Origin of the sequence: Planktothricoides sp. SR001 (assembly GCF_001276715.1) — a bacterium.
Classification (GTDB): Bacteria; Cyanobacteriota; Cyanobacteriia; order Cyanobacteriales; family Laspinemataceae; genus Planktothricoides; species Planktothricoides raciborskii.
Window position 1 is genome coordinate 1 of sequence record NZ_LIUQ01000044.1, and the last position, 54,736, is coordinate 54,736.

Here is a 54,736-nt window from a genome sequence, read left to right on the forward strand (position 1 = left end):
ACCTCTGGCGTTGGTCTCTAAGACGGCATCCCAACAAACCAAAAAAATGGGTGAAAAATCGCTACTTTAAGCGATATAGAGGAGTTGATTGGATGTTCATGTGTCAGGGAACTGGTAGAAAAGGCAAGGAAAAATCCGAAATCTTATACGACATCAGCAAAACCCCAATTGTCAGGCACATCAAAGTCAAAGGTCAGGCAAGTCCAGACGACCCTACCCTCCGGGAATACTGGCATAGTCGAAGCATCAAAAACGGGAAAAACCACTGGGCAAAAGGCTCAAAATACGAGCAAATAGCCAAATTCCAGGAATGGAAATGCCCGATATGTGGAGACAGCTTATTCAACGGAGAAGAAATAGAAACCCATCACATAGTACCCGTGAAAGATGGCGGCTCGGACGACACCGAGAATCTCATCCACTTGCACAAAGCGTGTCACAAACAGGTACACTCAAAACCCAAGTTAATGGCTGGAAGTAAGGCTTGAGCCGTGTGATTGGAAACAGTCACGCACGGTTCTTGGGGGAGGGGAGAGAGGCGACTCCCGAACCTTACCCGATAACTCGTCGTTGGTTCACAGGTAGGTCGATGACTAAAGCACTCCTAGCTGCTGCTTTAAGTCGCGAATTGCCGCGCTGGTATCAGGTTGATAGGCAATTGTCAAACATCGGGCGACGAGATCAGCTAGGTTCACCGCAGGGAAGTATTGGCTTTGGGAGTTTACCCGTTGCTATCCAGCAATGTCGTGATGATGGCAGCAATTAAATGTGCATCTCGTCGGTGTTTTGGCAAGGGAGATATGAGCAACACTTTTCCAGAACGATATTTAATTCGGGGAATGGAACCGTCGGCGATCGCACAATATCTGATACTCCTACAATATCTGATACTCCTGCCCGGTTGCCGGTAGCCTTACCACACTGCCCGCTGGCAATTTATTTCTGGTGGTTCAAAATCTTTCCGACGGTCAATTCGGGGACGAGAGGTCTATGATTAAACTACAGATCGGCGATATCCAGCTATGATCTAAGAAAAATATCGCTTTACCATCGGCTTCCATGAGTTACTGCATTAATCCCAATTGTCCCAAACCGAGCGATCCTTTAAATGCGAATAACCGAATTTGTCGTCAATGCGGTACGGAATTACTGATTGCCGGACGCTATCGGGTGACGAAGTTGCTGGGAGAGGGCGGTTTTGCCAAAACTTATGAAGTGGACGATCGCGGTTTTGCCAAAGTTTTAAAAGTGCTGCAACTAAAAGAACCCAAGGCGATCGCCCTGTTTAAACAAGAAGCCAATGTTTTACAAAAACTCAGACACCCAGGAATTCCCAGGGTTGAACCCCAAGGCTATTTTACCGTTAAGATGCGAGCCAGCAAAATGTCCATACATTGCTTGGTTATGCAAAAGATTTACGGTCAAAACTTAGAAGAATGGTTAGGCGATCGGGGCAACTACCCAATCACTCAAGAAGAAGCCATTGACTGGCTCAAACAAATGACCGATATTTTGCAAGAAGTTCACCGCTGGCAATTTTTCCATCGAGATATCAAACCCACCAATATCATGCTGCAACCCAATGGTCAATTAGCATTAATTGACTTTGGTTCAGTGCGCGAAGTCACCGGCACTTATTTAGCAAAAATGGGCGTGGGACATCGCGGAACGGTGATTGCTTCCAAAGGCTATGCGCCCCCAGAACAAGAAAATGGTCATCCCGTCCCCCAATCAGATTTTTTTGCTTTGGGACGGACTTTTGTGCATTTACTCACGGGTAAACATCCCCTGGAATTTTATGACCCCTGCACTGATACTTTGCAATGGCGAAATTCGGCTCCGAAAATTTCTCCATTCTTGGCAGATTTTATTGACTATCTGATTTCTCGCTTGCCCGGAAATCGGCCTCAAAACACCCATGTTATTCTCCAGCAATTAACAGAAATTGAAAAAAATATAACAGTCAAAAACAACTTTTTATTTTATTATCCTTTATTATATCAAGGTTTGCCAAAAGCAAAACCCTGGAAAAAACCGAACCTAAAATCTAAAAAATTGGCTGTTGCCACAGTTTTATTAATTGGTATAGTGGGCTACTTAGAAGTCAATATATATAAATATATCCGGGCTAATTTAACTGAAAATAATTCGACAGAATCGCCATTGTCAACATCACCGTTGCCGCATAAAAATGATAATAAATTTGAGACAATTCAACCTCCTCAGATGCCGGAAAAAAGTCTCACAGATAACCGGGAAGTTTCTCCGGTTAAAACTGCGCCTTTGGCTAGGGCAATGCTTAATGTCACGGCGGCAATATCGCCCCAAAAACCGGGTTCTGAATCTAATAAAAAACCAGCGATTGCCAAAAGTATTGCTTCAGCAATTACCCCCAATTTATCAGACAAAAATATTTCTTTATATAAAACCTTATCTGGACACGATCAAGATGTTCAATCGGTGGCAATTACCCCCGATGGCACAGAAATTGCCAGCGGCAGTTTTGACGGCACGATAAAAATTTGGAACCTGAAAACCGGCGAACTGATGCAAACGCTAACCGGACATTCTGATGCGGGGGAAATTGTTTCTTCCATTGCCATTAGTCCTGATGGTAAAATATTAGTCAGTAGCACTAATAGTTACGGAGGCAATATTAAAATTTGGGATTTATCCAGTGGCTTGTTATTAGCGACTTTAAACGCCCAACAAGTTGGGGTTTCTGTGGTGGCGATTAGCCCGGATAGCCAATTCTTAGCTAGTGGGGGGTATGATGGCACAATTCAACTTTGGAACTTGGCATTAGGCGAAGAAATTGGCACATTTTCGGGGCATTTGGGCCGGGTATTTTCCGTGGCGTTTAGTCCCAATGGTCAAGTCCTCGCCAGTGGGGCAGAAGATGGTTCCGTTCATCTATGGAATTTAAACCAAATTCAAGGAAAAGTTGGCTTTAATCTTCAGCCCGATCGCCGCTTATTGGGACATATTGGTATCGTGCATTCGGTTGTATTTAGTCCCGATAGTCAGCGGTTAGCCAGTGGCAGTGCGGATAAAACTATTAAACTTTGGCAAGTAGAAACCGGAGAAGCGATCGCCACTTTAGCTAGTCATTCTGGCAGTATGCTATCCGTTGCCATTAGTCCCAATGGGCAAATTTTAGCCGGTGGCAGCTTACTCGGTCGCATTAAATTGTGGAATCTTGATACTGGAGAAGTGATTGATACTTTATCGGCGCATTCCCGATGGGTGGAATCGGTAGTTTTTAGCCCCGATGGTCATATCCTTGCCAGTGGCAGCAGCGATCGCACCGTAAAAATTTGGGACTTAGAAAAATCTCCTCGTTCATCATTCCCCAACCGCTGAAATATCCACTAATTTTTTCTGATTCATATCCACCACATAATGTAAACCATAATAAGGATTTGACCAGCGATCGAATGCCAAATATTTCTCATCAGTCCAAGCTAGATTCGTAAAAGGACGCCAAGACAGAGGAATTCCTTGAATCTGATAAAATTTGCCCGTAGTCATATCTTCAATAAATATCTGTTCTTGGCAGCCCTTACCGTCAGACAAAGCTTGACAAATCGTAAACGCTTGATAAGTCTGTTCTGGATTCACCGTAATATTATCCCGTTCCTGGTTGGGTAATAAGGAAATTTCCACAATTTTTATCTCTTGTTGTATCTCTTGTTGTATCTCTTGTTGTATCTCTTGTTGTATCTCTTGTTGTATCTCTTGTTGTATCTCTTGTTGTATCTTTTGTTCTATCTTTTGTTCTATCTTTTGGGTCAGGGCTTCAAACCCTTGGCTACTCTGTACCGGAATCGCCGATAAGTCATTCGGGTTAATGCCCGGGGTCAACGTCGCCGAAGCCTCACTCCCATAGAGAACCAAGAGAAAACACCTGAACAACAACAACCCGCATAACCCCCAGGGGATAAATTCAATCCGGTGAAAAATTTGATCAAAGTCAACATGGTCTTGTCGGTGGAAAAATTTTAAATTCATCACAATTCACCAGCACATTCAGATCGATCGCATCCATTTTATCGATTCTGCCGCCGATCTTGATATTGAGCGATCGCTCTCGATCGGGTTCGCCTCTCAGCCACCCCGCTGACAGTGCTATCTTGACAGAACAACCGATCGCTCACCCTGAATTATCATCTGTATTATGAATGGACATATCCTGCTGGTAGAAAATGAAGTAAAGCTGGCTCAGTTCATTGAACTAGAACTAAAATATGAAAACTACCAAGTCACTGTAGCCCCAAATGGCATATCAGGACTGAAAGCCGCCCAAGAATTGAACCCGGATCTGGTGATTCTGGATTCCATGTTGTCGGGACTCTCAGGATTAGAACTGTGTCGCATTTTGCGAACCAACGGCAATATGGTGCCGGTAATTTTATTAACCCCTAAAGATGATGTACCCGCTCGCGTAGCGGGTTTAGATGCGGGGGCTGATGACTATATACTCAAACCCGTCAGCACAGAAGAACTCCTAGACCGAATTCGGACTTACCTCCGACGCACTCAAGAAGATGACCCAGACAGATTAACCTTTGCGGATCTGAATCTCAACCAACGAACTCGTGAAGTGTTTCGCGGCGGCAGATTAATCGAACTGACGGCCAAAGAGTTTGACCTGTTAGAATACCTCATTTCTCATCCCCGCGAAGTCCTCAGCCGGGAGCAAATTCTCGCAAATGTCTGGGGTTATGATTTTATGGGCGATTCTAATATTATTGAGGTCTATATTCGCTATTTGCGATTGAAACTAGAGGCCAAAAATGAAAAGCGTCTGATTCAAACCGTGCGGGGAATCGGCTATGTGTTGCGAGATTAGGTAAATCGGGATATTTTCGAGATATTTTCGGAATATTTTCGGGGTATTTTCGGCGGTTTATGACAGATCCGTGCTGATTTTTTTGCCCTAAAGTCTAGTTAAGCAAATAAATTTTACTCAGTTCTGGTTTTTTCCCAACCTTCAGGCTATCGATAGGAAAAATTATGGGAAAAAGCCGGTTTCTTTTTTTGGCTCTAATTTTTATAGCAGTTATTTAATATATGAGTTTTAAATCACTATCTATAAATATGCAAATATTTTCATATTCATAGTTTTTAAGAAATTTAAGCAGAAAAATAATCACCAAAATTTCTAAAAGTTAAATCTTTATAAAAATTCAGCAGTTCAGGTAATTTTTGCTGTTAGGCTACTAAATCAGGCAGAATCAAAAAATTGCTCCCCAAATCATTGCTCACCAAATCATTATCGGCCAAAGCAATCAGAGAAATTTTGGCTCGATCCTGTAGAAAGATGAAAGGGCGATTTCACCAAAATCTGTCAGATAGTTCCAGTAGTTTTTATTAATAGATTGTTCAGGAAGTTTATGGCACCAATAAATTCGCTTCCTAATTTTAAGTTACCTCCAGAACTGATCGATATTCTCCAATCCTGCCCCGGTTTTACCTTTGCCTCAAACGTCGAGGAACTGATCGACTTGGCGGTTCGGGATGCGGAGTTCAATATCTTAATGCCAGGTTATCACGAAGTAGCATACGAAGTTCCCAATCGGGGCAAAGTAGTTGAAGCGGTGGTATGCAAAGTTAAAAATGGTATCTGCGCTAACTATACCGAGCCCTATATGCGACGGCGCGATCCCGATTGTATGGTGATTGGTGACGACCAACCCACCAATAAAAAGACCTTTAATTCCCGGTATGGCTTTGATTTTGACACCCTGCGATCGCAGACTTTTGAATGGCTGAAAACCCAGGAACTGGCCTTATTTGTTTTCGTGGCTGGGGTTCAAGGCAAAGGACCGGAGATCGTAGTTGTGGCACCGGCCAATGCAGGCTTTTTTGCCTTTGGACTATCCTTGCTCCAAGGGATTCACGACCCAGCCAGCTTAGGCCCAGAATTTTCCCTGGGAGGGGTAATCTATGTGGCTCCGCCTTTCCGCCATACAGTCTTTGGCGGCAAACAAGTGGTGGTCCACAATCGTTGTCCTGGTTTACACGAAATATTTAGCTACAACCTCTATCCTGGGCCTAGTGCCAAAAAAGGGATTTACGGCATTCTGTTAACTTTGGGCGAACAAGAAAACTGGATTACCGCTCACGCTTCCACCGTCAGAGTCGTCACTCCCTACGATAATCACATCACCTTGATGCATGAAGGGGCAAGTGGCGGCGGTAAAAGCGAGATGCTGGAGCAAATTCACCGTCGGTTTGACGGTAGCCTGCTGCTGGGGAAAAATATCATCACTGGAGACGAGCGCACCTTAATCTTGCCCAGGGGCTGCGAACTGCATCCTGTCACCGATGACATGGCATTGTGCCATCCCAGTCTCCGTAGACCGGAAAATCAAGATAAACTGGCGGTGATGGATGCAGAAAATGCCTGGTTTGTTCGCCTGAACCATATCACTCGCTACGGCACAGACCCCGCCCTGGAAGAATTGACCATCCATCCCCCGCAACCCCTGCTATTCCTGAATATTGATGCGCCTCCCCATAGCACTGCCCTGATTTGGGATCATGTTGAGGACGCACCGGGTCAACCTTGCCCCAACCCCCGTGTGGTAATTCCACGAGCAATTATCCCGCAAGTGGTGAACCGCCCTGTAAGTGTGGATATTCGCAGCTTTGGGGTACGCACTCCTCCCTGTACTAAGGAATTGCCCACTTATGGAATTATCGGCCTACTGCATTTTCTGCCACCAGCCCTAGCTTGGCTGTGGCGACTGGTTGCTCCTCGCGGCTACGCCAACCCCAGTATTGTGCAAAAAGAGGGGATGACTTCTGAGGGGGTCGGTTCTTATTGGCCTTTTGCCACGGGTCGGCGAGTGATTCAAGCGAATTTAATTCTGCAACAAATTATTTCTACTCCTAAAGTGCGTTATGTTTTATGTCCCAATCAGCATATTGGGGCTTGGGAAGTGGGCTTTATGCCTCAGTGGATCGCACGGGAATATCTCGCTCGTCGTGGTGGCGCTCGAATTAGTCGAGAGCAAGCGGTGGCTTCTCGTTGTTCCCTGTTGGGCTATACTCTGCGATCGATGATTGTGGAAGGCCAAACTATTGGTAATTGGTTTTTTCGGGTCAATTTACAGCCGGAGGTCGGAGATGAAGCTTTCGATCGCGGTGCAGAAATTCTCAAGGAATTTTTTGACCAGCAAATTAAGCAGTTTCTCGAACCGGATCTTGACCCCGTAGGTCGAGAGATTATCGATTGCTGTTTATCGAATGGCACTCTGCAAGATTATGAACGCTTGATTCCTTATCCCGTGGTGGTGAACGAAAGTTAAAGATTCAGCGATCAGGAGCGGAGGAGCGGAGGAGCGGGGGAAAATAATTGATAATTGACAATTATCAATTGTCAATTATCAATTGTCAATTAGGGCGAAGCATTGGCCAATATAAATTTGGGCAGGGATGCAAATATTTTTGTGGCCAATGCTGTCGCCCCTACAAACCTCTGCCCCGAGAGCCCCTCATCCCCTCCTCCCCTCCTCATTCCCTCTGTGTTCTGCGATCGCAATTACTCTAGTTTTTCCAAAGTCTCCCGGACGTCAACTAGGTGGTTGTTAAACACTTCCAAAGCTGCATCGAGCACTTTAAAAATCGCCAAATCCCGGATTGAGTAAAACACCTGGTTGCCTTGCTTGCGAGCGATCACCAAGTTACTGCGACGCAACACCGTCAGTTGTTGAGAAACTGAAGATGCTTCTAACTCTAGATAGTGAGCAATATCATTGACGTTTTTTTCTCCTGTACGCAGGGTATCCAGAATTTGAATCCGGATCGGATTAGAAAGCACCTTGAAAAAATCTGCCTTAAAGTAACTTGCTGGAAAACGCATTTCAATATTTGAGGATGTTATTTTTTTATTTTTATCGGACTGCCGCACTCAGGTAATGCGGGGCTTTTTCTCGGAGAGAAGCCCCGACAAAATCCTAGATAGAGAGTAGCGACCTAAGTCCTACTGTATTTTCCAAGATTTGCCATCTACAGGAGAGGGCGGCGTTGCATTTCGGTATATATGTTATAGCTGTCAAGGCAGAAATTTCCTGCCGAAATGCGCGGGTCCCTACTCCCTGAACAAGATTAAACGAAAAAATCCCCCCGTGTGGTATTCAACTTTACTTCAAGGGCTGAATTGGCAAAAAGCTGAATTGGCAAAAGAAGATATTTTATAGGCGATCGCTTTTAGTCGCTTTTGATCGGAGATATTTCCCTCAGCCAAAGTCACGGATCTTGTTTTCTATTTTCTATTCCCTGTTTCCTTTTACATCTCTAATAAAAAATGCTATATTATAGTTAACCCAAATAAGGATATTGTGGCGGCTTCATTTTCAGCAAAATACTCCAGTAGTGACTGGCATACTCAGCGGTCATTTCCAAGTCTCGTAACTTATGGATTTTGCAGATTTTCACTAAATCATAACTCACTTGTATCGCTGGGATTAAATTAATCCATCCTAAAGATTTAAAATGTTGTAAAAATAAATGTATCGCCACTTTTAACTTTTGTTTATGGCGAAAATAAAGCCACCATTTCATTTGATGTTCAGCGATACTTTCTGGTAAACCTAAATGAGCTTCTGCTTCTAATAATTTATCCTTAACCTGATGATAAAACTGCATTTCTAAATCAAAATCACCGGCTTGATAAGCCAAATCAGCCGGATCCGCTAATTGATAAGCTTGACTAATTAAATTGCCAACAGTTTCGGCGGTTTTTGCGTCATAACCTAAACATTGATAAATTTCGGCGGCACTTTCTGCCAATTCAGTAAATTTTTCCGCATCATGTAGCCAATAAATTTGCGCTTGTAACTTTCCTAACTTCAAAGCCAGAGAATCATTCATGCCTGTTTAAACCCTTTGGTTAGCATTGACTTAGATAGATTATATCCCAAAGTAATCAACCAGAATTTTTTATCTTCTCATAGTTCCACTGCTTCTAGTCTGACGTTTCTAGGTTCACTGCCAATTAAATATTGAATTGATTGGAAATAATACCATTTACAAAAATTTAGGCAACAATAAGTATTTATATTGTAGGGTGGGCAAAAATCCACACACATCGGAGGATGCATAGGATAGAGGATAGAGGAAATAGGATAGAGGATGCTGATCAAATAGGAAAAAGTCCTCTCCCCTCTCTTTTCTCCCCTCTCTTTTCTCTCCTCTCTTTCCTCTCTTCATAGTAGCCCACCCTACGAATGTTAGGGGCTGTTGGATGAATTTTTGAAATTGGTATAAATATGCTAAAATAAAAATCAGCCACTTTTCTGAGTCTCTTGACTCCCCTCTCCCGAATTGGGAGATGGAACCGCGATCTTGAGGGATTTTGTCTCAGTCTAAAAAAAGGAAATTTAGCTATGTTTGGAATTGACGATGTTATTAATGCCATCCTAGCTGGGTCTAAGGGTGCCATACCTTTGGCGGTAAAGCAAGCTCAACGTCAAGAGTTATTTATTACAATACTAAAAAAATTTAATCTCGATCCAGAGCATCCCCCAGCCGACTTTACTGGGGTTTATCAATATGCTTTGGTCGAGTATGGGGCGAATCAATTAGGAATATTGAATCAGGAAGATTTGCGGTTGATTCTGGAACTATTTCGCCAAAAAGAAATAAAAGAAGCATTTCACCAGGCGTTTAATGGAGACAATCCAAGAATTTTTTTAAATCAAGTAGAAAAATATATTGAAGAATATGCCCTCGGAGATGAAATCCGCGATCGCCGCATAAATATTTTGCCCGAATTGGCTAAATTTAGCGATATTTTTATTGAGATTGTTAAACGCACTCGCAACCCCGCAGAAGTGCGACGCGATCAGACAATCGATCGCTTATACGCAGAGTTCAAAAGCGCGATCGCTCAACTTAACCAACGATTCGAGAGTCTGCATAGTTTACCACCAGGCGATCGCCCCGCATTTTCTAATAGCAATTTTACCCGGCAATTACATGATTGGTTTGAGGCTTTATATGATTTCGAGAGAGAAGATGTTTGGGAATCAGACTATTTTGAATGGATCATTCAAGTTCCCGCAAGGCGAAGATATGACCGAATTTTAGTTCGTGGCATTGAAGGAGAAGCAAATATTAATGATTTAAAAGCTTTAGAGGAATCCGTAGAAAAACATCAGACTGATGAAGGGTGGTTAGTGGCGCCGAGTCGGGTGAGTCAAGCGGTTAGAGATGCAGTAGAGGGCGATCGCCGTTTATTTTGCTATACCTTTGATGAATTGATTGATGAAGCCGTAAACTTTAGCGGTTATTTGAATTGGTTAGAAACTGAGGTTAAACGCCAAAAAATCGATACATTATATGTACCCCTTGCTTGTACTAAAGAAGAACTCGACCCAAAAACTCAGCAAAGTCTGGGAAAAAGTCGCTATGACCAACGCAATGGTTGGATAGATCGCTACATTAATACTTGGTTAAACGATTCTGCTAAAGAACATTTATCGATTTTAGGGGAATTTGGCACGGGCAAAACTTGGTTTGTTTTGCACTATGCGTGGCAAGCGGTGCAAAAATATCGGACAGCAAAAGCAGAAGGGAATAAACTGCCTCGTTTACCTTTGGTGATTCCTTTGCGAGACTATGCCAAAGCAGTATCAGTGGAATCGCTGTTTTCCGAATTTTTCTTTCGCCAACATGATGTAGGTTTGCCCAATTATAAAGCCTTTGAACAACTCAACCGTATGGGTAAATTGTTGTTAATTTTTGATGGCTTTGACGAAATGGCAGCCAAGGTCGATCGCCAGAAAATGATTAATAACTTTTGGGAATTGGCTAAAGTGGTGGTGCCCGGTTCCAAGGCTATTCTCACTTGTCGCACAGAACATTTTCCCGAAGCCAAAGAAGGGCGGGATTTACTCAATGCGGAACTGCAAGCCTCAACATCCAAATTAATCAGACAACCCCCACACTTTGAAGTGTTGGAGTTAGAAAAACTGAATAATGAGCAAATTAGAGAAGTGTTGTGCAAACGAGAAGCCAAGCCGGAAACTATCGCGAAAATTATGGCTAATCCTGAATTAGTGGACTTAGCCCGTCGTCCGGTCATGGTCAATTTAATTTTGTCAGCATTACCAGAGATTTCGTCAGGAAAGCCCATCGATTTAGCCAGAATTTATCTCTATGCGGTGCGGCGCAAAATGGAACGGGATATTAAAACTGAGCGCACCTTTACCTCAATGACGGATAAGCTTTATTTTCTTTGTGAGTTAGCTTGGGAAATGGTTTCTACTGACCAAATGAGCCTCAACTATCGCCTATTTCCCGACCGGATTCGCCGTTGTTTTGGTCCAGTGGTGCAGGAACAAAAAGATTTAGACCATTGGCATTATGACATGATGGGTCAAACCCTATTAATTCGCAATGCTGATGGTGACTATTCCCCAGCCCATCGTTCTTTATTAGAGTTTTTTGTTGCCTATAAATTCGCCGTGCAATTGGGGATATTAGCGCCGGACTTTGCCGAAGTCGCTACTATTTCATTTGCGGATAACTTGCGCGAAACCTTTGGCCAAGCCCCTCTGACTAAAGCCTTGCTGGATTTATTGCTGCCCATGCTAAATCTGGAGATCGCTAAACAGCGATTACTTGATTTAATTGCTGCCACTAAAGGCAAAACTGAAGCGGAAGTGGGTTATCTGGGGGGCAATGCGGCAACGGTATTGTTAAAAGTCGATCCAATAAGTCTGCAAAATCGCGATTTCAGCAATACGGTAATTTTAGGCGCTGATTTTACTCAAGCTAATTTACGCAATGTTAATTTTACCAATGCCAATCTCAAAGAATCTCTCTTTGCCAAGGCTTTCGATACTGCTTTATCGGTAGCTTTCAGTCCCGATGGCAAGTTCTTGGCCACGGGTCACGATAATGGAGAAGTTCGTCTCTGGCAAGGGTTGGACGGCGAGCAAATAGCCATCTATCGCGGCCATAGCAATTCGGTAAGTTCGGTGGCAATCAGTCCCGACGGCAACATTCTGGCCTCTGGCAGTGATGACCAAACCATAAAACTCTGGGATCTCCATAGCGGCGGCTGTCTGCAAACCTTGTTGGGACATAGCAATCCGGTAAAGTCGGTGGCAATCAGTCCCGACGGGAATATTTTGGCCTCTGGCAGTAATGACCAAACCATAAAACTCTGGGATATCGAGAATGGAGAATGTCTGAAAACTTTACAGGGGCATAGCAATTTGGTAAGGTCGGTGGCCATCAGTCCCGACGGGAAAACTCTGGCCTCGGGCAGTGATGACCATACGATTAAACTCTGGGATCTCCATAGTGGTGACTGCCTGCATACTTTGCAAGGGCATAGCGATTGGGTAAGGTCGGTGGCAATCAGTCCCGACGGGAATATTTTGGCCTCTGGCAGTAATGACAATACGATAAAAATCTGGGATCTTTATAGCGGCGACTGCCTGCAAACTTTGCGGGGACATAGCAATTGGGTATTTTCGGTGGCAATCAGTCCCAACGGGAATATTCTGGCCTCTGGCAGTGCTGACCAAAGCATAAAACTCTGGAATCTCCATAGCGGCCACTGTTTGCAAACTTTACCGGGGCATAGCAATTTAGTATGGTCGGTGGCAATCAGTCCCGACGGGAATATTTTGGCCTCGGGCAGCGATGACCAAAGCATAAAACTCTGGGATCTCCATAGCGGCGACTGCCTGCAAACTTTGCAGGGGCATAGCAATTTGGTATTGTCGGTGGCAATCGGTCCCGACGGGAAAACTCTGGCCTCTGGCAGTTCTGGTAAGACGATACAACTCTGGGATATCGATAGCGGCGACTGCCTGCAAACTTTACCGGGGCATAGCAATTCGGTATTTTCGGTGGCTTACACTCCCGACGGGAAAACCCTGGCCTCTGGCAGTTATGACAATAGGATCAAACTCTGGGATATCGATAGTGGCGACTGTCTTCAGACCTTTGAGGGACACGCCAATTGGGTATTCTCGGTGGCCTACGCTCCCGACGGTCAAACCCTGGCCTCTGGCAGTTATGACAATACGATCAAACTCTGGGATCTCCATAGCGGCCACTGCCTGCAAACTTTGCCGGGGCATAGCAGTTGGGTCAGGTCGGTGGCATTCAGTCCCGACGGCAATATTCTGGCCTCTGGCGGTTCTGACAATACGATAAAAATCTGGGATCTCCATACCGGCCAGTGTCTTCAGACCTTCCAGGGTCATAACAATTGGGTATTATCGGTGGCCTACGCTCCCGACGGCAAAACTCTGGCCTCTGGCAGTTCTGACCAAACCATAAAACTCTGGGATATCCACAGCGGTCACTGCCTGCAAACTTTGCCGGGGCATAGCCATTCAGTAAGGTCGGTGGTATTCAGCCCGGACGGGAATATTATGGCTTCTGGCAGTGATGACCAAACCATAAAACTCTGGGATATTCATAGCGGCGACTGTCTGCAAACCTTGCGGGGACATAGAAGCGTGGTATGGTCGGTGGCAATCAGTCCTGACGGGAAAAGCTTGGCCTCTGGCAGTTCTGACCAAACGATTAAGATTTGGGATTTGCAGTCCGGGGAATGTCTGAAAACCATTAGCAATAAACTCTATGCCGGGGCGAAGATTGCCGGAGTGACCGGGTTGACGGCAGCCGAGAAAGCGTCGTTGATTGCGTTGGGGGCGGTGGAGTAGGACAGAAACCGGGTTTCTGCGACAATTTTTGCAACTGAGCCCAAAATTAACTAAAGAAACCCGGTTTCTCTCACCCAAGCGACAATTTAGGCAAGCCCAAAATTAACTAAAGAAACCCGGGTTCTCGCAGGAAAGAAACCGGGTTTCTATGACAAGGTTGGTGCGGTGACAGAGATGCGATCGCTCGTACCCGGTTTCTGCCTAAAAATTGGTCAAAAGCAATAGTTAAATGGGGATATTTTATCGTCGCCCTTACTGCCCGGTTTGGCGATCGCGATCGGGGATATTTTCCAGTAATTTCAATATAGCAATTCTCATAGTTATGAAGTACAAAAAAACCTGTCATTCCCGCGCAGGCGGGAATCCAGAAAACCTCTGTACTTCCGAAGGGACAATAACCGCTATAAATAGCCAATCGGTGTAAAGATAGGCGATCGGTCTGTTGGCGTTCTGCTTCAGTCGGTTGCTGACTGTTTTTTTCCGGTTATATGTAAGTAGGTGAACATAATTAATTGCACTTTTCGTTTCCCGCCGATAGACTGTGGATTCCCGCCTTCGCGGGAATGACAGTTTTTCTTCTGATATGGCCTGTGGTGTATTTATTTCTGCCCACCTACTTATAATCAATTTATCGCCAGTATAGAAAGCTTGTCAATGAAAGATAATCAGAGGTTAAATAATGCCAAAATCACGTCATATTTCTCTATCAAAAAAGGGAGAATATCAAGTTCTGGTCATTCCCCACGAATTTGCTTTATCGGGGACAGAGGTTTTGCTACGTCAAGAAGGCGATCGCTTAATTATTGAAGCGATCGCTTCTACTTCTCTGCTTGATCTGCTGAATACATTGCCAGATATTGCCGATGAGTTTCCTGACATTGATGAAGCACTACTCTTGATGATATTAAATTTTAGTCCGAGCGAATGACCTATCAATATCTCCTCGATACCAATATTTTGTCAGACTTGGTTAAACGGCTCAGTGCGATTAAATTGAGAGATGCGATTTTCTTGGATTGCTGTAATTGTTCCGGCATGATTAATCCTCCTGTTTCATAGCATTCAGACTGGTTGGTAATTTTCGTGATTATCGATAATTTCGGATAAATCACTTAGTTTGGGTAAATCTTTTAGGGCGGATTTGAATGAATCACTTTCAGTCAAAATATCCTCAAGAGTTAAATAATGAACGATCGCCCGATTTATTTCAGGATATTGCGATCGCCGTGGAATAAAGGTTCTCTTATACCCAACTCCTGCCAAAATAATGCCAATATCAGCTTCGGTTTCTGTGATTTTTTGGTAGAATTCATCCGCATCACTTTGAGGTAATGGCTTGCCCCTTAACTTACATTGAAAATAAATTTTTTGCTGATTTTCATTGTAGCCACTGCCATCAACCCCACCATCGGGTCCGAGAGACCCTGCTTCCAGTCCTAGTTCGACCGCAAAACAGCGACCCAGCCGCTGTTTTGCTTGATTATCTGAATTCAAATATCCAGCAATTAATGCCCTAATTTGAGTTGCATCCATTAGATAGATTAAGATTGTTAACTTTATGCTTCAGTTTTATATTTTTGAGGAATCAATTTTTCATACAATAGATTGATTCCAAGTATGGCACATTCATTTTCCTTTCCCTTCATATCATATTGTGCTATTTTTGCCAATGTCTTAGTATCAAGTTGAACCGTCACTTCTGACCTTTGTGATGTTTTTTGAGAATCTTGATTAGTTTGACTATTGTTTTTAATTTTATTCAGATAATCTTGCTCTTTTTCTCCATAGGCTAAAGCGTACTTAATTGCTTGAGGAATAATTTGTTTCATCGGCACTCCCAGCCAAATAGAACAAAGTTCATCAGCTTTTCTTTTTTCTTCAGTTTCAAAACAAAATCTAAATCGATCTTGTTGTAACATGGAATCGGATTTCTGTAACCCAATTGATAAGGCTCGTTCTTTGATTCCATCGGTTGTTTGATCCTGGCTGACTGTCATAGACACCTCCTAGATTATTAAACATTCATGGCAAAGATTATAAAAATATTCATAAGTAGATGCAAATCCTGGACAATCCCAAATATACTTATTTTGCTCTAGAGCACTATCTATTTCATCTTGAAAATTCTCCATTCCTGGGGCAACTTGACAATTTTTAGGTTTGGGATTTGCTGCCTCTAATTTAGAAATTACTCGATCTTGTTCAATGCCAAGAGGTACAACTAAAAATATCGGATAGTAATTAATTCCTGGTTCGCGGTTGGCTCTTATTTCTACATCCGCAGCCGTATCTAAGAAGCTGGGCAAGTCGTTGAGCGATCGCTTTTGCGATTTATTAATTGGAATTACAATGGTATCTGGATAGTTATTACTCATCATTGTCACCATATCTTCTGGGGGGCTATCAGTATCAATGACGATATAATCATAAGTCGCCAAATCTGCCTTCTTTATTTGCTTAAATTGACGGTTAAAATCGGGAGGATTCCAGAGGATATCTAACCAGCCATCGATTGAACTTAAAAATTCTTGATATTTTGGGCGTCTACCTTTGTAGAAACTCCAGGCATCAGGACGCGGATCGCAATCAACGAGAAGGATTTGCCCTAATTGTTATTTTCTAAGAACCCCAGCGATATGCACCGCTAAGGTAGTCTTGCCTACTCCACCTTTGTCGTAATGACAAAGAATAATGTGAGCCATTAGTTATCTCCATCACACTTGACATTTTCTATTATATAGCATTTTTTTATTTTCATGTGTGAAATGTTTAGGCTAGGCAGACAAATTAACCATGAGTTAATGATGAGAAAAAAACCAGGGTTTTTCCTCATCATTAAAATTATTTTTGGTTTGGGAATGGCGCGATCGCATTCTCTGGCAGTTTCGACAATATTATAAATTCAGCTAGAAACCCGGTTTCTTGAAGAAACCGGGTTTCTACGCCAAGAATTAAAGTTATCTGTTTTTTGCCAAAATATCTGCGTGCCTAACCCACCCTACCCCACTAGGTAAGATTTAAAGATTTAGAAATTTAGATATTTAGAGAATTCCTCAGTGCCTCTTGCACCAAAGTCAAAATATCCGTGGGCAAAATACCCAACTGCCTTTGAAATACGGACTCATCAACAGTGGCAATTTTATCAGCCCTAATTAAAGATGTCTTTTTTAGTCCAGTTTGGGCAAAATCAGGATAATTATCCTCTAGCAAAACCCAAGTATCTCGCAATTGCCCGGAGGGAATTTTGGAAAAAATGCCCAAAATAATTAGCTCTTGGCGATGACGGGCTATCACTAAAGCTGGTCGCAGCTTATTAGAGGCTAAATCGCTAAAAGGAAAGCGAACTAGCCAAGTTTCATAACAGTTAGGCTGGTTCGTCATTATATATATCTTCTTCTGGGTCGTTCCACTCTGAAAAACCTGTTTCTGCCAATTTCATCATCACTGTAGCTGCGATTTTTTCTGATATTTCTTCATCTAGGGCGATCAGTTCGTCCAAGGGCAAATTAAAAATGATTTGTTTGATTTCGGCTACTGTCATACTGTTTGTCCAATCAAGATTTGTATTCCTTCGTTAACCAATGGAGTTTGGTCAGTCCAGAAAATATAATTTTATTTGGGATATGACTTATTATAGCATCTTACTTTTGCATCGGTTTTTGCAGAAACCGGGTTTCTGCAAAAACCTCCCTGTGGAGATGCCAAAATTATCGCAGAAACCCGGTTTTTTTCTTATCATTAAACGTCTTTTTGGTTCGGGGATGGGGCGATCGCATTCTTTGGCAGTTTCTATCCATTCCTGCATAATTACCTCTACATTTTGCACCGCTTCTTGATAGGTTTTTCCGTCAGCGGCACAACCCGGTAATTCTGGAACTTCAGCGATAAATGCTTGGTATTCTTGACTCCAATAGAGGATTATTTTATAATGAAGCATCATTTTCACCTCATACTTAGGTTCTTTCGGCATTAGGGAGAAAAATGTATTTGATACATAATTTCAGTCGGTGGGCTACGGCACGAATTAAAGTTATCTGTTTGTGGCCAAAATATCTGCGTGCCTAACCCACCCTACCCTTAATATGTCAGTCGGTGGGCTACGGCACGAATTAAAGTTATCTGTTTGTGGCCAAAATATCTGCGTGCCTAACCCACTCTACCCCTGATCTAAAGAAACCGGGTTTCTTCAAGAAACCCGGTTTCTGATTAATCAATTATTACAGTATCATTACAGTTTTGTGCCACATTCAGAACAGCATTTATGGCTGGAAGGATTAACCGTATGGCAACTGGGACATTCTAGGATACTGTTAGCCAGCACCTCGGTTGCCGTCTGGGGTAAACCCATCATTTCGGTGTTGCTCTTTCCGGGGGCAACCATTGGGTAACAGTTTTCTGCCCGCTTCACATGGACATCTAAAATTACCGGGCCATTATGAGCTAACATTTGCGCGATCGCCCCTGGCAATTCTTCGCGAGTATTCACGGTAATGCCTTTAATGCCGTAAACATTGGCTAACTTCACAAAATCCGGGGTGCCTTGTTCCAGGTCAGTGGCTTCATACCGTTCCCCATAAAAAGTTTCTTGCCATTGCCGCACCATGCCCAACCAACCATTATTCAGGATGACGATTTTTGCCCCCACTTTGTAATGGGAAATAGTGCCAAGTTCCTGCATATTCATTTGGAAACTGCCATCCCCAGAAATGCAGATGGTTTCCACCTCTGGCAGGGCTAATTTCACCCCCACCGCAGCGGGAACACCATAGCCCATTGTCCCCAAACCTCCACTTGTCACCCATTTGCGCGGGCCGGTTTTCAGGAATTGGGCTGCCCACATTTGGTGTTGACCCACGTCGGTGGTGTAGTACGCATGAGGGGCTTGGCGACACAACTCCACAATCGCTTCTTGGGGGGAAAGGGTTTCCGAAGGATGGGGCTCTTCCAGGGGATATTGTTTTTGCCATTGGGCAATGCGATCGCGCCATGCTTTCGTTTGTTCTGGGTTCAATCCATTGCCCATTTCGTGATTGCGCCGCAACAGGTCGATCAATACCTGACGCACATCCCCCACAATAGGCACATCGGGTTTACGATTTTTCCCCACTTCTGCCGGGTCAATATCAATGTGGATTACCTTAGCGTCCTTGGCAAATGTATCTAACTTGCCGGTTACACGGTCGTCAAACCGCGCCCCCACCGCAATCAACAAATCACAGTTACTCACTGCAAAGTTGGCATAAGCAGTTCCGTGCATCCCCAACATCCCCAGGGACAGAGGATGGTGCTCATCAAAAGCGCCTTTACCCATCAAGGTGGTGGTGACAGGAATTTTGAAATGTTCCGCCACTTCTTGAATTTCCGCATGGGCATTAGAGGCGATCGCGCCGCCCCCCACATACATCAACGGCTTACTGGATTCCCGAATCAATTGCAGGGCTTGATTAATTTGCCGGGGATTTCCTTTCACCGTCGGACGATATCCGGGCAAATGCACCGTCCCCGGATTAATCGGCTCATAATCACATTCCAAAATTCCCATATCCTTGGGGACATCAATCAACACCGGGCCTGGTCTGCCGGTACTTGCCAAGTGGAACGCTTCTGCCACCACGCGAGCAATATCATTAGGATTGCGAATCACATAAGAATGCTTCACCACCGGCAAAGTAATCCCAAAAATATCCACTTCCTGAAACGCATCACTGCCAATCAAACCACTGGGAACCTGTCCGGTAATCGCCACAATTGGCACGGAATCGAGATAAGCAGTCGCCAAACCTGTCACCAAGTTGGTTGCCCCCGGCCCAGAAGTGGCCATACAAACCCCCACTTTTCCCGTAGCCCGGGCGTAGCCATCGGCTGCATGGGCAGCCGCTTGTTCATGTCTAACCAGAATATGCTTCAGTTCCCCTGCGGCTTCAGCACGATAAAGTTCATCATAAATCGGCAGGTTTGCCCCACCGGGATAACCAAAAATATGCTGTACCCCGTGACGTTTCAAGCTATCAATCAAAGCAAAAGCGCCGCTCACTCTTTTAACTGTTACATTTTGCAGTTGCATAACTAATCCTCGTAATCTTCGCAAATGTTTTAGCTGTTGATGAATTCTGATGAATTCGGTTTAGGGATCAAAATTATCATGTCAAAATTTAGATAATTTTTATGTCCTTAATTTATATATAATTTTTCTCATACAGCGGGAATTATATAGCCCATATTTTTTATTTTGGTATTTTGACTTGATTGGGGATTTGATTGGGGATTTGATTGGGGATTTGATTGGGGATTTGATTGGGGATTTGATTGAGGATTTGATTGGGGAGAGTTTGTCAGACTTACTCGGTGCAAATTTCCTGGGTAAGTCTGAGATTAGTCAGGTTTTCAGGTTAGTTTGCTAATCGATTTCCTCTTCCTAGGAACTAATCTCTAATCCATATAAGGTAATGATCTCATGGTTCTTTGATTTGATTTATTAGTCACTCGTTTAAGGGATTCACTTATTAATCATGCCCTAAAATTTCGGGATTGGCAATTTTCTTGATATTTATTTAAGAATATTCATATTTAGATAAATTTGTGTCCCGCTATTTCCCTTCGTGTACCGTTATTTGCCGCATATTGTCAGAAGATTATCACAAAATTTGTCAAAAAAGCTTAAAAAAAAATTAAATTTGTCTCAAATCCTTTCCTTTAGAAACCAGGTTTCGTAGAAGTTACCCGGTTTCTTTGATCGAGGGACTTTTCTACCTCCTCTCCTCCCTTGGTCGATCGCAGGTGGATCGCTGGTTGGTAAATAGACCCTAGTCTATCAAAAACCCCCCAAGCATCCGTTTCTCCTGTGGGAAACGAGAAATTGGGGAGTTTTTATAGTGAAAAATTCACTCTAAATGAATATTATTTCACTGTTATTTCACCTGGAACTGAGTGCCACGATAACATCCTTGAAAAGAGGTTAACTGACTGCCGGTTAGCTGCTCCAGTTTAGTGACTAACGAACTTGGAGATTGGGATTCCGAGGCATTCCATTCATACATGAAATTACCTAAAGATTGCCCGGTTTCTTCATAGCTATATTCTTGGACTAAGATATTTTCAACTCCAAGTACCTGTTGATCGTGGTAGCCATTAACGATAATTTTGGAAATCACTGCACCGGGTTCTGCTTTAATTTTCCACTGTACAGGTTCATAGGCAGAAAGTGCTAGAACGATCGGTTGTTTTTGTTTGGCAATTTGCACCGTAACTTCCCCGGTTGGGCGGTAGTCAATGCGATGATCTCCACGGGCTTCATAGATGCCAATTAGATGCAGGGCAGATTGATTTTTGTTTTGGTTTTTGTAGGCAGAAAAATCTTGACTTCCCCCAGAACCACAAGGACTTTCTGAATTGACTGAAATTACAGGATTTGTTGTGATATTGGTTCGGGTTTGGAACTTTTGGCAAGGAATTAATCCAGCCACTATTCCTACAGAGGCGATCGCGCCAATTGCTCCACCAATGGGTAGCAGTTTTTTTAAGGATCCGAGTAAATTAACCTGAGTAATTTTCTCTACGGTTTCTTGCACTGCTACTTTAGTATCTCCCAGGACATCTCCCAGAAAATTGCTGTTGCCATCAAGTCCTGCTAACATGAGCAAACTTTCCGGGTTTTCCAGCAAGTTTTGGATGACTTTGGCTTCGCCGATATAGAGATTTCTGCTTTCTCGGTCGAGGAGTAACCAATATTGGTCCGTTTGATTTAGACCATAATCTTGAATTTGGGGTGCAATTTGAGGATGTTGCAGGAAAACTTGCCAAGCTAAAGCCGAACCAGTCCCGACATTTTTCCCATCGCTATACATTAATTGGTTAATGTCCGGTTCCCAGTGCCACGCCACCCAACGGCGTGGGTATTCATAGCCGAGGGATTTTTCCAACCGCGCATGGGCAGTCAGGTTTAAAGGTTGAACTAATGGATTAGACATCGATATTTCTCGCTGGTTTAAATAAAAAAAATTAGACCAAAGTTAGACCAAAGCTGGACAAAACCTAGGCCAAAACTAGATCGCACCCGGAACCGATATAGGCGATCGCCCAACAGAAAAGTTACAATTCAAAGAATTAACCACAGCCCGAATCGTTATCGGGATGTGTAGGGGCGATCGCCTAAAAATCTGGATTTCAGTAGAAGCCGTGATTTTTGCTAAAAATCTGCGGATCGGCAAATCAGGCAACACCAATCACTGGCCATAGGAAAAAAACCATGTTTACTCATTTTTTTATTAGGCGACCAGTCTTTGCCTCTGTCTGTTCCCTAATCATTATTCTGATTGGGATGGTGGGATATACTCGTTTGCCCTTGCAAGAATATCCTAGCATCGACCCCCCAGCAGTCAATGTGTCCACCACCTATCCTGGTGCCAACCCCAGGGTGGTGGAAACGGAAATCACTGATGTGCTAGAAGATGCCATTAACGGCATTGAAGGGGTGAAAACGATGCGATCGGAAAGTCGCGAGTCCGTTAGTTCAATTACTGTGGAGTTTGAACTCAGCCGGAACATCGAAGAAGCCGCCCAAGACGTGCGAAGTCGGGTTGACCGTGCGATCGGCAACCTGCCGGAAGACGCAGAAACCCCCGTTGTCAGCAAACGAGACGGAGACTCATCGCCAATTCTCTGGTTTGCTGTCTACAGCGATAAGTTCAGCACCTTAGAATTAAGCGACTACGTTGATCGCTATGTGACTGATATCCTGGAAACCGTTCCCGGAGTCAGCAACATCATCATCAGAGGCGAACGGCGTTATGCCATGCGCGTCTGGCTCGATCCGGCAAAACTGGCCGCCCGCAACCTCACAGTCCTCGACGTAGAACAAACCCTCAGAGAACAAAACATCGAAATTCCCAGCGGCAGAATTGAGGGAAATACTTTAGAATATTCCGTCCGTACCCTCGGTAGACTGCAAACCCCGGAAGAGTATCAACAGTTAGTCATCAGAAAAAATCCTGATGGTTCCCAAGTTTACTTGCGCGACCTAGGAATAGTGGAAATTGGCGCCGAAGACGATCGCTCATTCGTCAGATTTAACGGCATAAATGCCGTAGGTTTAGGGATTGTCAAAATCTCTAAATCCAACACCCTGGATGTAGCCAACGGGGTGAAAGCGAAAATGGCTGAACTCGCCCAAAATTTTCCCGAAGGACTGAATTACCAGTTATCTTTTGATACCTCGAAATTTATTAGTTTAGCCATCACAGAAGTGTGGCATTCTCTTTATCTTTCAATTTTCCTGGTAATTTTAGTCATCTTCTTTTTCCTGCGGGACTGGCGAGCCACCTTAGTTCCATCGGTGACAATTCCTGTCTCCTTAATTGGGGCATTTGGCATCATGTTCGCCCTGGGCTATTCCATTAATACCCTCACCTTATTTTCTCTTACCTTAGCCACTGGCTTAGTGGTGGATGACACCATTGTGGTGCTAGAAAATATTGTCCGTTATATCGAAGAAAAAAAGATGTCCCCCTATCAAGCGGCAATGGCTGGAGTGGGTGAAGTCGTCTTTGCGGTCATTGCCACTACTGTGGTGTTAGTTGCGGTATTTGTTCCCATTGGATTTTCCAGCGGCACCATCGGGCGATTACTCACGGAATTTTCCATCACCCTGGCAGGTTCGGTGGTGATTTCTACCATTGTGGCCTTAACTTTAGCCCCGCCATTATCCGCGAGAATCTTAAAAAATCCATCGTCTATAACCCGTTCGCCAAGGAAAAGTTTACTCAACATTTTCTTTGGCTATATTGAAGTATTCTTACGCAAAGTCGAAAGAAGCTATCGCTGGTCACTGATCAAAATCATGCCATTAAAATTTGTCATGGTTGGGGGATTTTTTCTCTCTTTAGTATTGACTGTGATTTTATTTCAACAAATTCCTCAAGGCTTTTTACCTACGGAAGATAGAGGATCAATCTTTACCATCGTCAGAGCACCCCAAGGGGTTTCTCTCAGCTATACCGATAACCTAATTCGTCAAGTCGAAGAAGTGTATAGCCAAGTACCAGAAGTGGAAACTTATTTTACTGTAGGGGCTTTCGGTCGAGGTACAGCAGGAGAAGTGAATCAAGGAATCGCATTTGTTAGACTCAAAGATTGGAGTCAGCGCAAAAATCCCGACCAATCCCAACAAGAAATCATTAATCGATTGCGGCCAAAATTTGGCGCAATTCCTGATGGAATTGTCTTGGCAACTAATCCCTCTTCTTTACCAGGGGCAGGATTTGGTCAAGCGGTAGAATTTGTCCTCCAAGGCCCGGATTTTGACGAATTAGCCCAAGTTTCTGAGGAGTTTACTCGGCGAGCCCAAGAATTACCGCAACTGGTGAATGTTGATACAGATTTAACTATCAATAAGCCGGAATTAACTATTTCCATTGATAGAAATCAAGCGGCTAACTTAGGAATTTCCGTGCGGGATATTGCGCGAACTATGCAAATTCTTTTAGGCGGGCAAAAAATCACCAGTTTTAATCAAGGAAACCGCCGCTATGAAGTCGTGGTTCAAGCGGAAAAAGAATTTCGTTCGACTCCCGAAGATATTCGTCAATTATATGTCCGCAATCGGGAAGGTCAGTTAGTTCCTTTGAGTAATTTAGTCACCATTACCCCCGACACAACGCCGCCCCAAATTAACCACTTTAATCGGTTTCGGGCTGCCCGAATTTCCGGAAGTGTAGCCCCCGGATTCAGTTTAGGAGAAGCCTTAGACGCTTTGGACAATTTAGCTAAAGAGGTACTTCCTGCGGATATGCGTACTGCTTTATCCGGTCAGTCTTTGGAGTTTAAAGAAGCGGGACAATCCACAATCTTTACTTTTGCCTTATCTTTGGCTTTTATCTTTTTAGTGTTAGCGGCTCAGTTTGAAAGCTATATTGATCCGATCATTATTTTGCTGGCGGTGCCGTTATCATTATTAGGTGCATTTGTGGCATTAATATGGGCAGGTTTGGAACTCGATATTTTTAGTCAGATTGGCTTAATTATGTTAATTGGTTTGGCAACGAAAAACTCGATTTTAATTGTGGAGTTTGCCAACCAGTTACGAGAACAAGGAATGTCAATTACTAAGGCAGCAATTAATGCGGCAGAACTCCGCTTTCGACCGATTTTAATGACCGCTTTTTCTACCATTTTTGGCATTTTGCCCTTGGCATTTGCTACCGGGGCTGGGGCTGCTTCTCGCGTGTCTTTGGGCATGACTGTGGTGGGGGGAATGTTTGTCTCTACCCTGTTAAGTTTGTATGTGATTCCCGTGTTTTATGCGATCGCGATGCAAGCCCAATATCGCTTAATGCATCATGGTCATAAGGAGAAAGAAGTGTGATCATAAAGAAACCGGGTTTCGCCGAAGTTACCCGGTTTTTAAACTGTTGATGGTTGATGGTTCATTAAATATGATAAAATGTTAGGGTGGGTAATTTTTGCCCGCCCTAACATTTTTTTGACTTTATAAATTATGTCATCAGTCGCGATCGCACTGAAAATCCTTCGTAGGGTGGGACGAGACGCGGCAGTGATTTTGGGATAAAAGCGATCGCCTTTATTCCGCGTCGTAGCCCACCAAAACCAGCCTTCGTAGCTTGTAGGGTGGGCAATTCATAAATTAAATTCAAGCATGGGTTAATTTTATTGGTTAATTTTCAATTGCCCACCAGTTCTAGTGCGAATGCTTATGATTGAGTGTCTAACTCAAGCTGCTTAACCACTTCTTTTTGTTTCTCTGCACTTTTCACCACTTCATAGCTTAAACGCATATTTAATCTGGCTTGATTTTCAATAATATCTTTAACCGTGACAATCTGAATCTTATCATAACTCTGAGTCATGTATTTACTCCGATAAAATTCAGCATATTTTGCCGTTTTTAGCATATCTTTGGTGGGATTATCTAAGGTGATATGGCAATACTAGCATTTTCTAGGGTCATGGTTCCGATTAAGTCTCGGATATTTCCGGATTTGACTTTCCCAGATTTCACTTGGAAAATTATTTTTTCTGGTTCGTTTTTATCGCCTTGAAAATAGACAACGCCATCAATTCCTTGATCTGACTCTTTTTTGGTGTTAATGACTGATCGGTTATTGGTGTAAGTTAAAATTGCCCATTTTTCAAATTATTTCCGAGTGGGATCGTCCGCTTTATTGGCTAAGGCTATGGCATTTTCTATATCTTTGGGAATCCCATTGAGTTTAATTTGTTCTAATACTCCCTTACCAAAGTATTAGTCTAATCTTTTTAAGATTAAACTAATACTTTGGTAGGTAATATCAATGCCGATCCATTGTCGATTTAATCTTTGCGAAACCGCAACTGTTGTCCCACAGCCACAGTAAGCATCTAATACCATATCATTTTCATTAGAACTGGCTTGAATGATTCTTTCTAATAATGCTTCTGGTTTTTGGGTTGGATAACCTAACCGTTCTTTAGCTGATGGTGCAATAATTGGAATTTTCCAAACATCAGACATTTTCACTCCTTTAGCATCTTCATCTGTTGTTTGTGAAGGTACTCTTTTTCCGCTTTTGTCATGTCGAGAAACAATCTTTTTACTTCCAAACCGTTTTAAATTTGATGCAGCACGTTACTCTAAAAGTACGTTAAATAAGGATTTTTTATCATTTTTGGTGTAAAATAAAATTATGTCGTGATTTATAGAAAAACTTTTTTCTGCAACTGCCCATTTTTTATAACTCCAGATTATTTCATTTTGAAAATTGCCCATATGAACGCAAAAAACAGCATCTAATACTAATTTTAAATAGTGACTAGCTGTTGGATCGCAATGTAAGTAAAAACTGCCGGTAGGTTTTAAAACCCGATGAATTTCGGTGATTCTTAAAGTCATGCTGACCAAATAAGCCAGCAAACTGCCCTCTCTTAAAACATTCCTTAAGCCTGTAATTAAATCAATGCATTGCTGAGTGAATAAGCCATGATAGTTATCAAAAATTTCATGGATTCCTTGAATAGCGCGATCGTCCCATTCCCAAGTATCAATAAATGCTTGGGCTTGTGCTTTGTCCTCTGAACCAATATTATTGTAGATTTGATTATAATTACCTTTAGAGTTAAAAGGCGGATCGATATAACATAAGTCAACGGACTCATTTTTGATGTAGCGTCTTAAAACTTCTAAGTTGTCCCCGTAATAAAGCTGATTAACCATATTTTTTAGCCTACTTGCTTTTGTTGAGATTTCTTAATCTCCACTTTGCTCAATTACCACAATGCCATAAGCATCAGGGATTTAAATAAGCTTAAAAATCAGATTATGACGGATGTTTTGTGAATAAATATTAACTAAATGTCAGATTATCACGGAAAATGACGGGCATCAACTAAGCTATAATGGTTAAATCGATTCGCCTGTCTAAGTTAAATGAATGTAACAGGAGCTTTACAATTTGCCGATCGCTTAGTGTTTCAGCAAACAGAAAAGCACTTAGATGACTCTCAGAAAATAGCTGTAGCTACAATAAATCGGTCGGCTGGGTCTTGATGGGGTAGGGAAATCTGGCGACTTAAAATAGCAATGGCATAATTCATCTCGGCTTCACGAGTTTTCAGTCTTTTCAAAGCTAAGTTAACCCATGTAATCGGGTCAGGATGTAAAGATATCCGGCCTTTTTCTGCTAAAATCAATGTTTCCCAAATGCTAATTGGACTCAGCCAAAGTTCAGTATTAGGATCGGCAATTGCAGTTTGAAGTTGGCTTGATAAGCGTTGGTCTCCCAGTAAATACCACAGCCAAATGTGGGTATATCTAGCAGCAGTTTCATTCTAACACCTTCCAGGGCTGAGGCTCTGGAGTAATTATATCTCCTAAAATTTCACCGCTTCCCTTCATTGCCCCAAAAGCGGGGCGGGGATCTGGGGTAGTAGCGGGATAGATAATCACTAAGGGTTTGCCTTCATGGATGACCGTAATCGGGGTTTTAGTCCGTTCGACTTCTATAAATAGATTCTGGAGAATTTGGGGCAGTTCATGGGTTGTAATTTCTGTCATTTGTCACCTCCTAAACCGTGAAATAAACCGTGAAAAATCATGTAAATGCCGCATCGCTTACAGCGGTTTTCTATTAAGTAGGTGGGCAGAAATAAATGCACTACAAACCATATCAGAAGAAAAACTGTCATTCCCGCGAAGGCGGGAATCCAATGATTTACGGTAGGGAACGAAAAGTGCAATTAATTATGTTCACCTACTTAAATCTACAATACCGATCGCAGCGATCGCTAATCTGGCCAATTCTCCTTCTCTTAACACCGTTGCGGACTTATACAGATCCTCGTGAGGGGGGCTCCTCTCTAGGGCGCGATCGCCTCAAACTCAACCAACAGGGCCGCCTGTTCTAAAACTAATTCAACGGCCAGCGCCTGCATATCTGGGGGATAACCATACTCTCGCAAAAGACGTTTAACCATAACTTTCATTCTCGCCTGCACACTGCTTTTGAGGTTCCAGTCAATACTGGCATTTTGGCGAATTCTCTGCACTAAAACAATCGCCAGTTCTCGGAGTTTATCTTTTCCCATCACTTCCCTGGCGCTGTTATTTTGGGCTAAAGCCTCATAAAAGGCGAGTTCGTAGGGTTCCAGTCCCAATTCTTCCCCCCGTTGTTGGGCGGTCTGGGTTTCTTTGGCGATCGCCAGTAACTCCTCAAGTACCTCTGCAACGCCGATCGCTTGGTTCTGATAGCGGCGTAGGGCTTCCTCCAGCATGGCCCAGAGGTGACGACTCTGGACTAATTGGGTGCGACTTTTTGCCCGGATCTCGTCCTTTAATAACCGCGTCAAGATTTCTACCGCTAGGTTCTGATGTTCCATCCCCCGCACTTCGGCCATGAATTCATCGGAGGTAATCGAAACATGGGAGTTTTTGATGCCTGCTTCGTCTAGGATGTTCACCACCGCATCGGACACTAACGCCTGATCCACTACCTGACGAATAGCCATCTCGATCTCCCCATTGCTCAATCCGCCGTTGCGAGATTCCAGTTTTTTCAGACTCCCTTGGATAGCTTGGAAAAAGGACACCGCCTCAGCCCGACTCAAGGCTTCAGGATGGGGAACCGCGAGAGAATAGGCTTTAGAGAGGGCGAGGACTGCATCTTGAAAGCGGCTTTTTCGGCTAGGGTGGGCGATGTAGTTGGTGGCGGTTTTGAGCAGGTTTAGTTTTGCTCTCGTGTCGGCGGTGTAATAACTTTGGTAGTCACAATCTGCCATAATCTGCTCGACCACCTCCAGTTTAGCCAGAAACACCGCTAAGGCTTGGTCTTGGTCGAGGGTGAGGCTACCCTTGCCGCCACTTTGAGAGTAAAAGGCCAGGGCTTCTTTCAAATAGGCGGCTAAACCCAGGTAGTCTACAATCAAGCCCCCGGTTTTCTCAAAGTAGACTCGGTTAATCCGTGCGATCGCCTGCATGAGATTATGACCTTTGAGGGGTTTGTCAATATACAGGGTATGGAGCCCAGGCGCATCAAACCCCGTTAGCCACATATCGCAGACGATCGCTAACTCTAGGCCGTCCTCCGGGTCTTTCAGCCGTTGAGCCAGAATTTGCCGTTGGGTTTTGGTGGTATGGTGGCGGACGAGGGAGGCTTCATCGGCAGCAGCAGCGGTCATCACGACTTTAATTTTTCCCCCTTTGAGCGCGTCATCATGCCACTGGGGACGGAGTTTGACGATCTGTTCATAGAGATTAGCTGCGATCGCGCGACTCATCGTAACAATCATCCCTTTTCCTCGGTTGGCGGTTTGCCGTTGCTCAAAGTGGGTGACAATATCTTGGGCAATGATCGCGAGGCGTTGGGTAGAACCTACAATGGCATCCAGTTGAGTCTGTTTGGCCTTGGCTTTTTGGGTCTGGTCTAGGTCTTCAAAGGCTAAGTCTTCCTCCAGTTCATCGAGGAGTTGGCGGCCCGTTTCGTCTAAATCTACTTTCACCAGGCGGCTTTCATAGTAAATGGGAACCGTGGCCCCATCTTCCACCGCACGGGCGATATCGTAGATGTCGATATAGTCGCCGAAGATAGCGGGGGTGTTTTTATCCCCTTGTTCAATGGGAGTTCCCGTAAAGCCCACAAAAGTAGCATTAGGCAGGGCATCGCGGATATATTTAGCAAAGCCGTATTTGGTCTGTTTGCCGATTTCGTTTCCTGCTGCATCTTTGAGGGTGACTTGTCGGGCTCTGAAACCGTATTGGCTGCGGTGGGCTTCATCCGCAAGGACAACAATATTAGAACGGTTGCTAATTTGAGGATAGAGGGTTTCGTTGTTTTCCGGGGCGAATTTCTGAACCGTGGTAAAGACAATCCCCCCCGACCCCACATTCAGGAGTTCTCGCACTTGGGCGCGGTTGTTGGCCTGTTGGGGGTCTTGGCGCAGGAGTTGGCGGCATCCGGCGAAGGTATCAAACAGTTGGTCGTCTAGGTCGTTGCGATCGGTGAGAATAACCAGGGTGGGGTTATCGAGACTCAGGACTAATTTTCCTGCTAAAAAGACCATCGACAGGGATTTTCCGCTTCCTTGGGTATGCCAGAGAACGCCGCCTTTGCGATTTTTGGGGTCAGAGGCCGCCCGGTGGACGGAATCCAGGGCTTTATTGACGGCTTCATACTGGTGATAGGCGGCTATTTTTTTTATCGTTTGCACCCGGACAATTTCGGTTTCTGGGTTGATGGTTTTGGTTTGTTCAAAAACCGTAAAGTGGCGGATCAGGTCTAGGAGGGTGGCGGGGTTGAGAACTCGTTTAATCAGGGTTTCCAGTTCGTTTTCTGGGGAGTTGGGGTGGTCGGGGTCTTTCCAAGGGAGAAAGCGGTTATAGTCGGCGGAGAGGGACCCCAGGCGGGCGGTGAGGCCGTCGGAGATGATCAGCAGGGCGTTGTAGGTGAAGAGGTTGGGGATTTCTTGTTTATAGGTTTGCAGTTGGTTAAAGGCACTTTTAACGGTAGCTTGGGGGTCGGCGGCGTTTTTGAGTTCAATCACTACTAGGGGCAGGCCGTTAATAAATAGGACGATATCCGGGCGGCGTGTGTGGTTGTTTTCGCTGACGGTGAATTGGTTAACGGCGAGAAATTCGTTATTTTCTGGGTGTTTCCAGTCGATGACTTGCAGGGGTTCGCCTCTGGTTTCTCCCTCTTGTTGGAATTCTACGGTGATGCCTTCGGTGAGGTATTGGTGGCAGGTTTGGTTATTGTTGAGGAGGTCGGGGGTAGCGATGTTGAGGAGTTGTGTTAGGGCTTGTTGTTGGCTATCGGCGGGAATGTGGGGGTTTAAACGGTGGATAGCCTTTTTCAGTCGGGCGATCGGGACAACTTGATTAAAATTTTCCCGTTCTGAGTGGGGGCCATTGGGTTGGATATCGTAGCCGTTGCGGTAGTCGTAACCCAAGGTGGTTAAGTGTTCGAGGGCATTTTGTTCTATAGAGTCTTCGCTAAGGTATGACATCGCTTTGGAAAAACTAGGTTTGTTGTTGCGCTTGAGTGCATTGGGTGTAAAACCCCAACTTCACTATAAACGAGATGAAAATGTTTGTCGGGTCAGCATTGGGATTCATGCCATAAACCCCAAAATTGTAGGGGCGTATTGCATACGCCCAAAAGGTTTGTCGGGTGGGTTAGGGCTTAAATTAACTCCGAAAAACCCTAACTTATTTTCTCTGATGCAATCTAATTAGGTGGCCAGAAATAAATGCACCACAGACCCCATTAGAGGAGCAGAGGAGCAGAGGCGCAGAGGAGCAGAGGAGAGAGTGAATAGTGAATAGTGAATAGTGATATTTTTTCAACTTGTAGGGGCGAATGGCCATTCGCCCCTACGACTTTTGTACGGGCGAATGGCCATTCGCCCCTACGACTTCTCCCCTGCACCCCTGCACCCCTGCACCTCTGCACCTCTGCTCCTTCCTACACGCGGGAATCCAAGGATTTATGGTGGGGAACGAAAAGTGCAATTAATTATGTTCACCTACTTAAAAATATTATTCGGGGATTCGGAGTTTTCCACTCATCAGTTCAGGGAGGAGGGTGTCGCGGGTTTTGGTTAGGGTTTGAATTTGGTTTTCATTGAGAAAATTTTTTCTATCTATAGGTGAAACAATATCTTCAAACGCTTGGATAATTTCTGTATTTGGTATTATTGATTTAAGCTCATTAAAGCTTGTTTTATTCACTGATCCAAAGACAGTTCCTTCAGATTCAAATACATCAAAAAACTTTTTAAATGACTTTAATTTATAAAGACAATAGGACTGATGATTACTACTAACAGCAGACAAACCCCGACCAATACAACATTTTTCAAAAGCAACATTAATATCACCCACTGGAGCGCGTACACTTACTAAAACATCAAATTTGTTAGCAATTCTTTTAGGTTCAGTTGTAAAAAGCCGTATTGTTGGAAACCTGAAACCAAAATCTGTTCGACCTTGGAAGAAAATCAATCCTTCTCCATTCTGATTATAACTTGAACCGACAGGAGATTGACCCATTAATATATTAAATTCATCCCCCAACTTACCGACGCGCCAACCTGCGGGGATTGCGCCTAACTCGGAAGGCTGCATCGCCCCACCGGAGGAGCGATAGGGTTGGCCGTTTTCGTTGGGAAACTCAAAGTCAATAAACCAATGCTTAAATAGCGTCTGCGCGATTTTTTCTAAGGTTTCGTTTTGTTTTCTGAGGTTTTCGATTTTATCATCTAGACAGGATAAAACGGCAGCTATTCGTTTTTGTTCTTCCCAGCTAGGCAGCACAATTTTAAGCCTTCCTAGCATTTCATTATTTAAACTTGCCCTGGTTGAGGCAGAGGACAGCGCCGTTACTTCAGCCCTAAATTTAGGCGAGCGAAAATAATAACCTGCATATTCAGGAACAATCTCAAATTTTCCATTAGGTCTTAATCGCTTAGTAAAACCATTAAATGTTGCATTTTCATAATCTTTTAATGCAACACAACTCATCCCTAACTCTTTTACTGTTTCACTCGTTCGTGTCAGAAAAACATCGCCCCGCTTTACTGAGCATCTATGTCTTTCTTTATCACTAGATTCGACAAGTTCGAGCAAGTTTTTAGGGACAAAAAAGTTATCAAAAACTGTCTTGAAGGATAAAAAAGGAAATCCAGACCCAAAATCTTGAGCAGGTTTTGATAAACCAGAGCAAATATCAAAAGCTTGATTCAGATAGACTTCCTTCCACTCACTCATAACTCAAACTCCACCTTACAAAAAAGAACCCAACCATCTAAACCCTCAAACGCTGATTATCCCACAGATTTAACCCACCGCAAACCCCGTATAAGGTCGTACCTCTGGAGGATGAAACCCCAAAACAATTTTCTCTGGGGGAATTCCTGCTCGTAACAAATCATCCGCTATCCCATCCTCTAAACCGTCCTCATGAATCCAAACTTTATCCCCCACAACCTCCAAATGAACAATACAACCATGAATCCTAGTTCCTCGTTCCCATCCCCAAGTCATAAAAAAATAGTGAGTTTTATCATCACTCACAATCAAACGACGTTGAACTTCCCCGAAACGATAGGGAAGGTCTGCATATTCCTTTAAAATTGGATAAATAATCGAATAATATTGAGCTATTGTATCCATTCCAAAATCACCTCTCTTTTCTCGTCAAACACCAACAACTTAACAAGATTTCGTCGCAAAAGTAACCGCCCAATAGGTTACTCAAAAATATCTTCATAAGCTGATTTTTTTATCGCCAGATAGAGCATTCTATTCTCTTGCTTGTCCATCATAATCTCATCATAAAGAATATATTGTCCCAGGGCTTTTTCCAGATCGTCAATCCGCGATTTACCGATAAAACTTTTAATTGTTACAGCAATTTTTTGATGATCTTTCTCCGCCGTAATTAACTTCTCTGCCCCTAAATCTACAAATAAATCTCTTTTGCCAATCGACAAAATCAAAGGATCATCAGTAATAGTCCACCCTTCCTTAATTAAAGCATTTCTCACCGCATCATGGTAAATATCCTTAGCAGGCATTAATCCCCCTCCTCAATTTTAAACCCCACCTTTGCCAACTGCCGCTTAATTTCCTCATCCAAAATTGCCCCCTCCCGCATTTGTTCCCCTAACTCTTGGGTTAACTCTGCCATCTGCTCCTCAAACAGAATCCCATCGTCCTCCTCATCAGGAATCCCCACATAACGCCCCGGAGTTAAAACAAAATTGTGCTTTTCAATCTCTGCCAACTTTGCCGACTTACAAAATCCCTTAATATCGTGATATTTGCCCCCCTTCCGTTTCCATTGATGATAAGTCTCGGCAACCTTAGCGATATCTTCATCGGAAAACGCCCGATTGCGGCGATTCACCATATACCCCAACTCCGAGGCATCGATAAATAAAACCTCTCCCCGACGTTCCCGGTTTCGATTGCCGTTTTTGCGACGACTCAGCAACCACAAACAGGCCGGAATCCCCGTATTAAAAAATAACTGGGTGGGTAACATAACAATACAATCCACTAAATCCGCCTCTACAATAGCGCGGCGAATTTCCCCCTCTCCTCCCGTATTAGAAGATAAGGACCCATTGGACAAAACAAACCCCGCGCTGCCTGTCGGTGCCAAATGATAAATAAAATGCTGTACCCAAGCAAAATTAGCATTTCCTTCTGGGGGAACTCCATACTGCCAGCGTCCATCTTTCCGCAACAGTTCCCCACTCCAATCACTATCATTAAAAGGCGGATTCGCTAAGATAAAATCAGCCTTTAAATCTGGGTGAGCATCATTGAGAAAAGACCCCTCCCCATTCCATTTAATCTGAGAGGTATCAATTCCCCGAATGGCTAAATTCATCTTACACAGTCGCCAAGTCGTCTCGTTGCTCTCCTGGCCGTAAATGGAGATATTATCCATTCGGCCTCGATGGTGCTGGACAAATTTTTCACTCCAGACGAACATTCCCCCAGACCCACAGCAAGGGTCAAACACCCGCCCCTCGTAAGGTTCGACCATCTCCACCAATAATTTCACAATACTTTCTGGGGTGTAAAACTGTCCCCCTTTCTTCCCTTCTGCGAGGGCAAATTCTCCCAGGAAATATTCATAAACGCGGCCTAATATGTCCCCTTGGCTGAGTTTTTGCGCGTTTTGGTCTAAGTCTAGGTTCAGTTGTTCGGGGGTGGCTTTGTTGTCCCTGACTAATTTAGCACTACCGATGAGGTCGATTAATCCCCCCAAGGAACTTTTATCCAGTTTCTGCTGGGCGTAGACTTTGGGTAAAATCCCTTTCAGGTGGGGGTTTTCCTGTTCAATGGCGGTCATTGCGTCATCAACTAACTTGCCGATATTCGGCTGTTTTCCCTGAGCTTGGAGAAAGAACCAACGGGCCTTTAATGGCACAAAGAATACATTCTCGGCGAGATACTCGTCTTTGTCTTCCGGATCCGCGCCTTGATACTCTCCCTCCCCTAAAATGAGTTTGTGATGCAGCACTTCAAAGGCATCCGAGATATATTTCAGGAAAATTAAGCCCAGAACAATATGCTTGTACTCTGCCGCGTCCATGTTTTTGCGGAGTTTGTCGGCAGACTTCCAGAGCTTTTGTTCTAAGGTTTCGTTGGTTTTGGGTTGAGATTGTTTTTTCGGCATCTTTTAGACGATCGCAAGGACAAAAGGCTGTAGTGAACCCTGAATAAAGGGAATTAACGGCAATATTTCCGCCTGTGGGAATCTTAACATTGCCGTAGCTGCCTTGATCAACTACCTAATTGATAATTGATAATTGATAATTAATAATTAATAATTGATAATTGATAATTGATTTACCCTACACCCTACACCCTACACCCCAAAAGCCCCACACTTCCCACACTTCGATGGCGGCTTCCCACACTTCCCACACCCCCACACCCCCACACCCCACACCCTACACCCTACACCCTACACCCTACACCCTACACCCTACACCCCAAAAGCCCCCCCTGCTCCCCTTTGCCCGGTTAGTTATAATACACAAATCCTGACTAGCTGTCACCGGGACTATGGTTCAAACTTCTATCCCCCCTTATATCCTTTATCCCGACTCCGATGGTAAGCCGATCGCGGAAAATACCCTCCAGTATCGCTTAATTGTGCGTTTAGTCACCAATCTGAAACAACTCCTGCAACAACAAGTTGCTTTTTTTGCTGAACGAGATAAAGCCCAAGAAGAACGCGATCGGGCTTTCGCCAAATTGCGGGAACTGGGAATTGATCCAGAAACCCTTTAAAAGTAGGTTCGCTATGCTTTGGTAATTAAATCGTGCCAAAGCTAAAAGTTGGGCTAAAATTAATTAATGAACATACAGAAATAAGCGTTACGCTGTCGCTAACGCACCCTACAAATTCATTAATGAACATATAGAAATTGTGGTGCGTTACTAACCAAGTGCTCACCAAACCGATCGCGCCACTAAATAAGTCTAAATAAGTCCAAATAAGTTACTTACTGCGAACAGGGCGCAACCATTGCGCCCCTATTGGCTGGCATGATCTGAAAAAACAAAAATAGCCCGTTTTTTATATATAGGTAAAACCAGGCTATTTATATCAGGATAAAACGTGGTTAGGAATGGCACCACAGAGACACAGAGGAAACTTATATATATCTTATTTGTTTTATTTTAAGACTTTTTTAAGATTTAAAATAAAACAAAATTAAATTCATTATTTTAAGAATATTATTTTGTAATAAATTATATAGTAAATATCATAATTTGCGGTTTATCAAATGATAAACAAGTATTTTTTCCAATAAAAATTAACATAAAAAATAAAAAAAAATTAAAATAAGGTACATAAACCGCCGGGGGTTACAACCCCCGGCTAATAGCGCAAGTCGGTTAAAACCGACTGTGGATTATTTTGAAACTGGTAATAATATTTACAAAAATTCATACAATTTGGGCGCTACGTCCAAGCGCCCAAATAACCATTGGAATTGTAGCAGGAGTTTTTAAAATTGGTATAAAAAAAGTGTAAAACAAGCGTCACAAAAGCTTAGAAAGAGAAAACAGCCTACCCCCAACAGAGATAGGCTGGAAAGTATCTGATTAACTAATTGGGACTAAAACCGAGGCTTTAATTAAGTCAGGACTTACGCTCTGACCCTACGGGTAGAGGGAAAATTTTTGCCCGCCCTACGGATAGTATTTAATCGCCCGATCTGCGTAAGTCCTATAAGTTTCAGAATGAAAACGTATATCTGACACAGCCAATTAGTTCTGGTCGTTACCTCTTTCCTGGTCAAAGTACCACCGAATCGGCTGACCGGCACCGGGACCAAGATTACGATAGCCGGTTAATTTATACCGCACCATATCGCCAAGAGTAATTTCAAAATAGCGAATACGTTTCTTACTGGAAAAATTTCTTGCCCGACGTAGTGGCCAATTGTCAAATATAGAGAGACCATCACTGGACTCAGGGGTGGGCGTGGGCGTGGGCGTAGGCGTTTCCGTAGGCGTGGGCGTCGGCGTTACCGTAGGTGTCGGCGTCGGCGTTGGGGTTGGCGTTACCGTAGGCGTCGGCGTCGGCGTTGGGGTTGGCGTTACCGTAGGCGTCGGGGTCGGGGTCGGGGTTGGCGTTACCGTAGGCGTCGGGGTCGGGGTCGGGGTTGGCGTTACCGTAGGCGTCGGGGTCGGGGTCGGCGTTACCGTAGGCGTTGGAGTTTCTGTCCCACCCAAGTTAGGATTAAGTGGTGACGTGGGGGTTGTGGGCGCAGGTGACACCGGAGAATTTTGTGCGTTAGCTGGAGTGGTGGATCCCACTACTGTGGAGATCGCGCCAGCAGCGGCGACTAAACCGCTGATAACCAAGTTTTTGACTGGCGCTTTTAGATTGGAGAATCGCTGTTGTTTGTTCATAGTCCAAAATCCCGCAATAAACCCAATATGGTTGGGGAGGAAACGAGGCGGGTTGATAGCGTTTCCTGTGGACATTGGTGTCGGGCTTACTTGGACATTAGATGGCCAAATAATTCGACGGATCTGGACTCATTCCCTTCGCAAGAATATAAACACTCGTTGAGAGAAAAATACCAAGAACTGAATCACCCTATCTGAATGAATAATGTTCAGATGCGGTTGTGCGATCGGTTGCCCTAGCTAGATCCCTTGGATGGCTTTGGTTGACTCTTGGATCGCGAAAGATGCACGATCGCACATCATTTCCCAGCAAATGTCATTCACCCTATCTTCATCTTCATGGGGTGCGGACAAACTTCAGGAATATTGCTTATTTTTTTGACCCAAGCATTTGGTAACTCAAAAAATCAATCTTATTTTGTCAGTAAAGCTTGATTTGGTCGGTTATTCGGAAGCTGGTGGCATCAACTAGCGATCGCTGATCGAGCGGTTTAAAATTTGTCCTATCATTACAACCTTGACAAATATTTGTTAGTTTATTTGTTAGGTTATTCGTGAGGTAAATTATTGGTTAAGTAAATTTGTCCAGAAAGGAATGACTACAGAGGTCAACCTCAAACACCAAAGGGTGGAAAGATGGTGTGCGATCGCTCAACTTAAGGCAAAACTTCCTCTGCCTAAGTTACTGAATCATTACCGAAAAATATTTAGGATATTTAGGCAAAAATTTAGGACAAACAAAATTGGCGAAAAACATTAGTTGGCGATCTCGTTTGACCTCATGCTTGCCAAAGATCATTTTTGAAATTTTCCTTAGAGGGAAAATATGTTTTGGGTAGCGATGTAGACAATGAAAGCTTTAAATGAATCTTACTTAGTCAAGAACTTAGTCAATCTAGGATTTAGTCTCCACTTATAGGGGGGGGTGGGCGATGCCCACCTAAATGGTTAATCGTTACGTTGTATTGCTTTGACAATATCTCCTGGATTTCAGGTAGTCAAAGGTACACGATTTGGTTTTCTTAAAAAGCAATGCTATAGACTAAACTAGCATTGAATCTCATCCCATCCCCGGCAGATCCGGTCACATCAATAAATGACGGCGTAAACACTAAAGGAACTTTTTTGAACGGAACCACCGATAATCCCAAGGTCAAGTCTTGACCAGTCCATTCCACAATGCCATTCACATTTTCTGACAAATTAACTGCCGCGCTGCCAAAGACATTAAACGGAGTGCCACCCCAGTCATCATTAGGGCTAAAATCATCTTCAAAACGGTAAATTCCATTCCCCAAACCTAAAGATAAGATCGCTAAACTAAAAGGTTCTTTGAGGTTAGGTTTGAGGGGCAGAAGTTTACTCGCTACTACATAGACACTTTCGCCATTATCGCTGGCGCCCGATCGCCAAGTCACAATATTTTGGGCGCCAATGCCAATGCCAAAGTTATTCGGCAGGTTACGGCTGAGTTGCAGACTCAGGGAGCCGCCCCCAGCATTATCTTGTTCTCCCAGATCGTTACTCCAGCCGGTAATTGCTACTGACGCATCTAAACCCACTGAGGTTTCCGGGTCGCCCAAGCCAATGCTGGCGGCAAAGGAAGCATCGGCTTTTCGGGTAAAACGAGTGCGGTGAACGAAGACGATCCCCGCTGAACCTGTCCGCCAGTAGCCGCCAAAACCAATCGGGGTTTGAACGCTCACGGAGGGCGCTATACCTGCTCCGCCAATTTCCCGGGTGATTTTCCGCAACTGTGCTTGAGTAAAAGAATCCAGCAATTGCAGTAAACCGAGTACCTGCGGGCCAGTGAGGATCACTTCATTGCGTCCCTGGGCTTGTAACTCTTCGAGAACCGGCAACCATTTGTTAATTTCTGCCAGTTGTGCTGGGGAAAGTTGTTGATTTTTGGCGGCTTGCAAAAAGGCAATTAGCTCATCAAGTTCTTCGATGGTTAAAATTCGACCTGGAGGCAGGTTAGGCAGGGAACCTTCTAACTGAGCAATTTGCTCAGGGGTCAAAGAATTAAGTAAGCTATTGACCCGTTCAACTTGGGATAATGAGAGTTCGATCGCCTCTTGCCCTTGGAGTGCCTGCAATTCAGTGATTAACTGTTGATTTTGCTGACTTTGATCGGCAGTTAAATCCAGTTTTTCCAATGCTTGGAGAATTGAGATTAAATCAGCCAACTCGGCGGCGGTTAACCGATAATCTGATGCCGGTAACTCAACGACCTGATTTAAGCGCTCTTCTTCTTCGGGAGTCAAAGAATTGATAATTGCCTGAATTTCTCTGGCGCGTTCTCCGGTAATTAACACCTCCGCTTGCTCCGTAGCGGCTAGTTGTTCTAGTTCAGAAATCAGAGATTGAATAAGCTGGCTTTGTTGCGGTCTGAGTCTGAGTTCTTGTATTCCTTTTAATATTGATAGGGTGCTTTGGAGTTCGGCTTGGGTGAACACCGCAACTTCTACAGACTCCTCTCCCAAGGAGGCATCGATGCGTTCGATTTCCGCTTCGGTGAGGGATTCGAGTAAGGCTTGCACTTGCTCTAACTGCTGGGAGGACAGTTCAACCTGATCCGCCCCTTGGGTTTGGAGTTGTTTAAGCTGGCGAATTAGAGTATTAATCTCTGTGGTTTGTTGGGGTCGGAGGCGTAATGCTTGAATTTGTTCTAGCACTGAGAGCAGCAGTTGGAGTTCTTCTTGGGTGTATAGCTGTCCCTGTCCCCCCTGAGCAAGCGGTTGCAGAGCCATCGGTGAGGGTGATGTTGCTGAATTATTATTTTCCAGATTATTTTCCAGATTATTTTCCAGATTATTTTCGATTTCGGAAAAGTCAGCCGACCAAACGGCGGGTTTGACCCCCTCTAATTTGTCCGCATTCGCGAGACTTACGTCTGGCCGCAAAGCGATCGCAGCACTCACACAGGTAATAAAACCAAGACGTAAAGCAAACTGATTTAAACTCACGCAAAAAGCTCCCAATGCCTAGTTGATACAAATATCAATCATATAGCCACCCTGCTTGTTTTCCCACCATAAACTTATGGCTGGAGCAATTTTATTTCTCGCCACATTTCTCGCCACAGTTATGGCAGATAATGTTCTGGCGTTGCCAGACGTTTGATGCTTATGCCTTTGTTCCCTGTTGGGAAAAATTTAACTAAAACCGGGCAAATCACTTGGAATCTCGTCGCCCAGGATACAGAAAATTCCTGGAAGCTCATCAAATTTTATTTTTTTATATATTATATCTTATGTCTGATGTATTATGTATTATGTCTTATGTATTATGTCTTATGTCTTATGTCTTATGTTTAATTTCTACATCTGTACAAATCGATCTCTAAGACTCTCTCGGTACTGGCTCCAATCATTCTCCCAATAACTTCACTTTGAGCCAAAGTGATTTTAAGTTCTAAAAAGTGAAATCTCTGATTGTTTTCTGGCTGACTGAAATCCTGTAACTGAGCCGGTATTGACTCAGTATTTTTACGAAATCACCTCGATTTAATCTGGGGGGAATCTGGCGATCGCTTGAATGCCATCAAAATTTTCCCGAAGCATCCCATATTTGCCAAAAGACTGGTTGTTACTCCTTGCTTTCCATCTCTTTCCTGTTGCGGCTATGGCTGCCGTGGGGACTGAAAACTCTTTCTTGCTTTCTGCAATCATTTTGCTTACTGCCCATTGTCAGTGCTACTGCTTATGATCTCAATCACTGGCAATAGGGATGTGCATCACTGGAGATTCATTACTTGGATTACAAGATGATGACGGAATAATCACGATGGATGAATAGCTGATATCACAGCGTTAATAACTTCCTTTTCAGATAATGGTCAAAACAAATATATTTTCCAGTGATTAAAAAAATGCTTAAAATTCAAGGTGAAATCAATAGCAAAACGGTTTTGAATTATTTACGCAATGGTCATATGATGGCGATCGCCCCTGGATCAAAGGGAGGTTTAATTCTCTGTAAACGGTATCATGCGGAGTTAGTCGGACCAGGTGCGGCGGTCGGTGGACTATTAGACATAGACTGTAGTGATTATCATTGGAAATATATCTTTTAATCAGTTATTTTCTTATCAAGAAAGTCATCAAGCATTAGATACTAGACAACAGTGGATTCAATATATGCAAGATTTAGTTAAATTTTCCGACCCTTTAATGCGATCGCAAAAAATTTTACATCTCTTGGATAATTTTTTTCAGAATGAACCAGGGACTTCTCCCCTCCCCGACGATACCTTAGCCATAGCGGGAGTCTTACCCAAAACTATCACCCTGGCTAGAAAATATCACAATGTCATGGATCCCTACGCCGCCGATGGCAAAATCCAAAAAAAAGACTCTTATGAAAATTTTGGTTGTAATTTTCTACAGTCGCCTAAAACCTCTATTAACTGATAGTATTTACCCATAAAATTTACTCAAAAATCCATCATCCTAGGGTGAGCAGACAATCTACTCGCCCTAATTATTTGACCATCGACTATACAGTTCTCAGTGAAGCCATAATTACTGTCTTGGCGTCATGGCTTAATAAAGCGGTTCATACTCATATTCTTCTCCGGCAAAGGTGTAGGAACTGCCAATTGGGGACGGAGTATCTGGCTTTTCGGGTTCCGTCTTAGGAATGTCTTGACCAAAGTCTTCGTATTGCTCAAAAGTCTCTTGAATAATTGACGATTCTTCGGAATTCGAGGCAATAATATAATCTTGGAAATTCGCCCCCATTGGGTGCTCATAATCCACAGTAGTAGCAACCAGGGCTTTGTTCGCTCCAATGCCTCTAGTTTCCGGTTGAATCAATGGGCAGAAAATCCCATGAGCATGAAACAGCGGGCTTTTTTGACCAAAGGGTTGTTGGCGAAATTCTGCATAAGCTTTTTCTAATTCCACCGTAAACCCACTGACTGCTTGTCCTCCTTTCACCATGCGGTAGGAGTTGCCAAAACTAGCCCCCGCTGCCCCACTAATACTTAAGCGTAAGGGCGATTGGTGCAGGAATTTTTTGTCCCGTCCGACAAAGAAAATGAGATGACGGGTAAAGGTTTTAAATTTGAGGCGATCGGCCATAAATTCATCATAATGATCCATGAGTCGGCCAATGGTCGCACCAGTTTCCCTATTTTTAATACAAACGGCACCCCGTCGCACAATCACCAGTCTCGGAGTGGTCGAGATATATAAATTCTCCACATCTCCAGTGCTAAATTCATGTTCTACTTCCTGCCAATTCTCATCAGGAGTAAAACCAATGGCTTCCGCATTGTCCAGTTTTATGGCCAAACCATAACTGGTCAGTCCATCAGTCCCGGCACGAGGATTGATCATCTGACACCAGGGGAGTACGTCTGAAGGGGGGGCTTGAAATTTCTCATCTTCAAAATCAAAAGTTGCAGATGACTTCATAGGTTTTGGCATAGTTGTTTATTGGTGATTTTACAGAAAACAATAAGTCCTCAAGATTCTACGTTGAGGTTCCTTGACAGACAAGTATCTTGTGGCGTCAAGAGTGCAAAACGTTGGGAAGATGATTCTATCCCATTTGCACGGGTCGGCGCATTCGGGGATTAGATTTGGGGGTTAACAAGAGAAATTATTGCCCGAATGCGTTCATCCCCTACGATGGCAGGGTCAGCCAGTGGAAGAGAAAAGATTTTTTCTATTCTCTTCTAAACTCTAAACTCTAGACTCTAAATTCTAAATTTCCCAATCGTAAATTTTAGTGAAGTGATGACAACATGATTCAAACTTGGCAATCTGTAAATACTTTGACGGGTCATTCGGCGCCAGTGCTGGGGTTGGCTTTTAGTGCCGATGGTGAGACGATCGCCAGTAGTAGTATTGATGGCACCATCCAACTCTGGAATGCCAGAACTGGGAAAGAGGGTAAAACCCCGATCGGTCACGAGGATTTTGTCAATGGGGTGGCTTTTAGTCCAGATGGTCATATTTTAGCCAGTGGTAGTACCGATAGTGAAACTTTGGGATCCGAAGACCGGGGAGGAGATCCAAACCCTGATGGGACATTCTAAACCAGTGGAAGCGGTGGCTTTTAGTGCCGATCGCGGCGATCGCCCAATTTTGGCCAGTGGGTAGGGATTCTTTGGGCTAAAACTATTAAATTATGGAATTGGCAAACCGGAGAGGCGATCGCGAAGCGGCGCGGATGCGCCATCGCTACCTTCACAGGTCATACCAAACCGATTTTATCCATTGCCATTAGTCCATATGGAGAAATATTAGCCAGTGGGTAGGGATTCTTTGGGATAAAACGATCAAACTTTGGCAGATCCAAACTGGTGAATTAATTACAACCATGACCGACCATTCTGCCCCGGTAGAATGTGTCGCTTTTAGTCCGCCCCTTATGTGGCAAAAGAAATCTGAAAAAAAAATAGCATCAGATTTTATCTTAGCCAGTGGGTAGGGATTCTTTTAGATGGTAGAATTAAAGGCAAGGAAAAACTGGGAAATTAATCCAAAGTTTTACCGATCATAATGACGGAGTTCGAGGTTTAGCCTTTAGTCCTGATGGGGAAATATTCGCCACTGCCAGTGTGGATAAAGCCGTAAAATTATGGGATTTAACGGGTAAAAATATTGCGACTATTCCCGACAATAATTATGTTTTTGCCGTGGCATTTAGTCCTGATAGTAAAATATTAGCGAGTGCCGGTGAGGATAAAACGATTCAAGTATTTCAGTTAGATTAAAACCAAGTTTAAGTCAGGGACACGGTGAAAGCATCTGTCCCTCGGTTGCCATGTCTTCTTCCGCTATAATGACAGCCATAATAGGCATAAAAGTGACATTATCTAAGCCAAAAAAGCAAAAATCTGTAGCAAAAAATACGGAATACCAGGGATAAAATTAAAATTGGGGCGACAAAAAATTTAATAATTTTATAAACAAAAAAATAGCAATTCTGTATCAAAAAATACGGAATACCAGAGATAAAATTGCTGCAATGCAAAGTCATCTATGGAGAAAATTCTATACAAAAGGGTAAAAAAGTGATTAAAAAAGTCCTCATGGTTGGGATGATCGCCCTGTGGGCAATAGTTATCCCCCTGATCGGAAATGGCTTATCCCAAGATGAACCAATGCCGGATTCCGCAATGCCGGAAGTCGTCAGTCCCGCAGAACAACCAACTGATGAGATGCCGGTGGAACAGCCAACTGATGAGATGCCGGTGGAACAGCCAGCCGATGAGATGCCGGTGGAACAACCAGCCGATGAGATGCCGGTGGAACAACCAGCAAGTGATGGGACTCCAGCACCAACCTCGACCCCCGCACCGGCTCCTATAATGGCACCCCAAGCGGCACCGGCATTAGAAACTAACGTGGACAGCAGTACGACGGCAGCCCCAGAGCCGGAAATCAACAGCGGTGATACCGCCTGGATGCTGGTTTCTACGGGGTTGGTGCTGCTGATGACACCAGGATTAGCATTTTTTTACGGCGGTTTGGTGCGATCGCGCAACGTGCTCAACACTATGATGATGAGCATGATCCTGATGGCATTAGTTGGAGTGACTTGGGTTCTCTGGGGCTACAGCCTCGCTTTTGATGTGTCGGTGCAAGCACCGGAATTTGGTAAAGGTCTGGAAGCGTTTATTGGTGGTTTGGACTGGATCGGTTTAAACAATGTCACCGCTGCAACGCCCGATCCCGTTGGCTACGCCCCCACGGTTCCCCACCAAGTTTTTATGGTTTACCAGATGATGTTTGCCATCATCACCCCGGCTTTGATTTCCGGGGCGATCGTGGAACGCATGAGTTTTAAAGCCTATTTCTGGTTCATTATTCTCTGGTCTACGTTTATTTACGCTCCCTTGGCCCACTGGGTTTGGGGAAGAGGCTGGCTAGGTGCGATCGGTGCCCTGGATTTTGCTGGCGGAACAGTGGTTCACATTAGTTCTGGGATTTCCGCCGTAGTCGCCGCTTGGATGATCGGCCCGCGCAAAGACTTTATGATCAAACCCCACGCCCCCCATAACGTGCCTTATGTTTTGTTGGGGATTGGTTTGCTCTGGTTTGGTTGGCTGGGTTTCAATGGCGGCAGCGCTTTAGCCTCCGGTTCTCTGGCCGCCGTTGCTTGTGTCACCACGATCATTTCCGCCGCCGCTGGGGGTCTGACCTGGGTAATTTTAGAATGGATACTTCGCAACAAACCAACCGCTGTGGGGATTGCTAGTGGCTTCCTGGCAGGATTGGTGGGTATTACTCCAGCCGCCGGTTACGTTCATCCCATCGGTGCGCTGCTGATTGGTTCTATTACTTCGGTTTGCTGTTTCTATGCGGTCAGTTTCCGAGCTAAATTGCAGTTTGATGACTCTTTGGATACCTATCCAGTTCACGGTGTGGGCGGGACAATCGGAGCAATTTTAACCGGGATTTTTGCCACAAAAAGTGTTAACGAATTTGGCAATAATGGCTTGCTATTTGGCAATCCTAGTTTGTTGTTGATTCAAATTTTGGGTGTTGTGGCCACCTATATTTTTGCCGCTGTTGGTACTTTTGTTATTCTCAAAATTCTGAGCATTTTTATGGAATTGCGGGTGAAATCTGCGATCGAAGACCAAGGGATGGATATCAACGAGCACGGCGAAGAAGGTTATGGTAAGGACTTTGCTTCTGGCTTGAGTGTCGATAAGACCTAGAGAAATTCCCAATCTTGGTCGGATTTTTTCGATCAACTGATGTTTCTATTCAGGGACTAGGATATAAAACCCGCGTTACAGCGGGTTTTATGTTTTATTCATATAGCCGCGAGTTTTAACCCAGTCGATTTTAGCCCGATTTGACAATTAATTGTTCAGCGGATTTGATTGCACAATAACCACAAATCAATCTTGATTCATTTTTGCCTGCATTTCATCCCGAAAACGGTCTAAATTTTTCTGAACAGCGATCGTATGAGGATGATTTTCTCCCAGAATGCGCTTAAATATCTCCAAGGTTTGCACATACAATGGTTCCGCTTGTTCATATCGCCCTTGGGAGGAGTAGAGACTTGCCAGGTTGTTTAAGGAACTCGCCACATCGGGATGATTAACTCCGAGGATGCGCTTTTTCATCTTCAAGGCTTGCAGATACAACGGTTCCGCCTCTTCATATCGCCCTTGGGAGTAGTAGAGATTTGCCAGGTTGTTTAAGGAACTCGCCACATCGGGATGATTAACTCCGAGGATGCGCTTTCTCATCTCCAAGGCTTGCACTAACAACAGTTCCGCTGATTCATATCGCCCTTGGGACTCGTAGAGACCTGCCAGGTTGTTCAAGCTATCAGCCAACTCAAGTTCTTGACCCAATTCGGTTCTCAAATACAAAGATTCCCGATAGAGTTTCTCCGCTTCATCCCAATTGCCACGATTTCGTTGGATATCTCCCAAAACTCCCCAACTGGAAGCCATCCCAGCGAGATCGCCCAATTCGGTTCTCAAATCCAAAGATTGCCGATAGAGTTTCTCCGCTTCATCCCAATGGCCACGATTTCGTTGGATATCTCCCAAAACTCCCCAACTGGAAGCCATCCCAGCGAGATCGCCCAATTCGGTTTCTATTTCCAAAGATTGCCGATAGAGTTTCTCCGCTTCGTCCCAATTGCCGCGAAATCGTTCAATATTTCCCAAACTTGCCCAACTGGAAGCCATCCTAGCGCGATCGCCCAATTCGGTTTCTATTTCCAAAGATTGCCGATAGAGTTTCTCCGCTTCGTCCCAATTGCCGCGATTTCGTTGGATATCTCCTAATTGTACCCAACTGATTGCCATGCCAGCGCGATCGCCCAGTTTTTTTTGCAAATCAATCGCCTTTTGAAAATACTCAATGGCTAAAGCTTGTTCTTGCAAATAGTCCTGACATTCCCCTCTTTCCAATCTATTTTTATACAGTTTCCCCATGCTGGCATAAAGACTACTTAAACTCGGATATTTCAGTCCTCGTTGCTGTTCCGTTTGGGTAATCAGGTGTTGCAAGTCTGCCAAAGGCAACAAAAAATCCTCTGGGTCATCAGACTCAGAAAATAAGCGAGTTTCTATGAATGGCAACATTTCCGACAGTTCTCGACTAGAAATCGCCGCTTTCGTCGTTGACTGGAAACGAAACACCCCTTTGCGCCAACTCCAAAAATCCGGGGATTTTTTGGCTAACTCTTTCTCAAGTTGGGCTGTCACCCAGAGGACAATGGAAAAAGGAAATTGGCGTAAGGCTTCGCGAGTCCATTGTAAATAGCCGAAAAATTTCTCTTGTTGCGATTTTGTATCTTCAGAACCATCGCCAAATTTCAAAAATAACAGTTTTTCTGCCCCGGTGACAGTCACCACCGCTGCCCCACCTTGACGTAAATACTCATCAGTTTCTACCACGGAAGCAACCGCTGCCCTTAAACTCGGTTCTTCCCTCGCCAATTCTACCCGATAAGCCCGAATCGTTGGCGGTAATTCTGCTTCATATTCATCGATAATTTTTTGACGCAATGCTGGGTCATCGGCAACGGCAATTAATAGATTTAACTGTCCTTGACCCGCTTCAATGGAAACCAGTAAATCATCATAATTATCTTGATTTTGTTGTGCGGGATTATTGATGGTGTCGTTAATTTCTTCATTTTCCATGATGTATTCCCTGACTCGATACCTCATTGGTGTAGGGGCGAAGCATTCGCGGCTTTATGTTTACGGGAAAAATCCTAGATGGCGGCGCGAATGCTTCGCCCCTACAGGAAAAAATCGCCATTTATTTATCAATAAATTTTTGATATTTTAAATCCTTCGCTGCTTTTGCAACGACTCAGTGACAATGGGGTGGACATCGTACCAAAGATCGTGATTGCGATATTCCAATATATACAACCCATGTAATAAGTCTAAAAATTTTTGTTCTGTGGGATTTTCCGGCATTAACTCCTTATAAGTTGTGGTGACAATTTCATATTCAGCTAATCCTAACCGTAATTCAAAATCCAGCCGTATTTTATTCACAGCTTCTGCTAATATCTGATGATTAATTTTCAGATCATCTCGGTCTGGATATCGGCGCAATAATCGCAAGCAAATCCGGCAACATTCATTAGAAATCCGAATTAACTCCCGCAATACTCCACCACTATATAAAATAATTTTTTCCGCCGTTTCTGCTTCCAGAATATCGCTGGAAATTCGTTTACTCAAGAGTTGTTTTAGCTGGTTCATTACTTCAGGTTTTGGCTTGGCATCGGCTTCTCTCCGTTCCCACTTTGCAAATAGCTTAGACACCCGCATAAACACAATCTGATCCTTGCTTGCGCTTTCAATGGTCTCTTTTAACCGCATTTCTCGCAAAGCGGAAACGGGAAGGGTAAAAATAATTGTAAAATTTGGTGAAAATAACGCCTTAATATGGTCTTGGAAAATATCCCGGACAAGTCCGAGGTCTAGTTTATCCAAGTCATCAATGATCACCAGGGGGTTTTTCCCCGAAGCACTTTTAATGATGGCGGCAATAATATTAATTTGCTCGACTAATTCAGAAGTTTTACGAATAAACTCTTGCTTAATTTCTTGGCGAATTGTGGCGTCTACTTTTAATTTTCCGGCAAGAATTTTAAACAGATTAAACCCAGCAGAAGTTTCTGTACTCAGTTGATTGGTTTCAATGCGAATTTTTCTGGCAAACCATTTTTCGATCGCCTCTTTAGTGGATTTGGGAACTGGTACATTTTGTCTGTCTGCTTCATCCATCAACTGAAGAGCGATCGCAAATAGAATATTAATATGATTCACGTCCGACATTTCAATCATGTCAGCAATCGAGAACAATACCACAAAATAATTTTCTTGCATCCGCCGGCTAAAATCAGCCAATAAGGTAGACTTGCCACAACCCCGATGTCCAGTAAAAATAATTTTACTATCTTGAATGGGACTATCCTCAACCAGTTGCTCTAATTCGATAATGGTATCTTCTTGATATTCTATGCCAAATTCTGCCAATGCTGTCGCACTTAACAGGGGTGACAAGTCAAGATTTTTGTATGCTTGCTGAAATTTTTGTAATAGTTCTTGAGACATTTTACAACTATTGATAATTTTTGGTCGCCGTAGGGAAACGACATTGCCGTGCCCTGATTTTCGGTGATATTTTTTGATTTATTTTATCACATTGATTCATCTATAGCAGTCCTAAATCAGTTGTGGAAGACCCTCACCCCCGACCCCTCTCCCAGAAAGGGAGAGGGGAGAAGACAGATGTTATAAATCATTTAGGACTGCTATATATTATAGCCGATCGCGAGCGATTAAGTTGCAAAGGACACGGCAATGCCATGTCCCTACATTTATTGGGCGACATTTACCGACCCAAGTTTCTCTTAATATCTAATTCGGGGGTCAATATAGGCATTGATAATATCAATCACGATACTGGCGATCGCGACAATTGCGGCAAAAAATACCACAATTCCCTGAACCGTGGGATAATCTCGTAAAGAAATCGCTTCATATAATTTATTCCCTAAACCAGGCCAAGAAAAAGTCACCTCAGTTAATAGGGCACCGCCTAATAATGCCGCCAAGGTCAAACCCATCACCGTAATCACGGGAATTAGGGCATTTTTCAACGCATGACTGACTAAAATTTTCCTTTCAGGAATGCCTCTGGCGCGGGCTGCTTCCACATAATCCGCTTTTAATGTTTGTTTGAGATTAACTCGGACAATCCGCTCAAAAATACCACTAATTAAAATACCCAAAGTTAAAGATGGCAAAGCCAGATAATGTAAAGTGGTAAAAAACTGACCTAAATTAAAACTTAATAAACTATCAATCGTATAAAGTCCCGTCGGCCCTTGGGGTGGAGTTTGGGCAATGGGAAAGCGAGTCCCCAAAGGAAACCAACGCAATGTCACCCCAAAGATTAACTGCATCAGCATTCCCACCCAAAACGCAGGCAAAGAGTATGTGAGAATCCCAAACAACCGTCCCCCAGCATCCCAACCCGTATTGGGACGAGAGGCAGAAAGCATTCCCACACCAATTCCCACCACCAAGGCAACCACCATGCTAAACACCGCAATTTCTAACGTAGCGGGAAAATATTGCTGAATAATTTGCCAAACGGACTGCCCGCGAGTGGTCAGGGAAGTGCCTAGGTCAAATGTCAACAAGTCACCCATATAGTTAAGGTACTGTTGCCAGAGGGGATCTCCGAGTCCCAACTGTTCTCGCAAGGCATTTTTAACCGCTTCTGGGGCTTTTGGCCCTAAAATAGCATCCACTGGATCGCCGGGAGTGGCACGAAGCAATAAAAACACTAAGGTGGTAATTGTCCATAACATCAGCGGCGCCAGCATGAGACGGATGATGATATAGGACTGGAGGGCTTTAGATCGAGACATGGGTGAGGGTTGAAGATGATTAAGAGAGTGACAGAAAAATTATAAGATAAAAGATTTTGTTGCTAGAGAGATTTGGGAAATGACAGAAACTATTAAAAATTTAGCCACTGCGAGACTGATTGAACTGTTTTCCGCCATTCAGGGAGAAGGGCTGAATGTGGGGACTCGACAGATTTTTATTAGATTTGCGATTTGTGATTTACGGTGCCATTTCTGTGATAGCGCCCATACTTGGCAGCCTTCGGATACTTGTAGGATTGAACAGACTCCGGGAAAACGAGATTTTGTGACTTATGCTAATCCGGTTACTCAGTCTCAGTTGTTGGGGTGGGTGGAACAGCAAATGTTGCCACCAGGTTTACATGACAGTATTAGTTTGACCGGCGGCGAACCGTTGTTACACGCGCCGTTTTTACAGGAATTTTTGCCGGTGGTGAAGGAAAAGACTGGTTTACCGATTTATTTGGAAACTGGGGGGCATCGTCCCCAACAGTTAAGGATGATTTTAAAGGATTTGGATTTGGTGGGGATGGATGTGAAGTTGCCTAGTGTGAGTGGGGAAAATTGCTGGGCTGCCCATGAGGAGTTTTTGCAAGTTTGTGGGGATGGGGGCGTGGAGGTTTTTGTGAAAATTATTATTTCTCAAGATACGAATCCCGATGAGTTGATTCAAGCTAGGGATTTGGTGGCGGCGCAAAGTCCAATGATTCCAGTTTTTTTGCAACCTGTGACTCCGTTGAAACCTTGGGAGATTTTGCCAGGAAAACAGGGTGAGAATTTAGATAAGTTGCAGAAAGATAAGTTACAGAAACCGATGCTGCCCCCGACTCCAGAACAGGTGCTTGAGTGGCAAGGGTTGATGAAACGCGAGTTGAAGCAGGTGCGGGTGGTGGCGCAAACTCATAAGATGATGAATCAGTTATAGATTTGTTGTTTGTTGGTTGTTGGTTGTTGGTTGTTGGTTGTTTGTTGGTGGGTCTGAATAACGAATAACGAACAACGAATAACCAACAACCAACAACAAATCACTAATGTTATCGAAAATTGATATGATGGATTGCTGCGGTGAAAATGTAGTATAATGTAGTATTAAATTTCTGTAGAAAATCAGAATTGTCATTACTACTATCGATTTTTGAGTTAAATTAAGTTGATCAGTCCCCGAAGTAGCGAAATAGCAGTAAGTCCGTTGATTCAGTCGGAAACCTTAGAACTCCTAGAATGGCCTCGCTTGTGCGAACATCTGGCCACGTTTGCCGCCACTAAGTTGGGCGCGATCGCAGCCCGTCAAATTCACATACCTACAAGTTTGGCCGAAACCGAGCAACTGTTGACGCAAACGAAGGAGGTTTACCATTTGGAAACCGCCTTGACCACCAGTTTGTCTTTTGAGGGGATTCACGATATTGGTGATTCTCTGGAAAGGGCACAGTTGCACGGGATCCTTAGCTGCGTGGAATTGTTGGCGATCGCCACCACTTTGGCGGGAATGCGTAACCTGCGCCGGGTGATTGATAGCCAACCGAGTATCCCGGTTTTGAAAGAGTTGGTGGAAGATTTACGGACTTATCCCGAACTTGAACAAGAGATTCACCATTGTATTGATGAACGGGCAGAAGTTGCCGATCGCGCTAGTCCTCAACTGGGCGCTATTCGTGGTCAACTGAAGCAAGTCCGCGATCGCATTTACCAAACGTTGCAACAGATTATGCAGCGCCAAAGTGGGGCAATTCAGCAACAGCTAATTACCCAGCGGTCCGATCGCTTTGTGATTCCGGTAAAAGCGCCCCAAAAAGATTCGATTCCCGGCATTGTTCACGATAGTTCCACCACTGGCGCCACTCTCTACATCGAACCGAATGCGATCGTGGAGATGAATAATCGGCTGCGCGTGCTATTGCGCCAAGAAAAAGCTGAGGAAGAAGCAATTCTGCGGGCTTTAACGGAAAAAGTGGCAGCGGTGAATGAAGATTTAGAGCGGTTATTGGCGATCGCCACTACCCTGGATTTAGCCACAGCCCGCGCCCGCTATAGCTACTGGCTGAAAGCAAACCCCCCTAGATTTATTGACCGCAGCGCCGCTGACTTGATTACCTTACGTCAACTGCGCCATCCGTTGCTCATTTGGCAACATCACCACGAACAAGGCCCCGCCGTGGTGCCGATTGATTTAATGATTTCGCCCCATATTCGGGTTGTCGCCATCACCGGCCCGAATACCGGGGGAAAAACTGTCACCCTGAAAACCCTGGGACTGGCGGCACTGATGACTAAAATTGGCCTCTTTATCCCCGCTAGAGAACCTGTGGAATTGCCCTGGTTTGACGAAGTGCTGGCAGATATTGGGGATGAACAGTCCCTAGAACAAAGTTTATCTACTTTTTCTGGACATATCCGCCGGATTACTCGGATTTTGGCGGCTATGAGTCAGGAAAGTTTGGTGTTGTTGGATGAAGTGGGCGCAGGGACTGACCCGTCCGAAGGCAGTGCATTGGCGATCGCCTTGTTGCAACACCTGGCAGACTATGCGGGACTGACCGTGGCAACCACGCACTATGGCGAACTCAAAGCCTTGAAATATCAGGATGAACGGTTTGAAAATGCGGCGGTAGAATTTGATGATGTGAGTCTTTCCCCCACTTATCGTCTGCTTTGGGGCATTCCGGGGCGATCGAATGCCCTGACCATTGCCAGTCGCTTGGGCTTAAGTTCAGAAATTATTGAAGTGGCGAAAACTCACGTGGCGCCGAGTGGCGGTGCGGAAATTAATCAGGTGATTGCCGGGTTGGAGTCTCAACGACGGCAACAAGAAATCAAAGCGAAAGAAGCAGCGGTATTATTAGCCCAGGCGGAAAAGTTGAATCAAGAAGTGTCTCAGGCTGCCCGGTCTTTGGAAGAACGAGAACAACTGCTGCGTCAGCAACAAGAACAAACCTTATTAAATGAGTTGGCCCAAGCGAAGGCGGAAATTGCCCAAGTGATTCGCCGTTTGCAAGAAGGGAATCAAACGGGTCAAGATGCTCAAGAAGCAACTAAGGCATTAAATGAAATTTCTGAGCAATATCTCCCGTCCCGGCAAGTCAAGGCTAAACCCAAACCCGGATATCAGCCCAAGGTGGGCGATCGCATTAGAATCCCGAAATTAGGCCAAACTGCTGAAGTTCTGGAGGTGTCCTTAGCAGATCAGGAGTTAATTGTCCGATTTGGCATTATGAAAATGACTGTGGCACTCACGGATATTGAATCCCTCAATGGGGAAAAAGTAGAACCGCCCCCAGTTAAAAATGTTGAACCAAAAATTTTAAAGGCGGCCAAAGTCACGGTTCCGGCAGCTACGGCTTCTGGATCGTCTTCTGTACCGACAATTAGAACTTCGCGGAATACCGTTGATTTGCGCGGGCGCCGAGTGGCAGACGCGGAGATGGAATTAACACAGGCGATCGCTGCCCAAGTCCCGGTGGGTGGCGCTTTGTGGATTATTCACGGCAAAGGTACAGGTAAATTACGGGAAGGAGTTCATCAAATTTTAGACCAATCTCCGCAAATTAAAAATTATGAATTAGCCAAAGATAAAGATGGTGGATCTGGTGTCACAATTGCCTATTTAAAATAATAGTTATTAGTTGTTGGGTAGGGATTCTTTGGTTGGTGGTTATTAGTCAAACAACTAACAACAGGCAACAGGCAAAAGGCAAAAGGCAACAGGCAA

The 54,736-nt window shown here is 44.1% G+C and carries 50 protein-coding genes and 1 pseudogene; 20 read left to right on the forward strand and 31 right to left on the reverse strand.

Annotated elements, in window-relative coordinates:
• The 4 genes from AM228_RS21360 to AM228_RS21365 all read left to right on the forward strand — a co-directional run.
• A partial coding sequence (locus AM228_RS21360) for an HNH endonuclease (RefSeq protein ID WP_197285357.1) occupies positions 1 to 488 on the forward strand: 488 nt, incomplete at its 5' end.
• Between the two features lie 101 nt (positions 489 to 589).
• Complete coding sequence (locus AM228_RS34420; protein ID WP_190878737.1) at positions 590 to 766, forward strand: hypothetical protein; 177 nt, start codon at positions 590 to 592, stop codon at positions 764 to 766.
• Positions 750 to 911 carry a hypothetical protein gene (locus tag AM228_RS34425; protein WP_190878735.1) on the forward strand — a complete coding sequence of 54 codons (162 nt, stop codon included), beginning with the start codon at positions 750 to 752 and terminating at the stop codon, positions 909 to 911. Before AM228_RS34420 ends, AM228_RS34425 begins: the two co-directional genes overlap by 17 nt.
• 148 nt (positions 912 to 1,059) lie before the next feature.
• On the forward strand, positions 1,060 to 3,363 hold the full coding sequence (locus AM228_RS21365; RefSeq protein ID WP_054468979.1) for a serine/threonine-protein kinase: 2,304 nt from the start codon (positions 1,060 to 1,062) through the stop codon (positions 3,361 to 3,363).
• Here AM228_RS21365 and AM228_RS33230 read toward each other — a convergent pair.
• The gene (locus AM228_RS33230) at positions 3,346 to 4,011 is read right to left on the reverse strand and encodes a hypothetical protein (protein ID WP_054468980.1); all 666 of its coding nucleotides are present in this window, start codon (positions 4,009 to 4,011) and stop codon (positions 3,346 to 3,348) included. The two genes, AM228_RS21365 and AM228_RS33230, sit on opposite strands and share 18 nt — an antisense overlap.
• 166 nt (positions 4,012 to 4,177) lie before the next feature.
• On the opposite strand from AM228_RS33230, the gene AM228_RS21375 reads away from it, so the two are divergent.
• The gene (locus AM228_RS21375; RefSeq protein ID WP_054468981.1) at positions 4,178 to 4,852 is read left to right on the forward strand and encodes a response regulator transcription factor; all 675 of its coding nucleotides are present in this window, start codon (positions 4,178 to 4,180) and stop codon (positions 4,850 to 4,852) included.
• A 544-nt stretch (positions 4,853 to 5,396) separates the two neighbouring features.
• Complete coding sequence (locus tag AM228_RS21380) at positions 5,397 to 7,316, forward strand: DUF4914 family protein (RefSeq protein WP_054468982.1); 1,920 nt, start codon at positions 5,397 to 5,399, stop codon at positions 7,314 to 7,316.
• A gap of 233 nt (positions 7,317 to 7,549) precedes the next feature.
• Here AM228_RS21380 and AM228_RS21385 read toward each other — a convergent pair whose 3' ends face one another.
• Both AM228_RS21385 and AM228_RS21390 read right to left on the reverse strand, forming a co-directional pair.
• Positions 7,550 to 7,870, reverse strand: a complete 321-nt coding sequence (locus AM228_RS21385) for a helix-turn-helix transcriptional regulator (protein WP_054468983.1) — start codon at positions 7,868 to 7,870, stop codon at positions 7,550 to 7,552.
• A gap of 458 nt (positions 7,871 to 8,328) precedes the next feature.
• On the reverse strand, positions 8,329 to 8,880 hold the full coding sequence (locus AM228_RS21390; RefSeq protein ID WP_054468984.1) for a hypothetical protein: 552 nt from the start codon (positions 8,878 to 8,880) through the stop codon (positions 8,329 to 8,331).
• 515 nt (positions 8,881 to 9,395) lie between these two features.
• Here AM228_RS21390 and AM228_RS21395 point away from each other — a divergent pair.
• The gene (locus AM228_RS21395; protein WP_054468985.1) at positions 9,396 to 13,700 is read left to right on the forward strand and encodes an NACHT domain-containing protein; all 4,305 of its coding nucleotides are present in this window, start codon (positions 9,396 to 9,398) and stop codon (positions 13,698 to 13,700) included.
• Positions 13,701 to 13,806: 106 nt separating this feature from the next.
• Here the strand turns inward: AM228_RS21395 and AM228_RS33235 are convergent, their stop codons facing one another.
• Entirely contained in the window at positions 13,807 to 14,046 is a 240-nt protein-coding gene (locus tag AM228_RS33235; RefSeq protein ID WP_156331954.1) for a hypothetical protein, read from the reverse strand.
• Positions 14,047 to 14,379: 333 nt separating this feature from the next.
• Between AM228_RS33235 and AM228_RS21400 the strand changes: the two genes are divergently transcribed.
• Positions 14,380 to 14,628 carry an antitoxin gene (locus AM228_RS21400; protein ID WP_054468986.1) on the forward strand — a complete coding sequence of 83 codons (249 nt, stop codon included), beginning with the start codon at positions 14,380 to 14,382 and terminating at the stop codon, positions 14,626 to 14,628.
• 134 nt (positions 14,629 to 14,762) lie between these two features.
• Here AM228_RS21400 and AM228_RS21405 read toward each other — a convergent pair whose 3' ends face one another.
• The 8 genes from AM228_RS21405 to AM228_RS21435 all read right to left on the reverse strand — a co-directional run bounded on the left by AM228_RS21405 (position 14,763) and on the right by AM228_RS21435 (position 21,667).
• Positions 14,763 to 15,233, reverse strand: coding sequence for a hypothetical protein (locus AM228_RS21405; protein ID WP_054468987.1), 471 nt, complete (start codon positions 15,231 to 15,233; stop codon positions 14,763 to 14,765).
• 23 nt (positions 15,234 to 15,256) lie between these two features.
• Positions 15,257 to 15,697 (reverse strand): hypothetical protein, encoded by a 441-nt coding sequence (locus tag AM228_RS21410; protein ID WP_054468988.1) that lies wholly within the window; start codon positions 15,695 to 15,697, stop codon positions 15,257 to 15,259.
• Between the two features lie 9 nt (positions 15,698 to 15,706).
• Entirely contained in the window at positions 15,707 to 16,138 is a 432-nt protein-coding gene (locus AM228_RS21415) for a hypothetical protein (RefSeq protein WP_054468989.1), read from the reverse strand.
• A gap of 595 nt (positions 16,139 to 16,733) precedes the next feature.
• Complete coding sequence (locus AM228_RS21420) at positions 16,734 to 17,081, reverse strand: type II toxin-antitoxin system PemK/MazF family toxin (RefSeq protein WP_054468990.1); 348 nt, start codon at positions 17,079 to 17,081, stop codon at positions 16,734 to 16,736.
• Entirely contained in the window at positions 17,065 to 17,241 is a 177-nt protein-coding gene (locus tag AM228_RS34430; protein WP_190878719.1) for a hypothetical protein, read from the reverse strand. Before AM228_RS34430 ends, AM228_RS21420 begins: the two co-directional genes overlap by 17 nt.
• A 90-nt stretch (positions 17,242 to 17,331) precedes the next feature.
• Positions 17,332 to 17,670: a type II toxin-antitoxin system HicB family antitoxin gene (locus AM228_RS21425; protein WP_231636893.1), complete on the reverse strand. Its 339-nt coding sequence runs from the start codon at positions 17,668 to 17,670 to the stop codon at positions 17,332 to 17,334.
• Positions 17,671 to 17,928: 258 nt separating this feature from the next.
• Positions 17,929 to 19,764 carry a biosynthetic-type acetolactate synthase large subunit gene (gene ilvB / locus AM228_RS21430; RefSeq protein WP_054468991.1) on the reverse strand — a complete coding sequence of 612 codons (1,836 nt, stop codon included), beginning with the start codon at positions 19,762 to 19,764 and terminating at the stop codon, positions 17,929 to 17,931.
• Positions 19,765 to 20,608: 844 nt separating this feature from the next.
• Positions 20,609 to 21,667: a hypothetical protein gene (locus tag AM228_RS21435; protein ID WP_054468992.1), complete on the reverse strand. Its 1,059-nt coding sequence runs from the start codon at positions 21,665 to 21,667 to the stop codon at positions 20,609 to 20,611.
• Between the two features lie 278 nt (positions 21,668 to 21,945).
• Between AM228_RS21435 and AM228_RS21440 the strand changes: the two genes are divergently transcribed.
• Positions 21,946 to 25,059 carry an efflux RND transporter permease subunit gene (locus AM228_RS21440; protein WP_054468993.1) on the forward strand — a complete coding sequence of 1,038 codons (3,114 nt, stop codon included), beginning with the start codon at positions 21,946 to 21,948 and terminating at the stop codon, positions 25,057 to 25,059.
• 130 nt (positions 25,060 to 25,189) lie between these two features.
• Here AM228_RS21440 and AM228_RS33240 read toward each other — a convergent pair whose 3' ends face one another.
• The 6 genes and pseudogenes from AM228_RS33240 to AM228_RS21455 all read right to left on the reverse strand — a co-directional run bounded on the left by AM228_RS33240 (position 25,190) and on the right by AM228_RS21455 (position 27,744).
• Positions 25,190 to 25,348, reverse strand: coding sequence for a hypothetical protein (locus AM228_RS33240; RefSeq protein WP_156331955.1), 159 nt, complete (start codon positions 25,346 to 25,348; stop codon positions 25,190 to 25,192).
• A 57-nt stretch (positions 25,349 to 25,405) separates the two neighbouring features.
• Positions 25,406 to 25,606 carry a hypothetical protein gene (locus AM228_RS35560; RefSeq protein WP_231636894.1) on the reverse strand — a complete coding sequence of 67 codons (201 nt, stop codon included), beginning with the start codon at positions 25,604 to 25,606 and terminating at the stop codon, positions 25,406 to 25,408.
• A 17-nt stretch (positions 25,607 to 25,623) separates the two neighbouring features.
• Positions 25,624 to 25,833: a restriction endonuclease gene (locus AM228_RS35565; RefSeq protein WP_369817791.1), complete on the reverse strand. Its 210-nt coding sequence runs from the start codon at positions 25,831 to 25,833 to the stop codon at positions 25,624 to 25,626.
• A 123-nt stretch (positions 25,834 to 25,956) separates the two neighbouring features.
• Positions 25,957 to 26,904 (reverse strand): annotated as a pseudogene (locus tag AM228_RS35570) (DNA-methyltransferase).
• Positions 26,905 to 27,191: 287 nt separating this feature from the next.
• On the reverse strand, positions 27,192 to 27,491 hold the full coding sequence (locus tag AM228_RS21450; protein WP_313890626.1) for a PIN domain-containing protein: 300 nt from the start codon (positions 27,489 to 27,491) through the stop codon (positions 27,192 to 27,194).
• Positions 27,492 to 27,513: 22 nt separating this feature from the next.
• Positions 27,514 to 27,744 (reverse strand): type II toxin-antitoxin system Phd/YefM family antitoxin, encoded by a 231-nt coding sequence (locus tag AM228_RS21455; protein WP_054468994.1) that lies wholly within the window; start codon positions 27,742 to 27,744, stop codon positions 27,514 to 27,516.
• A 95-nt stretch (positions 27,745 to 27,839) separates the two neighbouring features.
• Here AM228_RS21455 and AM228_RS35575 point away from each other — a divergent pair, with 95 nt between their 5' ends.
• Positions 27,840 to 28,094: a hypothetical protein gene (locus tag AM228_RS35575; RefSeq protein ID WP_156331956.1), complete on the forward strand. Its 255-nt coding sequence runs from the start codon at positions 27,840 to 27,842 to the stop codon at positions 28,092 to 28,094.
• Here AM228_RS35575 and AM228_RS21460 read toward each other — a convergent pair.
• The gene (locus tag AM228_RS21460) at positions 28,047 to 31,187 is read right to left on the reverse strand and encodes a type I restriction endonuclease subunit R (RefSeq protein ID WP_054468995.1); all 3,141 of its coding nucleotides are present in this window, start codon (positions 31,185 to 31,187) and stop codon (positions 28,047 to 28,049) included. The genes AM228_RS35575 and AM228_RS21460 overlap by 48 nt on opposite strands.
• A 353-nt stretch (positions 31,188 to 31,540) precedes the next feature.
• On the opposite strand from AM228_RS21460, the gene AM228_RS33250 reads away from it, so the two are divergent.
• Positions 31,541 to 31,696 carry a hypothetical protein gene (locus AM228_RS33250; protein ID WP_156331957.1) on the forward strand — a complete coding sequence of 52 codons (156 nt, stop codon included), beginning with the start codon at positions 31,541 to 31,543 and terminating at the stop codon, positions 31,694 to 31,696.
• A gap of 23 nt (positions 31,697 to 31,719) precedes the next feature.
• Here the strand turns inward: AM228_RS33250 and AM228_RS21465 are convergent, their stop codons facing one another.
• From AM228_RS21465 to AM228_RS21480, 4 genes are all read right to left on the reverse strand, one after another.
• Positions 31,720 to 32,949 carry a restriction endonuclease subunit S gene (locus AM228_RS21465; protein ID WP_054468996.1) on the reverse strand — a complete coding sequence of 410 codons (1,230 nt, stop codon included), beginning with the start codon at positions 32,947 to 32,949 and terminating at the stop codon, positions 31,720 to 31,722.
• A 69-nt stretch (positions 32,950 to 33,018) separates the two neighbouring features.
• Positions 33,019 to 33,354 (reverse strand): XisI protein, encoded by a 336-nt coding sequence (locus AM228_RS21470; RefSeq protein ID WP_054468997.1) that lies wholly within the window; start codon positions 33,352 to 33,354, stop codon positions 33,019 to 33,021.
• A gap of 77 nt (positions 33,355 to 33,431) precedes the next feature.
• The gene (locus AM228_RS21475; protein ID WP_369817789.1) at positions 33,432 to 33,758 is read right to left on the reverse strand and encodes an element excision factor XisH family protein; all 327 of its coding nucleotides are present in this window, start codon (positions 33,756 to 33,758) and stop codon (positions 33,432 to 33,434) included.
• A complete protein-coding gene (locus AM228_RS21480) occupies positions 33,758 to 35,374 on the reverse strand; it encodes a class I SAM-dependent DNA methyltransferase (protein ID WP_054468998.1) in 1,617 nt (538 codons plus the stop codon). Before AM228_RS21480 ends, AM228_RS21475 begins: the two co-directional genes overlap by 1 nt.
• A gap of 392 nt (positions 35,375 to 35,766) precedes the next feature.
• Here AM228_RS21480 and AM228_RS21485 point away from each other — a divergent pair, with 392 nt between their 5' ends.
• Positions 35,767 to 35,994 (forward strand): hypothetical protein, encoded by a 228-nt coding sequence (locus tag AM228_RS21485; RefSeq protein WP_054468999.1) that lies wholly within the window; start codon positions 35,767 to 35,769, stop codon positions 35,992 to 35,994.
• Positions 35,995 to 36,981: 987 nt separating this feature from the next.
• On the opposite strand, the gene AM228_RS34440 is transcribed toward AM228_RS21485, so the two are convergent.
• The 3 genes from AM228_RS34440 to AM228_RS33255 all read right to left on the reverse strand — a co-directional run bounded on the left by AM228_RS34440 (position 36,982) and on the right by AM228_RS33255 (position 41,303).
• Positions 36,982 to 37,629, reverse strand: a complete 648-nt coding sequence (locus AM228_RS34440) for a hypothetical protein (protein ID WP_197285358.1) — start codon at positions 37,627 to 37,629, stop codon at positions 36,982 to 36,984.
• A gap of 1,022 nt (positions 37,630 to 38,651) precedes the next feature.
• On the reverse strand, positions 38,652 to 40,598 hold the full coding sequence (locus AM228_RS21495) for a hypothetical protein (RefSeq protein WP_054469000.1): 1,947 nt from the start codon (positions 40,596 to 40,598) through the stop codon (positions 38,652 to 38,654).
• A 540-nt stretch (positions 40,599 to 41,138) separates the two neighbouring features.
• Positions 41,139 to 41,303 (reverse strand): hypothetical protein, encoded by a 165-nt coding sequence (locus AM228_RS33255; protein ID WP_156331958.1) that lies wholly within the window; start codon positions 41,301 to 41,303, stop codon positions 41,139 to 41,141.
• A gap of 200 nt (positions 41,304 to 41,503) precedes the next feature.
• Between AM228_RS33255 and AM228_RS21500 the strand changes: the two genes are divergently transcribed.
• The gene (locus AM228_RS21500) at positions 41,504 to 41,707 is read left to right on the forward strand and encodes a hypothetical protein (RefSeq protein ID WP_054469001.1); all 204 of its coding nucleotides are present in this window, start codon (positions 41,504 to 41,506) and stop codon (positions 41,705 to 41,707) included.
• A complete protein-coding gene (locus tag AM228_RS21505) occupies positions 41,679 to 42,044 on the forward strand; it encodes a hypothetical protein (protein ID WP_054469002.1) in 366 nt (121 codons plus the stop codon). Before AM228_RS21500 ends, AM228_RS21505 begins: the two co-directional genes overlap by 29 nt.
• Positions 42,045 to 42,176: 132 nt before the next feature.
• Here the strand turns inward: AM228_RS21505 and AM228_RS21510 are convergent, their stop codons facing one another.
• Positions 42,177 to 43,052 (reverse strand): DUF5895 domain-containing protein, encoded by an 876-nt coding sequence (locus tag AM228_RS21510; protein ID WP_054469011.1) that lies wholly within the window; start codon positions 43,050 to 43,052, stop codon positions 42,177 to 42,179.
• Between the two features lie 332 nt (positions 43,053 to 43,384).
• Between AM228_RS21510 and AM228_RS21515 the strand changes: the two genes are divergently transcribed.
• Positions 43,385 to 43,678 (forward strand): WD40 repeat domain-containing protein, encoded by a 294-nt coding sequence (locus tag AM228_RS21515; protein WP_054469003.1) that lies wholly within the window; start codon positions 43,385 to 43,387, stop codon positions 43,676 to 43,678.
• Between the two features lie 20 nt (positions 43,679 to 43,698).
• On the opposite strand, the gene AM228_RS36320 is transcribed toward AM228_RS21515, so the two are convergent.
• Entirely contained in the window at positions 43,699 to 43,821 is a 123-nt protein-coding gene (locus AM228_RS36320; protein WP_255353239.1) for a hypothetical protein, read from the reverse strand.
• 28 nt (positions 43,822 to 43,849) lie between these two features.
• Between AM228_RS36320 and AM228_RS36945 the strand changes: the two genes are divergently transcribed.
• The 3 genes from AM228_RS36945 (at position 43,850) to amt (ending at position 46,312) form a co-directional block, all read left to right on the forward strand.
• The gene (locus AM228_RS36945) at positions 43,850 to 43,900 is read left to right on the forward strand and encodes a hypothetical protein (protein ID WP_354636444.1); all 51 of its coding nucleotides are present in this window, start codon (positions 43,850 to 43,852) and stop codon (positions 43,898 to 43,900) included.
• Between the two features lie 222 nt (positions 43,901 to 44,122).
• Positions 44,123 to 44,359 carry a WD40 repeat domain-containing protein gene (locus tag AM228_RS31180; protein WP_082348991.1) on the forward strand — a complete coding sequence of 79 codons (237 nt, stop codon included), beginning with the start codon at positions 44,123 to 44,125 and terminating at the stop codon, positions 44,357 to 44,359.
• Positions 44,360 to 44,659: 300 nt separating this feature from the next.
• Positions 44,660 to 46,312 (forward strand): ammonium transporter, encoded by a 1,653-nt coding sequence (gene amt / locus AM228_RS21520; RefSeq protein ID WP_231636895.1) that lies wholly within the window; start codon positions 44,660 to 44,662, stop codon positions 46,310 to 46,312.
• 186 nt (positions 46,313 to 46,498) lie between these two features.
• Here amt and AM228_RS21525 read toward each other — a convergent pair whose 3' ends face one another.
• From AM228_RS21525 to AM228_RS21535, 3 genes are all read right to left on the reverse strand, one after another.
• Positions 46,499 to 48,268, reverse strand: coding sequence for a tetratricopeptide repeat protein (locus tag AM228_RS21525; protein WP_054469004.1), 1,770 nt, complete (start codon positions 48,266 to 48,268; stop codon positions 46,499 to 46,501).
• A gap of 147 nt (positions 48,269 to 48,415) precedes the next feature.
• Positions 48,416 to 49,702: a P-loop NTPase fold protein gene (locus AM228_RS21530; RefSeq protein WP_054469005.1), complete on the reverse strand. Its 1,287-nt coding sequence runs from the start codon at positions 49,700 to 49,702 to the stop codon at positions 48,416 to 48,418.
• A gap of 299 nt (positions 49,703 to 50,001) precedes the next feature.
• Positions 50,002 to 51,027 carry an ABC transporter permease gene (locus AM228_RS21535; protein ID WP_054469006.1) on the reverse strand — a complete coding sequence of 342 codons (1,026 nt, stop codon included), beginning with the start codon at positions 51,025 to 51,027 and terminating at the stop codon, positions 50,002 to 50,004.
• A 79-nt stretch (positions 51,028 to 51,106) separates the two neighbouring features.
• Here AM228_RS21535 and AM228_RS21540 point away from each other — a divergent pair, with 79 nt between their 5' ends.
• Together AM228_RS21540 and AM228_RS21545 are read left to right on the forward strand one after the other, a co-directional pair.
• Complete coding sequence (locus AM228_RS21540) at positions 51,107 to 51,952, forward strand: 7-carboxy-7-deazaguanine synthase QueE (RefSeq protein ID WP_054469007.1); 846 nt, start codon at positions 51,107 to 51,109, stop codon at positions 51,950 to 51,952.
• A 264-nt stretch (positions 51,953 to 52,216) separates the two neighbouring features.
• The gene (locus AM228_RS21545; protein WP_054469008.1) at positions 52,217 to 54,640 is read left to right on the forward strand and encodes an endonuclease MutS2; all 2,424 of its coding nucleotides are present in this window, start codon (positions 52,217 to 52,219) and stop codon (positions 54,638 to 54,640) included.
• Positions 54,641 to 54,736 lie beyond the last annotated feature (96 nt).

Coding starts and splice junctions, on each gene's coding strand:
- AM228_RS21375 (WP_054468981.1), top strand. CDS start 4,178: ATGAATGGACATATCCTGCTGGTAGAAAATGAAGTAAAGCTGGCTCAG.
- AM228_RS21500 (WP_054469001.1), top strand. CDS start 41,504: ATGCTTAAAATTCAAGGTGAAATCAATAGCAAAACGGTTTTGAATTAT.
- AM228_RS21465 (WP_054468996.1), bottom strand. CDS start 32,949: ATGAGTGAGTGGAAGGAAGTCTATCTGAATCAAGCTTTTGATATTTGC.
- AM228_RS21515 (WP_054469003.1), top strand. CDS start 43,385: ATGATTCAAACTTGGCAATCTGTAAATACTTTGACGGGTCATTCGGCG.
- AM228_RS21470 (WP_054468997.1), bottom strand. CDS start 33,354: ATGGATACAATAGCTCAATATTATTCGATTATTTATCCAATTTTAAAG.
- AM228_RS21475 (WP_369817789.1), bottom strand. CDS start 33,758: ATGCCTGCTAAGGATATTTACCATGATGCGGTGAGAAATGCTTTAATT.
- AM228_RS21395 (WP_054468985.1), top strand. CDS start 9,396: ATGTTTGGAATTGACGATGTTATTAATGCCATCCTAGCTGGGTCTAAG.
- ilvB (WP_054468991.1), bottom strand. CDS start 19,764: ATGCAACTGCAAAATGTAACAGTTAAAAGAGTGAGCGGCGCTTTTGCT.
- AM228_RS21400 (WP_054468986.1), top strand. CDS start 14,380: ATGCCAAAATCACGTCATATTTCTCTATCAAAAAAGGGAGAATATCAA.
- AM228_RS21380 (WP_054468982.1), top strand. CDS start 5,397: ATGGCACCAATAAATTCGCTTCCTAATTTTAAGTTACCTCCAGAACTG.
- AM228_RS21425 (WP_231636893.1), bottom strand. CDS start 17,670: ATGCCGAAAGAACCTAAGTATGAGGTGAAAATGATGCTTCATTATAAA.
- AM228_RS21540 (WP_054469007.1), top strand. CDS start 51,107: ATGACAGAAACTATTAAAAATTTAGCCACTGCGAGACTGATTGAACTG.
- AM228_RS21390 (WP_054468984.1), bottom strand. CDS start 8,880: ATGAATGATTCTCTGGCTTTGAAGTTAGGAAAGTTACAAGCGCAAATT.
- AM228_RS21485 (WP_054468999.1), top strand. CDS start 35,767: ATGGTTCAAACTTCTATCCCCCCTTATATCCTTTATCCCGACTCCGAT.
- AM228_RS36320 (WP_255353239.1), bottom strand. CDS start 43,821: ATGGCGCATCCGCGCCGCTTCGCGATCGCCTCTCCGGTTTGCCAATTC.
- AM228_RS21455 (WP_054468994.1), bottom strand. CDS start 27,744: ATGACAGAAATTACAACCCATGAACTGCCCCAAATTCTCCAGAATCTA.
- AM228_RS21530 (WP_054469005.1), bottom strand. CDS start 49,702: ATGTCTCAAGAACTATTACAAAAATTTCAGCAAGCATACAAAAATCTT.
- AM228_RS33230 (WP_054468980.1), bottom strand. CDS start 4,011: ATGAATTTAAAATTTTTCCACCGACAAGACCATGTTGACTTTGATCAA.
- AM228_RS21460 (WP_054468995.1), bottom strand. CDS start 31,187: ATGTCATACCTTAGCGAAGACTCTATAGAACAAAATGCCCTCGAACAC.
- AM228_RS21365 (WP_054468979.1), top strand. CDS start 1,060: ATGAGTTACTGCATTAATCCCAATTGTCCCAAACCGAGCGATCCTTTA.
- AM228_RS21420 (WP_054468990.1), bottom strand. CDS start 17,081: ATGACGAACCAGCCTAACTGTTATGAAACTTGGCTAGTTCGCTTTCCT.
- AM228_RS21440 (WP_054468993.1), top strand. CDS start 21,946: ATGTTTACTCATTTTTTTATTAGGCGACCAGTCTTTGCCTCTGTCTGT.
- AM228_RS21410 (WP_054468988.1), bottom strand. CDS start 15,697: ATGACAGTCAGCCAGGATCAAACAACCGATGGAATCAAAGAACGAGCC.
- AM228_RS21535 (WP_054469006.1), bottom strand. CDS start 51,027: ATGTCTCGATCTAAAGCCCTCCAGTCCTATATCATCATCCGTCTCATG.
- AM228_RS21405 (WP_054468987.1), bottom strand. CDS start 15,233: ATGGATGCAACTCAAATTAGGGCATTAATTGCTGGATATTTGAATTCA.
- AM228_RS33235 (WP_156331954.1), bottom strand. CDS start 14,046: ATGACAGGTTTTTTTGTACTTCATAACTATGAGAATTGCTATATTGAA.
- AM228_RS21480 (WP_054468998.1), bottom strand. CDS start 35,374: ATGCCGAAAAAACAATCTCAACCCAAAACCAACGAAACCTTAGAACAA.
- AM228_RS33255 (WP_156331958.1), bottom strand. CDS start 41,303: ATGATTGCAGAAAGCAAGAAAGAGTTTTCAGTCCCCACGGCAGCCATA.
- AM228_RS35575 (WP_156331956.1), top strand. CDS start 27,840: ATGCACTACAAACCATATCAGAAGAAAAACTGTCATTCCCGCGAAGGC.
- AM228_RS33250 (WP_156331957.1), top strand. CDS start 31,541: ATGGCCATTCGCCCCTACGACTTTTGTACGGGCGAATGGCCATTCGCC.
- AM228_RS34430 (WP_190878719.1), bottom strand. CDS start 17,241: ATGACAGTAGCCGAAATCAAACAAATCATTTTTAATTTGCCCTTGGAC.
- AM228_RS21510 (WP_054469011.1), bottom strand. CDS start 43,052: ATGAAGTCATCTGCAACTTTTGATTTTGAAGATGAGAAATTTCAAGCC.
- AM228_RS34440 (WP_197285358.1), bottom strand. CDS start 37,629: ATGAACAAACAACAGCGATTCTCCAATCTAAAAGCGCCAGTCAAAAAC.
- AM228_RS34420 (WP_190878737.1), top strand. CDS start 590: ATGACTAAAGCACTCCTAGCTGCTGCTTTAAGTCGCGAATTGCCGCGC.
- AM228_RS34425 (WP_190878735.1), top strand. CDS start 750: ATGATGGCAGCAATTAAATGTGCATCTCGTCGGTGTTTTGGCAAGGGA.
- AM228_RS21525 (WP_054469004.1), bottom strand. CDS start 48,268: ATGGAAAATGAAGAAATTAACGACACCATCAATAATCCCGCACAACAA.
- AM228_RS21385 (WP_054468983.1), bottom strand. CDS start 7,870: ATGCGTTTTCCAGCAAGTTACTTTAAGGCAGATTTTTTCAAGGTGCTT.
- AM228_RS35560 (WP_231636894.1), bottom strand. CDS start 25,606: ATGCTAAAAACGGCAAAATATGCTGAATTTTATCGGAGTAAATACATG.
- AM228_RS21435 (WP_054468992.1), bottom strand. CDS start 21,667: ATGTCTAATCCATTAGTTCAACCTTTAAACCTGACTGCCCATGCGCGG.